We start from the raw sequence: 57671 nt of genomic DNA on the forward strand, positions 1-57671 counted from the left end.
GCTATGATAGATGCCCGAAGGTCTTCCTCTCAGCCATTGCACTCGCAGCTACCGTCTTGTTCCGGCTGTAAATCAATGAGTCTGGAGCCTAAGAACTTCACATCATTCAACCAGCCCGAAAATTAGACGTTCCGACTGAGCGGATCAATCAAACGCGTGCGAATAGCTTGAACATTCTGGCTAGATCGTGAAACTTCTCTCATGAGTGAATATTTTGATGAGATGTTCAACGGCGACGGATCGCTCAGGGGTCCGTATGAAGAAATCGGCCGTTGGTTCAACGCTGAAGACGCATCAAGATTGCGGGCCAAACAGCGCGAAGCCGAAGAAGTTTTCAGGCTGACAGGGATTACTTTTAACGTTTACGGCAAAGCCGAAGCCGAGGAACGGTTGATCCCGTTTGATATTGTGCCACGGGTCATTTCTGCGCGGGAATGGCAGCGGCTGGAGCGCGGCATCGAACAGCGGGTGCGGGCGATCAACGCATTTCTCCACGACATTTACCACCGTCAGGAAATTGTCCGGGCCGGGCGTGTACCGGCTGAGATGATTGCCGGGAACGAAGCGTTCCTGCCGCAGATGCTTGGCGTCTCACCACCCGGTCAGGTCTATACGCATATTGTTGGTGTCGATTTGGTGCGAACCGGTCCGGATGAGTTCTTCGTGCTAGAAGACAATGCCCGCACCCCGTCCGGGGTGAGCTACATGCTCGAGAACCGGGAAACGATGCTGAAGATGTTTCCCGAGCTCTTTAGCGCCACAAACGTTCGAAACGTTTCTGACTATCCACGCAGTCTCAGGCGGTCTTTGGCGGCCTGCGCTCCAACCTGCGCAGAGGGTGAACCCACTGTCGCTGTCCTGACACCCGGCATATATAACTCGGCCTATTACGAGCACGCGTTTCTCGCTGATCAGATGGCTGTCGAGTTGGTCGAAGGGCATGACCTGCGCGTTGTCGACGGGCGCGTCTGCATGCGCACTACGAAGGGTTACAAGCCTATCGACGTTCTCTATCGCAGGGTCGATGACGACTTCCTCGACCCACTGAACTTTAACCCCGATAGCGCCTTGGGCGTGCCGGGTATTCTGGACGTTTATCGCGCAGGCGGTATCACAATCGCCAACGCGCCCGGAACAGGCATTGCCGATGATAAGGCGATCTATTCCTACATGCCCGAGATCGTTGAGTTTTACACAGGCGAGAAGCCTCTGCTTCAAAATGTTCCCACCTGGCGTTGCAGCGATCCCCAGTCTCTGTCCTACGTGCTGGACAATCTGTCCGATTTGGTCGTGAAAGAAGTGCACGGGTCTGGCGGCTACGGAATGTTGATTGGTCCAACGGCCAGTAAGAAAGAGATCTCGGCATTCCGCGACAAGCTCAAATCGCGGCCCGCAAACTATATCGCCCAACCGACATTGTCGCTTTCGACGGTTCCGATTTTCGCACGTTCGGGGCTGGCGCCCAGACATGTCGATCTGCGCCCGTTCGTTTTGGTGTCTCCCGAGGGGATCAAGATAACGCCTGGCGGTTTGACTCGCGTGGCGCTTAAGAAAGGGTCGTTGGTCGTGAACTCAAGCCAGGGCGGCGGGACCAAAGACACCTGGGTTCTGGAGGACTGACCATGCTGGGAAAAACTGCCGGTGGGCTGTTCTGGATGGCTCGGTATCTGGAGCGTGCGGAAAACACGGCCAGACTGCTTGAAACAGGGCAAAGGATGGCTTTGACCCGCACCAAGAACTCGGCCGAGGAATGGGGCTCGGTTCTGAAAACAGCCGGTGTTCTGGATGGGTACCATGCGAAATACGAAGACATCTCAAAAGACAATGCTGTGGATTGGATGCTACGCGATGCGGATAACCCATCTTCGATCAAGTCGGTTATCAAACAGGCGCGGAATAATGCACGCCTGGTTCGAACTGCCCTGACACATGATGTCTGGAGCGCGGTAAACGCGACCTGGATGCAATTGGATGAGGCTATGAAACGGCGTGTGAATGAAAGGGATTTGCCTGCAACGCTGGAGCTTATTCGGCATCAGGCGGCCTTGGTCCGCGGGGCAATACTGGGGACCATGTTGCGCAACGACATGTTCGACTTCGTTCGCCTCGGAACGTTTGTTGAGCGGGCCGACAACACAGGGCGCATTCTGGACGTGAAGTATTACGTGCTTCTGCCCACCGCCTTCTCGGTCGGTTCATCACTGGATAACATCCAATGGGAAAGCATCTTGCGCTCGGTAGGCGCTGGCGGCGGGTACCGAATGACCCATGGCGACAAAACACGGCCGTCTGATATTGCGCAGTTTCTGATCCTGGATCAACGTATGCCACGAAGCCTTCATTTTTGTTGCAGGAAACTGCAAGAGAACCTGTCTTACCTCAAGAAGGACTACGGCTTTGCCGGACCTTCGTGTGAGGCATCAAATGCTCTCTACGAAAAATACCTAGATCAGAAGATCTCCGATATCTTTGAATTTGGTCTCCATGAGTACATTCAAGATTTTCTTAACGATCTCGTTGGCTTAAGCCGTCAGATCGAGATTGATTACCGGTTCTACGAGTAGACAATGAAGCTGCACATTCGACACGAGACACGATACGATTTTGACGCGCCAGTTCCCTTCGGCCTGCAACAACTGAGGAAGACACCAAAGTCATTCCGAAATCAGAACATTGAAAACTGGAACACCGAAATCACAGGCGGGCGCAAAGAACTGACATTTGAAGATTGCCACCGCAACACTGTGGAATTGATCAGTTTCGAAGCCAATACCCAAAGCATCTCGTTGATTTCCGAAGGCGTTGTCGAGGTGGAAGACACCCATGGCGTGCTGGGACGTCACGAAGGATCCACTCCATTGTGGCTGTTCGAAAGAAGCACCCCGCAGACGATGCCGGGCAAAGGCGTCGCCGATTTGATCAGAGCGTTGCCCGAAGGCGAACCGCTTGAACAAATGCATGCCCTGTCAGAAGGAATTCGAACTCGGGTCGCGTACGAGATTGGAAGCTCGCATCCGGGCTGGAGCGCCGAGGATGCCCTCGATGCTGGACGCGGCGTGTGTCAGGATCACACGCATATTTTTATTACCTGCGCGCGACAGATCGGTCTGCCAGCACGGTATGTATCAGGCTACCTTATGATGAACGAGACGGAACTGCAGGACGCGACCCACGCCTGGGCCGAAGTGCATCTGAACGGGCTGGGTTGGGTCGGGTTTGACGTTTCAAACGGAATATCTCCTGATGATCGTTACGTACGTGTCGCAACCGGTCTGGACTATGCACAAGCCGCACCGGTAATAGGGAACAGAATTGGGACAGCAGGCGAGCAATTGACAGTGCAATTGCAAGTCGCACAGCAGTAACGGAGAATTTGATGACCTATGCCGTGGGCATGCGGCTGAATCGCGGGCTGGTGTTCATGTCCGACACACGCACGAATGCAGGCGTCGACAACGTTTCCACCTTTAACAAGATGTTCAACTGGACGGTCGAAGGGGACCGGTCGATCACAATTCTGACGGCCGGAAACCTGGCGACCACTCAGGCCACCATAAGCCTGCTGGAAGAACGCACAAAAGCACCGGCAGATCGTTCACCGTCGATCCTGGAAGCACCGACAATGTTCCAGGTCGCGCAACTGGTGGCCGCCACGCTGAACGACGTTATCGAGGAGCACGCCCGATCCGGTCAGGAAGCCGACAGCGCCTTTCACGCGACACTCATCCTTGGAGGACAGATCAACGGCGGCCCGTCTCGCCTGTTTCTGATTTACCCTGAAGGTAACTTTATCGAGGCCGGAGAAGACACCCCGTTCTTCCAGATCGGAGAGACAAAGTATGGTCGCCCAATTCTGGTACGCGCCTATGATCCAGAAATGAGCTTTCCAGAAGCTGTTAAACTCTTGCTTGTAAGTTTCGACTCTACGATCAAGGCAAACCTATCTGTCGGGGCTCCGCTTGACCTGCTTCTCTACGATGAAGACAGCCTTGAAGATGGTACACGATCCAGGTTCGAACCAGACGATCACTACTTTCGCACAATTTCCGAGGGATGGGGTGACGCGCTGAAATCGGCCTTATCCAAATTGCCTGAATACGACTCGTAAGAAATCTGAACGATTGAATGTCTGATCCCAACAGCGGTTTAAGTTGCAATGCACCGAGCGCGCGATTGGCACCGGTAACAAGTGCACGCTTCATCCCAACCCCCTGCATGACGTCGTTTAAGTGCGCGTTAAATTTGGGGCGTCCAAGAGGTCACCAACGAGATCTGAAGCCAGCTTAGGCAAAGATCAGTTCTGATTGCTGGCAACGCGTTCCGCCGCAAGTGCAGGCAGGTTCTCGTTTCCCAGTTGTGCACGCAGATTCGCGCGCATGAATGTGATTTTCCAGCCAACTTCGGTTTTTACCAACTCATGCTGATAGTCACCGATAAAAACCCATGTATCCTCGCCATCATTTTCCAGAATGTGCGTGGCATAGATATTGGCCGTTGTTGTCGCAGTATCACCATCGATTGCCACAGATTCCGTGCCCATCAGGTGATGTGTACGATCATATCCCGGCAAGACCGTCTGCCACGCGCCTACAATCTCGGATGGCAACAACTTGGGCAGATCGGCGGAGGTGCCCGCCGATGCGTTGGCATAGGAGGTATAGTCGAGAACTGCACCTTCTGGATGAAATTGTGCTGCAACCTGATCCCAATCGCCCTGATCGGCATAGTAACCTACGTTGTTGATGGCATTCAGGACCTGCTGTTCGTCCGTCAGGTCTGCAAAAGCAGCCGAAGTAAGCGTCATAGCGGCGAATGCGGCAACGGTTGATTTGAACATGAGTCTCCTCCTGAGTTTAAGCTGCGGCCCGGCGTTTTGCCTCGGCGGCAAGGTCCGGGTTTCCCGACGCGTATTTGAAATTGAAGCGCATGGATGACAGCCGCCAGCTTTCCTGTTCGCGGATCAGATCAAACGCGTAGGTTCCAACGATGAACTGCAGATCGCCGCCCGGATGGTCGGCGATGAAATGCGTCGCCATACCATGACACTGAACCTCTGCCTGATGCCCATTCTGCTCAACGATCAGATTTCCGATCTGATGATGAACGTGATCGAAGAAAGGCAGCAGCCCTGCCCAGACCTCTGTCAGCGCTTCGGGTGCTACGTCCGATGCCGGTCCTCCACCAGAAGTCGAATAGTCGACATGAAATGGATCGGTCATCAGCTCTTGCACTGCGGTCCAATCACAACGGTCGACCGCAGCAAAGAACCGCGAAACGGTATTGGCAATATCCGTCATCATTGCTCTGCCCTTCATGCTTTGAAGAAATCTGCCACGGCATCGGCCGAAGCGTTGACCACATCAGCGCGGTCGTAGAAGTCGAACTGGGTGACGTCCTCGGCCAACCAAAGCTTCTCTAACGGTGCCTTTGTGCGTGCCTCATAGGCTGCGGCACCGGTAGGCAGTGCGATGGAAGGCGAGCCAACCATGAGGATCGGCTTGGTCAATCGATCTGCCGAGGTCTGAGCATCATAAGTCAGCCAAGGTTTCCAGCTGAGGGCAGAAAACTTGTTGTCGTAGGCGGGGATCAGGCCACGATCTTGTTCGGTGTAATATGGTGCCTGATACATCACTGCGGTCTCATCGGTCGAGCTGGCACCCAATAGAATGGTGTCGGCTGCATCCGCCGCCTCACTGGCAAAAATCAGCGCCTTGGCCGCATCTGCGCCACCATAGATACCCTCGGCCATTTTTGGATCGTGTAGCCAAGGGGCGACCAGAGCGAGTTTCGAAAGCCGAGTATCGTCGGCAACCGCCTCGGCCATGTAACCAGACGAAGCACAAATTCCTAAGCCTGAAACGCTGCGAATGTCATCCCGACTGGCCATGAACCTGACCGCAGCTTTGATATCGGCTGTCTTTATCACCGGATCTTCGACATAACGCGGCGCGCCTTCGCTTTCGCCCCAACCGGTAAAGTCGAACGCCAGCGCCGCGACGCCGCGTGCTGCCAATTCACGGGCATAGGTGCCCGGCATCTGTTCCTTCACCGTGGTCCAGGCCCCCGTGACGATCGCCCCGGGTAGCGCGCCCGCCTTTTCAGCGGGTTGGTACAAAATGCCTTTAAGCGTCGCACCATTGCTGTCAAAGCTGACTGCTTGGGATGTCACGCCTTTTCGATCAGGTTGGTTTTGTAGGTTGATCGTCGCCATTGGGTCTCTCCATCAAGGCCGTTGTTGATGAGAGATTTAACTGTTCACATAAACTGTGATAATATAGCTATCAACCACCACTATAGTGTATGAAATCGAATAATGAGACTGCCTCTTCCGACCTTGGAAATCTTTGATGCCATCGCCCGCGAAGGCTCGTTCAAGGGCGCCGCCAACCGGCTTGGGCTGCAACCTTCGACGGTCAGCCATCAGCTCAAAACGCTCGAGACGCAACTGGGTACAGCGCTGATAATCCGCACCACGCGGTCGCTAAGCCTGACAGAAGCTGGCCGGGCCTTGCTCCGCGGCGCTGGCCCTGCGTTTGATCAATTGGCGGACGCGGTCGAAACGGCCCGCTCTGTCGGTCATGCCCCGCGCGGTGCATTGCGCCTGGCGATGACCGATTTCGTCTACGAGCTCTATGTCAGCAACGCATTGGAAAGCTTTCGAAGCACCTATCCTGACATCGAAATCGAGATGGCGTTTACCGACGCTCTGACCGATCTGTTGTCAGAAGAACTACATGCGGGTTTCCGTCTCGGAGACCGCATCGCCCCCGACATGGTCGCGGTCCGGCTCAGCCAGTCTGAACCGCTCGCCGTTTTGGCCAGTCCGACATATCTAGAGCGATGCGGAATTCCAAATACACCAGCCGAACTGCTCAACCATGATTGCATTCGCTATCGTTTTCCCACCTCGCGTCAAATCGCACCCTGGACATTCATTGACCAATCTCAGGACTACACAGTCGAGGTCACAGGGCCGTTGATCGTCAATACACTACCAGCAGTCGTCGATCTGGCGTTGAAGGGTCATGGACTGATATTCACCTTCAGGGACTATTGTGCAGATCAGATCACACAAGGGACATTGGTGCCCGTCTTGCAGGATCACTTAGGCAATACACCCGGTACCTACATCTATTTCCCCAGAGAATACCGCAACATGGTTCCGCTGCGATTGTTCATCGATCACCTGAAATCTTCGGTTCTGGACCGGCCATAGATCAGCCCGATAGCGCCTGCGGTAACACGAAAGGAATATCTGTTGGCGGCAGAGTGTTGATGGGTAAATCGATGCCATAGACCTGCTTCATGGTTTCAGTGTTCAGAACCTCAGACACTGTGCCCGACATCCACATGTGACCTTCGGACAAGATATAGACCAGATCGGCAAACAGCGCCGTCAGGTTAAGATCGTGCATTACAACAACAACGCCGCCGCCTTTGGCCGCGAAGTCGCGCGCGATGCCCAGGACCGTGAACTGATGCGCGATGTCCAAGCTGGCGACAGGTTCGTCCAACAGCAACCAACGGGGTTGGTCCTGATCCCTTGCCTCCCAGACTTGGGTCAACACGCGGGCCAGTTGGACACGCTGCTGCTCGCCGCCCGACAGGTTCTGATAGGATCGGTTTTCAAATCCGGCAAGATCGACATGCGCCAAGGCCTGCGATGGTAAATTCTCTTCCGCAGCGGCCAAGCCGTTGGACAGCCCAAGCCGCACAATTTCGTTTACGGAAAAGGGAAATGCTACCGTCGTTTGCTGCGGCAGCACACCCCGCATCGCAGCCAATTCCCACGGACGCAGGTCCGCGATGTCGTGGCCATTCAGCAAAACGGTCCCCGTGCCCACCAGCTCACCGCTCAGTGTCTTCAGCAGGGTTGATTTGCCCGATCCATTCGGACCGATGATTGCCGTGACTTTCCCTGGTTCTGCTGTAAATTCCACGCCGTGCAGAACCTCTTTGCGTCCCAGACGGACACGAATATTTTTTGCCTGCATCATGGCTTACATCCCCATCTGCCCGTGGCGTCGCAATAAAATCCAGAAAAAGACCGGCGCGCCCAGTATCGCCGTGACGATTCCGATGGGCAGCTCTGCCGGGGCGACGATAACCCGACTGATCATGTCGGCACATAGCAGCAGCGTTGCCCCCAACAGGGCCGAGTTCATCAATAGCCGGTGGTGATTAGGTCCGGTGCTGAGCCGCAGCAGATGCGGCACAACAATACCGATAAACCCAATACCGCCCGACACAGCAACCGCAGCCCCGGTGGCCCCAGCAACCGTAAGAACAGCGATGTTTTTGCTGCGCTGCACCGGGATACCCATGTGATGGGCAATCGCCTCACCCATCGCCAGACCATTCAACGCCCGCGCCAAGAACTGCGTGCAAATGACGGATGCCAGTATGATCGGGGCTGCCGTTGCAACCTTGGCCCAAGTTGCCCCGGCAAGCGACCCCATACCCCAGAAGGTCAGATCCCTTAGTTGCTGATCATCAGCCAGATAAACCATGACGCCGGTCACCGCTCCGAACAATGCAGCAAGCGCGATCCCCGCCAGCAGCATTGTTGCGACCGAAGTCTGCCCCTGCCGGGTTGAGACACGATAAAGGATCAATACAGACGCCCAGCCGCCCAGGAATGCGGCAAGTGCGATCAGCCCGTCCCCAACCCAGGCCAGCAATGTGACAGGAAGCAAGCCGCCAAAGACAATGGCCGTGATCGCACCCAGCCCAGCCCCCGCGCTGACACCTACTATACCAGGGTCCGCCAGCGGGTTGCGGAACAATCCCTGCATGACCACCCCAGAGACAGCCAGGGCCGCTCCAACCAGAACGCCCATTGCGAGGCGTGGCATGCGCACATCCCACAGGACGACCCTGTTGAGATCGGATAGGGGACGCCCCTGGATCAAGTCCGAAACGGCCGTGATCAGAGAGGCTTGGGATGCGCCGACAGAAACGCTGATCGCACTGGTCGCGATCAGCACCGCTATCAGACCCAGGGTGATACGTCTGGCGCGAACACGGCGATCCTGAATCTCGGTACGCGCTGGCGCGCCGTCCAGAGCCAAGGTCATGATCCGTTCGCATCCTGCAACGCAGCTGAAAGATCTGCAATTGCCTCGGCGGTGCGCGGACCAAAGCCCAGCAGGTAGGCCCCCGGCATCCGGATCAACGAGGTAGATCGCCCCGCCGGTGTCAACTGGATCGCAGGCAGGGAAAACAGGTCTTCATCCGAAACCGCATGATTTCCCTGACGCTCCATCATCAGGATCACATCCGGGGCGGTGACGGCAAGCGCCTCGGGCGTGATGGGTTTGAAGCCATCAACCGCGGCGGCGGCATTGATACCACCGGCCATCTTTATGATGCTGTCCGCCTGCGTGCCTGCACCGCCGACAGTGATGTCTCCATCACGTGCGTTCAATATAAACAGGACACGTTGCCGATCCTGCCCGGCCAGGTTCTGCGCATTGTTTTCCGCCAACGCCATCTGCTTAGACGCTTGGGCGGCCAGCGCCTCGGCCTCGGCCTCAACACCCAATGCGGCGCCAATGGTCAGGATTTTCTCGACAACCCCATCACGCGAAAAGGTATCGGCTACGGTGACATAGCCCACCCCTGCCTCTTGCAAGACTTTGATCGCATCCGGCGGGCCGGACCCCTCCAGCGCCAAGATCAGATCGGGCTCAACCGACAGAACGCCTTCGGGCGACAAAGCCCGGCGATAGCCCACGTCCGGCAATTCAAGCGCGGCTTTCGGATAAGTCGAGGTTCGATCACGGCCTACAAGCCTGTCTTGCTGGCCCAGCGCATAGATGATTTCCGTCACCGAGCTGCCAATGGCGATCACGCGTCGGTCTTCTGCCAGCGTGGTTCCGGCAGACAGGATCAGCGCCGCGATAGAAGAGATCAGGGTTCTCATTTCTTGACCTCTTGTTCCGACAAAGTAGGCAGCCCCTCCACCAAAGCGTTCCAGGCCGGGCGGTGATCGGTTTCACCCGAGCGACGCCCGAAGATCTGAAAGATCAGCCCGCCTTCGGCATCGAACACCTCGACCGAGACGGCCGGGCCGCGCTGCGTCGGTTTGTTCACGGCCCAAACCTCGGCAATATGGTCGGTGCGCAGGTGTAGGTTGAACTGCGGATCAAGTACGTTGAACCAAGGCCCCATCTGTTTCAGCGTTTCAACCGGACCGCCGTGAATTTCGATACATCCCCGGTTGCCGACAAAAACCATCACCTCAAGGTCTTGGTCGCGCACCTGTTCGAACATCCCGGCGACAATATCGGTTTGCAGTGGTCGTGTCAGAGGCGCGCCTGCGATACGATAGGCCCCCAGCCGGTTCATCTTGAGCTTTGAGGTCAGGCGCATGAACTGATGCGTATCCGTCATCTTCGCCCATTCGCTGCGCAGGATATCAGCTTTCTCGGGGTTGGCCTTGGGTGCTTCGGTCGCTTTGCGCGGCTCAACCGATAAAGTTTGCGATTGATCCTCTGACGCCAAGTCCCGCGTCAGATGGGCCCAGTGATCCAAATCCGATCCTTCAAGCAGGAATATCTTGTGCACGGCATCGCCCGCCGCATCAAACACCTGGATCGAGCGACGCGTTCCCGCGTCGGTCTCGCGCTCAACCGCAAAGGCATGTTTCCAGTGGCTGGGGAACATCCGTAGATCGATCGCTTCGGTCAAAACCATCGCAGCATGAGCGCCTGAATGGTAGTTGTCGTATTGACCAACTTTTTCAATGACACAGGACGGGTTTCGCGTCAGCGCCATGACCTCGCCCAAACCGTTCAACTGACCAAACAGATCATCCAAATTGGCTGATATCCGGGTCGCCCCCTGCCCTACAAACGCTGCAACCAGTTGTCCTTCGGTCAAGCCGAGCGATTCCGCCAAGTCCCGATCCCGCTTGCCCGCCTTGTTGACATAGGCCTCGCGGATATCCTGAGGGGCCATAAGCACCTGTTCCATAGTCGGTTTCCCATCTTCTGGTGGTTTTGATGATGCTGGCCCGGACACTGACCCTGTCAGTGACCCGCTGGCAGAGACTGCTTAAACAGTCACGAAATTTGTTGACTGTTTTAGTAAGTTTTATTAACGAGCACAAGGCATCGTCAAATGACGATTCTGAAAGACACCAAAAAAGACTGACTAAAGCCAGCGGCTTGCAAGCATTTCCAGTCCTTACACATGCATAGGGGGACAGATATGCGTGCACGAATCTATAAGGCAGGCCTGCTGGGCACTGCCTCTTGCCTAAGTTTGATGACAGCCGCCGCTTGTGCACAGGAACAGGATGACGGTTTCCTGGGTACGCTGGAGCTGGGCGAAAGCAAGCGGGAAATCCAGACCGACACGGCAGTGCCGATCACCAATATCGATCAGGAAGAGATCAATGACCGTCAGGCCAACACAGTCGCCGAACTGATCGATACCGTACCTGGCGTAACGCTGGTGAACGGCTCGACCCCACAAGGGTCTGGTATCAATATCCGAGGCTTTGGGGCCAACGGAACCTTCGGCACCGACCAAAAAGTTCTGATTCTGGTCGACGGCGCCACCACCGGCGCGGAAGAGCTGTATCGGATCGGCAACCAGTTGTTCACCGATCCACAGCTTTACAAAAGCGTATCCGTAATCCGTGGCACCGTTGGTTCCTTCGAGTTCGGTTCCGGCGTTGTCGGCGGTGTGGTTCAGCTGGAAACCAAGGATGCATCCGACTTCACCGGCGGCATTCCCGGCGTCAAACTGCGCCAACTGCTCGAAGCGTCTACGAACGGAAATGGTTTTGTCTCGTCGTCGATCCTGGCCTGGCAACCCAATGAACAAACCGAATTTCTGTTGAGCTATACCTATCGGGATCAGGACGATCAGGAAGATGGAAACGGCGATACTATCGGCAATAGTGAATTCACGCTGCCGTCCTATCTGATCAAAGGTAAGTACAGTTTTGGCGATAATCTGGAACACTCGATCACGGCGTCCTGGAACAACTCGACCTCGGACGAGAAAGACGTGCCTTACGACTCGTTCAGCGTCACGGCAGACTCTTTTGGCAATGTGGATCGACGGATAGAAAACCGGGTTGCCATACTGCGGTATCAATACCAACCTGCTGGAAATGATCTGGTCGATCTGGACGTGAACCTCAGTTACTCCGACCAGAAGATCGACAATACCTACATCTCAGGCTCATCCCCTCTGGAAGGATCGCCATTCTTCCCCGGGCTACTGGATCTGGCCGAGGCGGAACAACGGTACGAGACGACGAAACTCACAATCAAAAACACAGCCTATTTCCAAACCGGGATCGCGTCACATGATCTGCGCGCCGGAATCGAGTTCATCGATCGTGATCGCTTGGAAGGCGGCGATGCTGCCCCCGGCGGGACAGATCGTCGTTTCGCGATCTTTGCGGTTGATGACATCAACATAGGTGACAGCCTGACCCTCACCCCGGCCATACGCTACGAAAAACAAGATATCTCGGGCGATTCAGATGCGACACCACCGCTGAACGCAAGCTACGACAACGATGCGCTGATGGGTGGCCTGTCTGCGCGCTACGAGTTCAGCAATGGCTTTGCGATCTTTGGCAGCGGGGCTTACACGGAAAACCCGCCCATTATTGACGATCTCGGCACCGTGGCCTTGATGAATCAGTCCGAAAAGGCGCGGACATGGGAAGCGGGTTTTTCCTATAATGCGGGCGATGTCTTTGCCACAGGCGATGTCGTGCGCGCCAAGGTGAATGCCTATGACACCACCCTGTGGGACATCACATCCTACCGAAACGTGGACAATGTCAATGCACGCGGCGTGGAAATCGAAGCCTCTTATGCAAGTGCAGGCGGTTTCTACATGGATTTCAACACCAACATCGTCCACGCGACCGAGTCGGATGCCGGCGTCGAAACCCGTTGGCGCAACGAACCCGCCGACACGGCGCGCCTGACGGTCGGCCAGCGCTTTGGTGAAACACTTGACGTCAGCTGGGAAATCCTTGGATCCCGTGCCGGGTTCGACTCGTCGGGCGATCCTTTGGGCGGGTTCGGCGTGAACACGCTCCGCGCCAGCTACTTCCCGCAAGAAGGGGCTTTCAAAGGTTTCGAGTTCTATGCCGGGATCGAAAACATCCTGGACAAAGACTACCAGGGCAGCCTCTCGTCGCGCCGCGCACCCGGCCGGAACTTCAAGTTCACCGTCGCCAAAACCTTCTGATCTGACACACGAAAGGACCATCATGAAAATGGCATCATATAGAAATGCTCGGCTGGTCCTGCTGACCCTGCTCCCAATTTTGGGGGCAGGGATTGCCAGTGCTGAAGAGCCGGAAAAGCCCAAAGGCATCTCGATCGAGCTCAGCTCGGCCGAAGACAAGGACCAAAGCTGCATGGTCAGCTTTCTGGTCGAAAACTCCTACGACATAGATATCGACGGGGCGGTCTATGAGACTGTGCTGTTCGGTGCTGACGGCAAAGTCACCTTGCTGACCCTGTTGGATTTCGAAGACCTGCCGGCCGGTCGCCCGCGCGTGCGTCAGTTTCAGTTTGCCGAAATGGTCTGCAACCAGATCAGCCGCGTTCTGATCAACGGGGCGCAGGACTGCAGCCATAAGGGGGATATGCCAGATGCCTGCATGTCGGGCCTGACGCTAAAAAGCCGTCTTGAAACCGAGTTGATTGGATAAATCGATGGATGCGATCCTGCAAAACCTGATGGGAATCCTCGCGCTCGGTGGGCCGGTGGTGGCGATCCTGATCGTCACATCAATCGCGACGCTGTCGCTGATCCTTTACAAGCTGTGGCAATATCGGGCCGCGGGGGTGGGCAGGCATATCGAACTGTCCCGCGCCATTCAGGCCTGGGATCGTCAGGAACGTGCCAACGCGATGGCGCATCTGGATAAGAGCCGCAGCTATCTGGCCCCGGTGATTGCTATGTCGCTCGGTGGTACAGAAACCGCCCTGTCCGATCGCGTCGATGCAGAGGCCGAGGCCCGGTTTGCCGAGCTTGAACGGGGTTTGAACGTGCTGGATATGGTTGCGCAGCTTTCACCACTTTTGGGCCTGTTCGGCACCGTCCTGGGCATGATCGAGGCGTTCCAAACCTTGCAAGGCGCGGGCAATGCAGTTGACCCTGCGCTTTTGGCCGGTGGTATCTGGGTGGCCCTGCTGACCACCGCCGCGGGGCTGGCCATCGCGATGCCAACTTCGCTTGTGCTGACTTGGTTCGAAGCGCGAATGACACGTGAACGCATCTTTGCCAATCAGGCCTTGCGCACGGTCTTTGCCCCTGGCCATGCAGCCGTCGAACACACCAGTACCCTGCCTGAGGTCACCGCAGCGCATGTCGCTTGAGACCCGCCGAAAACGGCGCAGACGCCTGTCGATGACATCCCTGATTGATGTCATCTTCCTGCTGTTGCTGTTCTTCATGCTCACCTCAACCTTCTCAAAATTCGGAGAGATTGAGTTTGCCACCGCCTCGGCGGGCGGATCAGTTTCACACGTGCCCATGCGGTTTGTGAAACTTGAAGGCGATCGCATTCTGGTCGATGGGTCTGAGGTTCAGCTTGGTGCAGTTGCCGCCTTGTTCGACGGCGATACCGAGCAGCTGGCCCTGATCAGCCTCAGTCAGGATGCGACCGCGCAGCAATTGATTGATCTTCTGACAGTGCTGCGCCCCGTTGCGCAGCTACGCACGCAGGTCATCGGATGATGCAGCTGAAACCAAAAGCCAAGCAGAAGCGAGAGCCGACGATTGCCCTGATCAACGTCGTCTTTTTGATGCTGGTTTTCTTCATGATCGCGGGAACGCTCGCCCCGCCGCTAAGCGGTTCGGTTCAATTGGTTGAAACCCAGGAACTTGAGGGGCGAGAACCGCCGGATGCTCTGGTCATTCGCGCTGATGGTGTGCTTGAATATCGCGAGGCTGAACTGACAGATGCCGAGGCCTATGTTGAACGCGCCTCAATCGACTTTCCGCTCGATGACGTGCGCCTTGTGCCCGACAGATCGGTCCCTGCGATCCGTTTGAAAGAGGTGAGCGATGCCCTGCGCACCTTGGGAGCCACGAAAATCTATGTCGTGACAAAGCGAGGTTTGCAATGATCCCCAGATCGCGCGCCATGACGGCGCTCGCAATCCTGTTGGCCGCCGCCACGCATAGCCTCGCGCTGCATGATTTTCGCACGGACGAGCCGGTGTTGGTAGAAGGCGGTGGATCTGTTGAAACAGCCGCGCTTGGATCCTCCTTCAAGGATTTTGTCGCCGGAACTGTCCCCTCGGCATCGGCTGAGATGCAGCAACAACCAGTCGAGCCAGACCAGCAAGCTCAAAAAGCAGTGCCTGAGACGCAATCTGGAAAAAGCGCAGCACCATCCGTCACAGAGGCAGTTCCGGCTAAACCGAGCGCAACAACTGCACAAACCTCACACTCTCCCGAGCAACCTTTGGTCCAGAAGCCCATCGCCGAACCAGTGACAGCCCCGAAAACGCCACCCGTCCAAAAGCCTGAACCCGAGAAAACAAAAACCGCCGAAACTCCAGCGAAGGCTGGAAACGCCGAGCAAGACCGGAAGAAAGGTGCCGAAACGGGCAAGACGGCAAAGGGTGCAGCTACGGCGCAAAGCGTAACACGAACCACCTCGACCCAGGGCAATGCAGAGGCCAGCAACTACGCCGGTCAGGTCAAGCGCAGAATTCTCCGGGCGCGACGCAAAAGCGTGAACATCAGGGGATCGGTCCTGATCACCTTCCGCATTGCGGACAACGGCGCGCTGCAATCTGCGCAGGTTTCGCGCAGTTCGGGGTCAAAAAAGCTCGATCAGGTCGCATTGGCCCAGATCCGCGCCGCGGCCCCGTTCCCGGTACCACCGCCTTCGGCACGACGCCAATACACCTTGGAGATCAAGGGAAAATAGCGGTGCAAGGTGCCCGAAAGCCCCATCACTTTTCCAACGGCTTGATATTGAAGCTTGGCATGCGCCCAACAAAAAGTGTTCAATTGAGGTAGCAAGGGGATCGACATGCACAAACCGGAACGGTTCGAAAAGTTCTATTTCGCCAAGGTCGGTATGGGCGAGGCCTGTGGCTGCGCCGAGCGTGTTATCGATGTCTATGAGTTCAATCGCAAAGGTGGAACCCAGTCGAAGCAAGCCCTGAAGAAAGACAAGCGCAAACGTCGGTCATTTCGATCATGGGCTGTGAAATACGGGTTGCTCAGCCGGAAACCACGGGCTTAAACCTTCACCAGATCATTCAAGCGCAAGGCCGGTCGATACCCCAATAGACGGTGCCTGATAACCTTGCGCAACAGACCAAAAGGACATGCCCGTGACAGACCCGTCCATGCAAACCCTCGCGCTGGCCGATGTGCGGTCGCTTGCAAAATCAACGCTGCAAGGGGTTGGCGTGGATGAGGTTGGAAGCGATATTCTGGCCGATATCATCATGCGGTCCGAACGGGACGGACCGCGCAGCCACGGTTTACACAATCTGCCAATCTATGCGCAAAGTTTCACCTCCGGCTACGCCAACCCCACGGCCAACCCGGTCATCCGCCGCATTGCCCCCGGCGTTCTGCGCGGGGATGCGGATAATGGTTATTACCAGATCGCCGCCCATGCGGCGCGCGACGAGCTGATCGACATGACCCGTAAAAACGGCATCGCCGCCTTCACCTGTGCCAATTGTCACCATCTAGGTGCGTTGCGGTTTGACACCGAACCATTGGCCGAGGCCGGGCTGGTCGCCATCGCCGTTATCAACTCGCTGTCACTGGTGGTGCCACAGGGTGGTGTGCGCCCGGTTTTTGGCACCAACCCGATGTCCTTTGCCTGCCCCCGCGACGGGGCCGCGCCCGTGGTGTGGGATCAGGCCTCGTCCGCCGTCGCGTTTATGGACATCAAGATGGCCGCCGCCGAAGGGCACAATTTGCGGCAACCTGCTGGGCTGGATCGCGATGGGACCCCGACGGCAGATCCGGACGCCATTCTGGAAACCCGCAGCCTGTTGCCGTTTGGCGGCCACAAAGGTGCGGGAATAGCCCTTTTGGTCGAGGTTCTGGGCGCGGCTTTGGCTGGCGGCACCCTATCCGTCGACAATGCTGAACGTGAAGCACATGGCGCGCTGAACATCAAAGGCGGGGCGACGCTGATTGCCCTGGACCCTGCCCGCTTTGGCAATGACGCCTTCGCCGACTACATCACTCGAATCTGCGCCGAGATCGAAGGCAATGGCGACGCCCGCGTCCCCGGTGATGGACGGCTGAAGAACCGGGCCGAAGCCGAGGCCAAGGGGATCACGGTCAGCCACGCGGTTTTGGATCAAATCGCAGCCCTGAGTTAAGCCGCGCGTTTCCCGTCTGGTCCGCCTTAGGCCTTCCGATCTTCACAAATGACACGCTTGGCCGAAAACTGCCTTGTGTCTGCCTTGTTATTCGCGGTTTCTTGCTGGAAAAGAGAAGCATTCTTGGCAATGCAGGCCCGGCTTTCTAAGTCAGGGGCCCGCACCGCCGGACCTGATTGATGTGGAATGCAGCTTGAAACCCGAACACAGAATGTCGCCCGCCCCACGCCATGAATTGCGCACCGTGCGCAATCAGGGGATCACTTTTCTGGCTTTGGCCTTCCTGTTCAGCATCTTCGTCAATCTTCTGATGCTGACCGGGCCGTTGTTCATGTTGCAGGTCTATGATCGGGTGCTGAGTTCGCGCGCGGTTGAGACGCTGACAGCCCTGTTTATCCTTGTTGCGCTGCTTTATGCGCTGATGGCAATGCTGGATTTTGCCCGCGGTCGCATCGTTGCGCGTTTTGGCGCGCGGTTTCAATCCAAGCTGGATGAGCGCGTGTTCGATGCCACTTTGCGGCGGTCACTTAACCCGCAGGCACGCTCGGCCCCAGCCACTGCTTTGCGCGATCTTGAGTCGATCCAGAACCTGTGCTCGTCGCCTGTGCTGCTCGCGGTGATGGATATCCCGTGGACCCCGGTGTTTCTGGCGGCGATTTTCATATTCCACCCGCTTCTGGGGTGGCTGGCCGTTGCGGGTGGCGGGCTGTTGATCGTCATTGCCCTGCTGAATCAGGGCCTGACCCGCCGCAAAGTAGCGGAAGCGCAGGCTGCATCGGCGCGGGCCAATTCCTTTTCGGAGCATGCGCGCCAAGCGGCCGAGGTTGTTCGATCTCAGGGGATGCAACAGGATGTCACCCTGCGCTGGTTAAACCAGCGCACTGATGCGCTGCGTCAGACGATTGCGGCCAGTGACTGGACCGGCAGCTTCACCTCGCTGACCAAATCGCTGCGGCTGTTTTTGCAATCGGCTATGCTGGCGCTTGGTGCATGGCTTGTGTTGCAAAACGAATTGTCACCCGGTGCGATGATTGCGGGCTCGATCCTGCTGGGCCGGGCTCTGGCCCCTGTGGAACAGGCGGTCGGACAATGGGCCATGATTGAAAAGGCGCGCACAGCATGGATTTCGCTTAACCGGTTTCTGGATCAGACCCCGCCCGAGCCAAATCGCACCAAACTGCCCACGCCTGAGGCACGCCTGGCCGCCAAAGCGCTGACCGTGATCCCTCCGGGGGCGGCTGCACCAACCTTACGCAACGTGACGTTGAATCTGGAACCCGGAACGGCGCTTGGAGTGATCGGCAAAAGCGGATCAGGCAAGACTACGCTAGCCAAGGCGTTGCTGGGCCTCTGGCACCCTGCCGCCGGGGAAATTCGGCTGGGCGGCGCGACACTGGATCAATATGACCCCACCGATCTGGGTCAGCATATTGGCTATCTGCCACAGCAGGTGACGTTGTTTAATGGGTCAGTCGCGGAAAACATCGCCCGCATGTCGCAAAACCCCGATCCGCAGGCTGTGGTCGAGGCGGCCAAAAAGGCCAACGCGCATGAGCTGATCCTGTCTTTGGAGAAGGGCTATGACACGTTTCTGGAAGGCAATGACAGCCAGCTGTCGGGCGGTCAGAAACAGCGCATCGCATTGGCGCGCGCCCTCTATGGCGACCCGGTGCTGCTGATCCTGGACGAGCCGAACTCTGCCCTTGATGCGGATGGGACCGAAGCGCTGAACGCTGCAGTGCGCGGGCTGAAAGAGGCGGGAAAAGCAGCCATCATCATGACCCATCGACCTCAAGCGATCTCGGAATGCGATACTTTGGCGGTTGTCGAACAGGGGCAACTGGTCAAGTTCGGCACCCGTGACGAGGTGTTAAACACGATGGTCCAGAACGCAGGTGCCATCAAACGCAACCTAAATCAGGTGAACACCGGATGACCGAACAGACGAAAACCAGTGGGCGCACACCGTGGCGGATTACCGTGCCCGCATTTGTGGGTTTCCTGGCCCTTGCCATTCTGGTCGGCGGTCTTGGTATCTGGTCGGTATACACCCAACTGGCTGGTGCAATTGTGTCCTCAGGCTCGATCGAGGTGCAAAGCAACCGGCAAGTGGTGCAACATCCTGATGGCGGTGTCGTGGGCGAAATTTTTGTGCGCGACGGTGCGGTCGTGTCCAGCGGCGATCTGCTTTTGCGGCTTGATGATACCTTCCTGTCCTCGGAAAAAACCATCGTCGAGGCACAGTTGTTCGAACTGCTCGCCCGTCGTGCCCGGCTGGAAGCGGAACGGGACAGCGCCACCCCCGAAGACCTGGCCACTCAACTGGACGCCGTTCAGCAAGAACATGGCATCCAGCGTGACCTGATCGACGGTCAACAACGCCTGTTCGAGGCACGGCTGAATACAATGACCCAGCAAACCGATCAGCTGAAAAAACAGCTGGTTCAAACCGAAAGTGAGATCGACGGCACCAAGGCGCAGCTGGTCTCGCTCCGCCTGCAGGTCGAGCTGATCCGCGAGGAGCTTGAAGATCAACAAAGCCTGTTGAGCCGCGGCCTGACACAGGCCAGCCGGGTCCTGGCCCTGCAACGGGAAGAGGCCAGCCTGAGCGGTGAGATCGGGCGTCTTGAGGCATCAATCGCCCGACTCAAAGGACAGATCGCCGCGACCGAAATTCGGATCGTTGAGCTGGACGCCACCCGACGGGAAGAGGCGATTACTACTCTGCGCGACGTGCAATCGCAGGTCGCGGAACTATCGGAACGGCGGTTGTCTCTGACGGAACGCCTGTCCCGTCTGGACATTCGTGCGCCGGTTTCGGGCACCGTCTATGGCAGTCAGGTCTTTGCCCTGCAATCGGTGATCCAGCCGGCCGAGCCGATGATGTATGTGGTCCCGCAGGATACGCCATTGCTGGTCGCCGCACGGGTGGATGCGATCCATGTGGACCAACTGCATGTGGGCCAACCTGTTGCCCTGCGCTTTCCCGCCTTCAACCAGCGCGAAACGCCTGAACTTGACGGCCATGTGATCAACGTCTCAGCCGATACATTCACCGACGAACAAACCGGTTTCACTTTCTACCGGGCCGAGCTGGTCCCCGATGAAGGACAGGTCGAACGGCTGAACGGTCAGGTTCTTCTGCCCGGCATGCCGGTTGAAGCGATGATTAAGACCGATGAACGCACGCCCCTGTCCTATCTGGTCAAACCGATGGCCGACTATTTCAACCGTGCCTTCCGCGAGTGATCAGCTTTTGACATCACCCGAGAACCGGACGGCGGCTTTCGTCAACGTAACGGCGGATAGAAAAGGGTTCGTCAATCTGTTATTTTGATACTTGAATTGCTAGATCGCAAAACATCTGAGATTGAAGAGCAAAGCCCAAAACACTGCAGTTGTTTTCAACAATGAACTCGTTTGCGGCAGCCACAACGCCATACTCTTGTTCGGCAATAGGGTCGTATGTAGTGTAATCGTTAAAAACTATAACCCCACCAGGACGAATAGCGTTTTTTGCGGCAGCTATGTCTCGTTTGATTGCATGGTAGGCGTGATCTGCATCAAGATAGATTAAGTCAAGCGAATTCTCAGGAATAGAACTCAGGCAATCCCAACTTAGCCCCTCTTTGATTTCGACTTTGGTGGATTTCGCGGCCGCAACTCTTTCTATTGCGATCTCGTAGAATTCACGATGTGTGCGGCCAAAAAAATGCTCGTTAGCAGTCTTTCCCCAGAATTCTGAAGCTTTGTGCATCTCAAACACATCGATGGCGATGAAAACTTCGGGATTTAGAAGTGCTATCAGATGGTTCGAAAATGTACCTTTCGCAACGCCAACTTCGCATACCTGCGTGAATGGTCCTTGACCAGCAAGGCTTGTTATAAGATCAAAACGGTCCGCGAAAAGTTTTGCACCTTTTAGATGGCCTTGGTTTAAACGCATGTAGTTGCTCCATTTGCACTGAACTGACCGACAAGCGCAGCGTCTCTTTGAACACACTAAGCTTCGTTGTACTAACTAGATATCTTAAGTAAATATCAACGTCGAATTCTTTGGACTGTTTAATTCCTGCCCTACGACCCCGCCTTCTGCGCCCCATCACGCATCTGGCTGAGGGTCTGCCTTGGGGTCAGCGCTTCGGCTGAGATGTTCAGGTCCAGAACAGCCCCTTTATCTGACGCCAGCGCCCTTTCGAACGCGGCCTCGAAATCCTCGGTTCGTTCGACCCGTTCGGCGTGATAGCCATAAGACCGGGCGAGTGCTGCGAAATCGGGGTTTTCCAGCGTGGTCCCTGAAACGCGGGCGGGATAGGTTTTTTCCTGGTGCATTCGAATGGTGCCATAGGTGCCATTGTTCAGGATCAGCACGATGGGTTGCGCACCTGCCTGCATGGCGGTCCCAAGCTCCTGACAATTCATCTGAAAATCCCCGTCCCCGGCAAAGCAAACAACGGTTCGCTCTGGATGCGCCACTTTGGCGGCAACGGCTGCGGGCAGGCCATATCCCATCGCACCGGATTGCGGGGCCAACAGGCGTTGTTGAGGGCCGTATTTGAAAAACTTGTTCGGCCAGACGGTGAAGTTCCCTGCGCCATTGGTCAGGATTGCATCACCGGGCAGGCGATCCCGCAAATAGGCCGAGACCTTGCCCATATCCACCGGGCTGGGCAGGTCGGGCAGGTCGAAACCCGCCTCATAGTCTGACCGCGCCTGCGCGCTCCAGTCTGCCCAGCCTCCGCTGACCACATGCTGGGACAGGGCGATCGCAAAGGCATTCGGACCGGATTGAATACCCAGATAGGGAATGTAGACTTTGCCAAGCTCTCGGTCCGAGGCGTGGACATGGATCAGTTTCTGCTCTGGTTTTGGTACGTTCAGCAGAGTGTAGCCTTCGGTCGTCATCTCTCCGAACCGCACACCAATGGCCAGGATCACATCCGCGCCCTGTATCTGCGCCCGCGTCGCCGGTGTCATACCGGTTCCAGCATCGCCGACATAGCTGGGGGAATGGTTGTCGAACAGGTCTTGAAACCGGAACGCGGCCACAACGGGAATGTCGGAGTTTTCGGCAAATCGCTGCAAGGCCGCGCTGCCCTCGGCGCGCCAACCCCCGCCGCCAATCAGGATCAACGGGCGATCCGCACCTGACAGGGCCGAGATCACACCCGCGATGGCCTCGGCCGTCGGGCCGGGCTCATGTACGACCGCCGGGCCTGACAGCGCGGGCACATCGGTGACGGCAGTCAGCATATCCTCTGGCAAAGCAACGACGACCGGACCCGGACGGCCCGAGATGGCGGTGGTCCAGGCGCGGGCGATGATCTCTGGGATACGATCTACCGCCTCGATCTCGGTCACCCATTTGGCGACGGTCCCGAAATAGGCGCGATAGTCGATCTCCTGAAACGCTTCGCGCCCTTTCATGTCCGTGCCCACCTGACCCACAAACAGGATCATCGGCGCACTGTCCTGCATCGCCGTATGTACCCCGATCGACGCATTGGTCGCTCCCGGGCCGCGTGTGACGAAACAGATACCGGGCTGTCCAGTCAGTTTGCCATATGCTGCTGCCATAAAGGCCGCGCCACCCTCGTTCCGGCACAGGGTGAAATCCAGCGCACCATTGGCCCCGGCCCGCGCGCTGCCGGTATCATGCAGCGCATCCAGCACCGCCAGATAGCTTTCACCCGGCACACCAAAACTGTGCTGGGCGCCCAGCGCCTGCAAGCATTCCACCAGCACAACGCCACCGTTCCGTTCTGTCATCTCAGGCTTTTCCTTCGATCCGTCCTGTGAAACGCACGCGTCACTCCGACATCGATGGCGTTCCTGTCGCGGCCAACTTGGCCGAAGAAGGCGTTGCAGGTAAATCCAGAAATCCATGAAATGGGAAAATTATTCGACTGACCAGGCCAGGATCATCTGATAACCCGCTTATCACCCCTCATTGCAAAGACCAGCCCCCTGATCTGGCAGGGTTTAAGGAGAGGATCATTGAAGGCTGCCATGAATATCCTGTTCATCATGTATGACCAGCTGCGGTTCGACTATCTCAGCTGCGCCGGACACCCTCATCTGGACACGCCGAACTTTGACCGGGTTGCACGGATGGGCGTGCGTTTCAACAACACATATGTGCAATCGCCGATCTGCGGGGCCAGCCGGATGAGCTGTTACACCGGGCGCTACGCCTCCTCCCATGGTGCGCAATGGAACGGGTATCCGTTGCGCGTCGGCGAGGTCACGCTGGGCGATCACTTAAGGGGCGCGGGTATGGGGTGTTGGCTGATCGGCAAGACCCATATGAAAGCCGACGCTGCCGGAATGGCGCGTTTGGGCTTGTCGCCCGACAGCATCATTGGCGCACGGCAGGCTGAATGCGGATTTGACGTCTGGGTCCGCGATGACGGGCTTTGGGCCGAAGGGCCCGACGGGTTCTATGACGAAAAACCCGCGCCCTATAACGACTATCTCAAATCCAAAGGCTATGAGGCCCAAAACCCCTGGGCCAATCATGCCAATGCTGGGGTCGAAGATGGTGAGATCGCCAGCGGCTGGCTGTTCCAAAACGCCGACAAAGCCGCCAATATCCGCGAGGAAGACAGCGAAACCCCCTGGCTGACGGACCGGGCGATTGACTTCATTGATCAGGCCAAGGGGCCCTGGTGCGCCCATGTCAGCTATATCAAACCGCATTGGCCCTATATCGTACCCGCCCCCTATCACGACATGTACGGCCCGGCCCATGTGCCACCGGCCAAGCGGGCCAAGGTCGAGCGGGACGACCCCCATCCCGTCTACGCCGCGTTCATGAACAACAAGATCGCCGCAGCCTTTCAGAAGGAAGAGACCCGGCAAAAGGTCATCCCGGCCTATATGGGTTTGATCAAGCAATGCGACGATCACCTTGGCCGTCTGCTGGACCACCTAGAAGCCACGGGCCAGATGCAGAACACGATGATCGTGCTGACATCGGATCACGGCGACTATCTGGGCGATCACTGGCTGGGTGAGAAGGATCTGTTCCATGAGCAATCCGTGAAAGTGCCTCTGATCCTCTACGATCCGCGTCCCGAAGCAGACGGAACGCGCGGCACCACATGTGATGCGCTGGTCGAACAGATTGATCTGGCCCCCACCTTTCTTGAGGTCGCAGGTGGGGAACCGGCAGGCCATATCCTCGAAGGCCGCAGCCTGATGCCGTGGGTGCGTAGGGAAACACCTGACTGGCGCGACTTTGTGATCAGCGAATATGACTATTGCCTTACACCGATGCGTCAGGCGCTTGGGCTTTCGAACCCGGACGCGCGGTTGTTCATGGTCTTTGACGGACGTTTCAAGATGATCCATGCCGAAGGCGGCTTCCGCCCGATGCTATTCGATCTGCAAAACGATCCGGACGAGTTCAACGACTTGGCCAAAACACACAGCCACACAGATCAGATCGACCGCCTGTATGGCTTGCTGGCGACATGGGGGCGGCGCATGGCGCAGCGGGTCACCCGGTCCGACGCCGATCTGGATGCGATGCGCGGTCGCTCGCTGCGCCGGGGCATTCTGCCGTTTCTGGTCGATGGGACCGAAGTTCCAGATGAGCTGATGGAAAAATATCGCGGGCCGGTGTCTCAGGACTTCACCCCAAAAGACAGCTAATCAAGGCTCAGGTCAGGGGTCGAGGCGACCCAATACACTTTGAAGATGTCGCGTCGAGTGCCATGTCTGACTGGCGCAGAAGATCCCCGCGCAGCCTCGCAGCTTCAGGCTGACGGCCGAGGCGCTTTGAATCGTTCCCCGATACACACGTCCGGTTTCCGGGTCGCGCAACTGACCCTCCCAAACATCACTGTTGAACTTCAAACTGGTCAGGATCAGATCACCGATCCGCGCATGCGGCGTATCGGCCTGATCCCAGACCCAAAGCAACCGACCACAGGTCGCGGCCTTATCTGATGGGCAGTCTTCAAACCGAACCACCACGCCCAAACCCGGCGAGGCATAGCTGCCGCTCAGATCAAACGCTTGCGCCCGGTTGGCCATGAAACCCGCAATCAGCGCAACGACTAGACCAACCATGCCCAGCCGAACCCGCGACAGGCGCGGCGCTGTTTGGGCGTAACTCTCATGATATTGCGGATGCTCGGTTTTCATGAACCGATCCCACCATGAGAAATACAGGCCCAGATTGTACCGCGCATGAGCGTGGTGCAGATCGTGATGCGTGACGGTGGTCATCCAGCCAAAAACAGGCCGCCCGTCGGGCCGGGCCGGAAACACCTCAACCCCGCAATGCCCCAGCGCGTTTCGCAGCATCATATGGGTCACAAAGATGAACAAGGCGATGGGATGCGCGGGCAATATGATCAACACAAGCGGAAGGTAGATCGCGTTCACGACAGCCTCGCCCACGTCAAAACTGTACGAGGTGAAAGGCGTCGGCTGATGCGACCTGTGATGCAACCGGTGAAACCGCCGGAACAGGGGCGGATGGTGCAGCAGGCGATGGCTCCAGTAAAACCACGCGTCATGCAGGATGATCAGCGCGGCCACGCTGAACAGAAAATACCACCACCCGAGATCTGCGACCTCGGGATAGACTGTCATCAAACCAGCCCGAGCGCCCAACGCGATCGACGTCCCGGCAGCCGCAAAGATCAGAACCGTGCGCAAGCTGGCCAATACTTCGCGCCTGATTTGTCCCTTTGGTGGGTCCGTGGGCCTGATCTTCTGTCGATTTAAGCGGCGTGACAGCAGGATATTGATCAGCAGATAAGTGCCGCCAGCACCGATGACATAGCGCAGAAGGTCTGCACCAAACACCTCGGCATAAAGGGTCATGATGTTCGAAAAGGTCAGCATAATGGGCTCCGTCGTCTGAATGGGTACGAGCGAAGGCTTGGCACGCGCCACTGCACATGACCTGTCGATTTCGAAGACCGGCGGGTTTTCTTAAGAATCGGCTAGGGTTTTTTGAAATCGACCAGCCCAGACCGTTGACCCAAGCAAGAAACGCCCGTTCTGTTGGGATCAGAATGCCCGATCTTGCGCTGATTGATATCTTTCTCAGAGGTGCCGCCCTCGGCGCCCTTGTTTTATGCGCCTGTATTTTCCTCTGCGGTAGCGTGAACAGAAAAAACCTTTCTGTGGCAACGCTCTGCTTGTGCCTTTGCCCTTACCTGATCGTATCCACACCAGATATCCCACTGCACCCGATGGCACAGACCGTGCTGATCTGGGCGGCATCACTGGTACCAGTTCTGCTGTATTGGGCTGCGCTGGAACTGTTTCAGGATCAAGTGGATGTAAGGCCTTGGCAGATCAGCCTTGCCGTGTTCGTTGTCGCTTCGGCCTGGTTGGCACATCTGCACATCTGGATCGCAGCACTGCGTGGCATCGCTGCGCTTGTACTGCTTTTTCACATGCTCAGTGTGGTGATACGCGGGGACGCGAATGACCTGATCGCGCAGCGCCGCCGATTCCGGCGGTGGTTCTTGGTCTGGGTTCTGGGCCTTGCCAGCGTCATCACCGCCGTTGAGATCCTGCAACTGGACCGCACAATGCCGCGCGGGCTGTTTGCCCTGCAAGCGGGCGCCATATTCCTGTCAGCGGCGGCGTTTCTTGTTTGGTCGGTGCATTTGCGCCCGGATATCTTGCGCACCGCGCCAAGCGGCGCTTCGGAAAACGCACCGGCCAACCCGACCCAAGCAGCTTTGGCACATCGCATTCAACAAGCCATGGAGCAAGGTTTGTGGCGTCACGAGGGGCTGACCGTGACCCAGCTTGCGGCGCATCTGCACACGCCAGAGCATCGCATCCGGGCCGCGATCAATCAGGGCATGGGCCACCGGAACTTTCCCAGCTACGTCAACACGTTCCGCATCACCGAGGCACAAAAACTACTGACCGAACCAGAAATGGAGGCCCGCACCGTGCTCAGCATCGCTTTTGATGTCGGCTTTTCTTCACTCGGCCCGTTCAACCGCGCTTTTCGGGATCAAACTGGAACAACACCAACTGCATTCAGAAAACAACATTTAGAGAGAACAATAAGGTTGAACGCGAGCAGTCCCTAAACGGCTGACACAACAAGCAGTATTTGACTCACCGAGTGTTGAAATTGTTCGCCAGCGCAACAATTTTTGATCAAATTGTTCGTGAAACTAACATTTTTTGATCGCGGTTATTCAATCCAAGATTTGCTGTTGCATTACGTAACCGCCTTGGTCTTAAATCGCTCAGACAGATCAATGAAATTCGCAAAACGCGGATAATCATTTGACGCTACAGGGGGTCTTGTGACCGAATCTATGAACGACGCCGCGTTTGTCGAATTCCAACGCGTTCAAAAATCTTATGATGGCGAAAACCTCGTCGTCAAAGATCTTAACCTCGCCATGCCAAAAGGTGAATTTCTGACCATGCTGGGCCCCTCGGGCTCGGGCAAGACAACCTGTCTGATGATGCTGGCCGGGTTTGAAACCGCCACCCATGGTGAAATTCTTCTGGACGGAAAGCCCATCAACAACATTCCGCCCCACAAGCGTGGCATCGGCATGGTCTTTCAGAACTACGCCCTGTTCCCGCATATGACCGTGGCCGAGAACCTCTCGTTCCCGCTTGAAGTGCGCAAGCTGGGCAAGTCCGAGCGTGAGGAAAAGGTCAAACGCGCGCTGGATATGGTTCAGATGGGGGCCTTTGGCGGCCGCCGCCCGGCGCAACTGTCAGGTGGTCAGCAACAGCGGATCGCGCTGGCGCGTGCGCTGGTATTTGAGCCCGAGCTGGTCTTGATGGACGAACCGCTTGGCGCGTTGGACAAACAGCTGCGCGAGCATATGCAGTTCGAAATCACCCGCCTTGCGCATGAGCTGGGCATCACGACCGTTTACGTGACCCACGACCAGACCGAAGCGCTGACTATGTCCGACCGCGTCGCAGTGTTCGATGATGGCCGCATTCAGCAGCTGGCCCCGCCGGATCAGCTGTATGAGGAACCCGAAAACAGCTTCGTTGCGCAATTCATCGGTGAGAACAACACGCTGGAAGGCGTGGTAAAATCAATCGACGGCGATACCTGCCTTGTGCAATTGGATGACGGGTCCGAGATTGATGCCGTTCCGATCAACGTGCATGCTCCGGGTGATCGAACCAAAGTGTCGATCCGGCCCGAACGCGTCGAATTCAACAAGGACCGTCTGCATGCCGATGCGCATACGCTGAAGGCGACGGTCAAGGAATTCATCTATATGGGCGATGTGTTCCGGTTCCGCATGTCGGTCGCCGGGAATGACGAGTTCATCGTCAAGACACGCAACGCACCCGACGCCGTTCGTCTGCAACCCGGCCAGGAGATCGACATCGGTTGGCTGGCTAAGGATTGTCGTGCGCTTGACGCATAGACCAAACCGCGCAGTACAAGCGCGGTTTCACCGAGGGACCGGCTGGCGAAAACCCGTGCGCCAGCTGACACTACAACAAACGGGACTTACTGGGAGTATCATATGAAACCGACAAAGACACTACTGACGGTGGCCGCGCTTGCGACGGCTGCTGGTGCCGTTTCGGCTCAAGAGATGACAATCGTCTCGTGGGGCGGTGCTTATTCGAAGTCTCAGCTGAAAGCGTATCACGAGCCCTATTCGGAAAAGACCGGCGTCACCATCCTGAATGATGACAGCTCGGCCGAAGCGGTCGCGAAACTGCGCGCCATGAACGAAGCGGGCAACATCACATGGGATGTGGTGGACGTGGTTGCCGCTGACGCGATCCGCCTGTGCGACGAAGGCCTGGCACTGGAAATCGACCCCGACACGATGCTGGCACCGGCACCCGATGGCACACCTGCTTCGGAAGACTTCGGTGACCTGCTGGTCAGCGACTGCTTTATCCCGCAGATCGTTTACTCGACGACCTTCGGCTATCGCACCGACCTGGTTGGCGACACTCCGCCGACGGACGTCTGCGCCGTGTTCGATCTGGAAACCTATCCGGGTAAGCGCTCGCTGGAAAAGCGCCCGATCAACAACATGGAGTGGGCTCTGATCTGTGACGGCGTCGCCAAGGACGATGTTTACGACGTGCTGGCCACTGAAGAAGGTCAGAACCAGGCGCTGGCGAAGCTGGACACCATCAAGGACAGCGTTGTCTGGTGGTCTGCCGGAGCCGACACGCCGCAGCTGCTGGCTGATGGCGAAGTTATAATGGGCTCCACCTATAACGGTCGTCTGTTCAGCGTCATAGAAGAGCAGAACCAGCCCGTAGCCATGCTGTGGGACGCGCAGGTGTTCGATCTGGACGGCTGGATCATTCCTGCCGGTCTGAGCGAAGAGCGTCAGCAGCAGGCGCTGGACTACATCATGTTCGCAACCGACACACAGCGTCTGGCGGATCAGGCTAAGTACATCTCGTATGGCCCTGCCCGTGCCTCTTCGGCGCCGCTGGTTGGTCAGCATGCCGATCTGGGTATCGACATGGCACCGCATATGCCGACCGATCCCAACAACGCCAAGAACACGTTCCTCTATAACTACGAGTTCTGGGCCGACTACCGTGATGACATCGACGCCAAATTCCAGGCGTGGCTGGCGCAATAAGCCGGGCTTGACGTCATAAGATCGTCGGGGGCGGTGCGCCGCCCCCAGACCAAGACAAAACAGGGTACAATGATGACGGACGCAAGCGAAAACGCAGGGCCAATGCTGGCTGCAGACGGTACGCCGCTGAAACAGTCACTGGCGCGGTCATTGCGGCGGCAAAAGCTCAGGGCTTTGATGCTGATCGCCCCGCTGCTTCTGTTTGTTATGTTCTCCTTCATCGTTCCTATCGCCTCGATGCTGTTCCGTTCGGTCGAAAACAGCATTGTCGCCGAAACCCTGCCGCTGACGGTCCAGGCCTTGGGCGACTGGGATGAAAAATCCGGCGAATTGCCGGATGAGGCCGTCTATGACGCCTTTGTCCGCGACATGGTTGTCGCCATCGACAACAAAACGCATACCCGTCTGGGCTCGCGTCTGAACTACGAAGAAACAGGCATGTCTTCGATGTTCCGCCGGTCCGGTCGTCAGATCAAAAAGCTGGACCCCGAAACAGACGGGCCGTTCAAGGATCAGGTCATTGAAATCCACGACGGCTGGGGCGAGCCCAACACCTGGGCGGTCATCAAAACCCACTCGCCTGCGGTGACAAATGGCTATTTCTTGAATGCGGTCGATATGCGCCGCACGCCCGAGGGCGCGCAAGCCCAGCCCGAAGACAAGCAGATCCTGATCAAGCTGTTCGGCCGAACGCTGTTTATGTCGCTGGTGATTACCGGGGCCTGCATTCTGCTTGCCTACCCGGTCAGCTACTTGCTGGCGACCTTGCCGATGCGTGTCTCAAACATATTGATGATCCTGGTTCTCCTGCCGTTCTGGACGTCGCTTCTGGTGCGAACCTCGGCGTGGAAGGTCATGCTGCAGCAACAGGGGGTCATCAACGAAACCCTTGTCTGGCTTGGACTTGTGGCTGACGATGCACGGTTGGTGATAATTAACAACCAGATCGGCACGATCATCGCGATGACGCATATCCTGCTGCCGTTCATGATCCTGCCAATGTACTCGGTGATGCAAACGATCCCGCACTCTTACACCCGCGCGGCGAAATCTATGGGCGCGACGAACTGGACAACCTTCTGGCGCATCTATTTCCCGCAATCCATTCCGGGCATCGGTGCGGGCTCGATCCTCGTGTTCATTTTGGCCATTGGCTACTACATCACGCCGGAAATCGTGGGCGGCACCAAGGGCGTGTTCATCTCGAACCGGATCGCTTACCACATCTCATCCTCGCTCAACTGGGGACTGGCCGCGGCATTGGGAACGATCCTTCTGGCGGTCGTGCTGCTGCTCTACTGGTGCTACGACAAGATCGTAGGCATTGATAACGTGAAGCTGGGATAATCAAGATGGCCGCACTTACTCCGATATCCCGCAAACCGCTTTCAATGGTCCTGCCCAGCGTGGCATTGGCCGGGGCCTTTGCCGGCGTCTTTGTCGGCGCAGGCAACGGATCAATCTTTCTCGGCATTTTGATCGGCGCCGTCCTGATCGCCGCGCTGGCCTTTGTCTACATCACCGTTCTGAAGAACGAGCAGCTGGCCCGCTGGATCAACATCCTGGGCTTCGGGATCGGAGGGTTCCTGCTTGCCGGACCCCTTGGCGGTGTCCTGGGCCTGTTGGGCGGGTGGTTTTTTGCCTGGTTCACCTATTGGCTTTATGAAGGCCGCTATCGCCAGAAATTGCTGCCTTACCTGACCGCGAAACAGGTGTTTTACCACTACCTGTTCCGCGTGATCTGCGGCGCGATCTTCGTCTTCCTGATCACACCCATCCTGGTGGTTCTGCCGCTGTCGTTCAATGCACAGGACTTCTTTACCTTCACGCCGGAAATGCTGCGGCTCGACCCCGAGGGGTATTCGCTCAAGCATTACCGCGATTTCTTCACCAACAATGAATGGCAGCGCAGCTTCAAGAACTCACTGATCATCGCGCCGATTGCGACGGTTCTGTCGGTTACACTGGGCACGTTGGCTGCCATCGGTCTCAGCCAATCCCACGTGCCGGGACGACGCGCCATCATGGGTATCCTGATTTCCCCCATGATCGTGCCGCTGATCATCTCGGCCACAGGCATGTTCTTCTTTTACAGCGACATTGGCCGCTTTCTGGAAGGCACGCTGGGCATGAACAAAAACTTTGTGGGCTATCTGAAAGTCATCCTTGCCCACGCCGTGCTTGGCATTCCTTTTGTCATCATCACCGTGACCGCAACGCTGGTGGGCTTTGACCGCTCGTTGACTCGCGCAGCGGCGAATATGGGTGCAGGGCCGGTGCGGACCTTCTTCAAGATCCAGATGCCGCTGATCCTGCCGGGCGTGATCTCGGGCGGGCTGTTCGCCTTCATCACCTCGTTTGACGAGGTTGTGGTGGTCCTGTTCGTGGGTTCCGCCAGCCAGAAAACCCTGCCCTGGCAGATGTTCACCGGCCTGCGCGAACAGATCAGCCCGACCATCCTGGCGGTCGCCACGATCCTAGTGGTGCTATCCATCGCGCTGCTGACCACGGTCGAACTGCTGCGCCGCCGTTCGGAACGTCTGCGGGGGCTGTCCCCCGCTTGACGGATCGCATCGTCTGATCAGCGATTTCCCTGTTCACCCTCGCTGCGATGGTGTCGCGACACGTAAGGGGGTGATCGGCTCTCGGACCCCGAGACCGCCTGTCCAAACTGCGGGCCGCCATGGCGCAGCGGGACATTCCCGCCGTGCTGCTGACCTCGATGCAGAACATCGCTTACTATTCGGGCTTTCTGTACTGCGCTTTTGGCCGTCCCTTATGGCTGCGTCGTCACGCAAGACGCCTGCACAACCGTGTCGGCCAACATCGACGCAGGTCAGCCCTGGCGCCGTTCGGTCGATGAAAATGTGATCTACACCGACTGGCAGCGCGACAATTACTGGCGCGCGGTGGCCAGCCTGATCGGTGGTGCGAAACGCATCGGCATCAAAGGCGACCACATGACGCTGGGCGCTCGCGATACCGCCCTGCGCATGCTGGATGCGCCTGAACTGGTGGATATCGCACCCGACACTATGGCCGCCCGCATGATGAAATCCGCCGAAGAGATAGAGTTGATCAAAGGCGGCACGCGCACCGCCGATATGGGGGGTGCCGCCATCCGCGCCGCGATCCGCGAAGGTGCAACCGAGATCGAGATCGCCATGGCAGGCCGCGACGCGATGGAAGAGGAAATCGCCCGCGCCTATCCGCAAGCCGAATATCGCGACACCTGGGTCTGGTTCCAATCGGGTCTGAACACCGACGGGGCGCATAATCCGGTCACCAAACGCGCTCTGCAAAAGGGCGATATCCTGTCGCTGAACACCTTCCCGATGATCTCAGGCTATTACACCGCGCTGGAACGCATTCTGTTCCTGGGCGAACCCGACGCCGAAAGCCTGCACCTGTGGCAGGCCAACGTGGCCGCGCATGAACTTGGCCTCAGCCTGATCAAACCCGGCGCAACTTGTTCTGGCATCACCGCCGAGTTCAACCGCTTATTCGCTCAGGAAGGCCTTCTGGACTACCGCTCGTTCGGCTACGGCCACTCGTTCGGCATCCTCAGCCACTATTACGGGCGCGAGGCCGGTCTGGAACTGCGCGAGGACATCGATACCGTGCTGGAACCCGGCATGGTCGTCTCGATCGAACCGATGCTTTGGATCCCCGACGGCCAACCCGGCGCGGATGGCTATCGCGAACATGACATTCTGGTCGTGGGCGAAAATGGCGCCGAAAACATCACCGGCTTCCCCTATGGCCCCGGCCACAACATCATCGGCGCCTAAAGCGCTTGGGCGGGGCCCCGGCCCCGCCTTTCTAGGGGCCAGACCAGGTCAGGGCAAAACACTTCTTGGTTTAGAGCTTGCAGCCAAAGCATCGCACAATGGACGCAAGGGCTTCTTTTTCACTCTGGAATATCACGAACGAGAAGTTACGGATCGTTTCAAAACCATGGGAATTGACCCGTATTCTAACGACAATTCTGTTGTTATCGACACATCTGACGATGTGTCTGCAGACTACATTATTCGGCGATTGAGCTTGGAACATGGACCCAAGTTCATAGTCGTAGACTATCTCCAACTCCTTGATCAAAAACGTACAAACCCCAGTCTTGATGATCAAATGGCATCTCTCAGGAACTATCTTGATCAAACAGATGCCATTTGCGCTGTCATATCTCAGATTGATCGGTCGTTTGATCTGCAGGGGAAGTCCATGCCGGGTAAGCCAGATATTCGGCTGCCCAACCCGCTGGATCTCACAGTCTTCAACACGTTCTTCTTCATGCACAACGGTAAACTGCTGATTGATCAAGCATCTTAGACAGCCTTCCCACGGATTTGCGGGCACACGAAAAGTGCTCGCAAATCCGGTTTTCGAAAATATCTGCAAGTGAGGCAGGCAGGGATTTCAAACCTGTTGTCAGAGCAACTGCAGATCGAATCCCACATCCAATCTTGATCGAATCTCAGTTCAAACTCGGTCAGAGTTTCTTCAATCTCACTCGCTTCGCGCAAATTTTTTAATTCATTCAATTTTAACCCGTTAAAATGAAAAAATAAGCTTTCTCACATTTTCAGTAATTTACGCGATTTCCTATCCTTCCAAAAAACTTTTTCGAGAAAATTGCAGTTCTGACGCCCGGATAGGACACTCCTCTCAAAGCGGAGGAAGTGACAATGCCCAACCAGAACCCGGTCTTCATTCCCGGCCCCACAAACATCCCCGACCGGTTGCGCCTGGCGATGCAGGTCCAGACTCAGGATCACCGCGCCCCGGATTTCGTTCAGACCTTTGCGCCCGTCCTGGAAGACACCAAGAAAGTCTTCGGCACTACGACAGGGCAGATAGTCATCTTCCCGGCCAGTGGAACCGGCGGGTGGGAGGCCGCAGTGACCAACACGCTCAGCCCCGGCGATACGGTTCTTGTCGCCCGCTATGGCATGTTCAGCCACCGTTGGATCGACCTGTGCCAACGTCATGGGCTGGATGTTCGGATCATAGAATGCGCCTGGGGCAGCGGCGCGCCAACGACGAAATTTGCCGAGGCTTTGGCCGCCGATACGGGCCATGAGATCAAGGCCGTTCTGGTCACTCATAACGAAACCGCCACCGGCGTGCGCTCGGACATCGCGGCCGTGCGTGGGGCGATGGATGCCAGCAATCACCCGGCGATGCTGTTTGTGGATTGCGTCAGCTCTCTGGCCTCGATGCCGTTCGAGTTTGATGACTGGGGCGTTGATATCGCGGTCTCTGGCTCGCAGAAGGGCTTCATGCTGGCGACCGGCATGGCGATCCTGTGTGTCAGCCCCAAAGCGCTGGCCGCGATGGAAACGGCCCAACTGCCGCGAACTTTCTTTGATTTCCGCGACATGATGAATGCCAACGCCTCTGGCGGCTTTCCATATACCCCACCGCTGCAACTGATCTACGGCCTGCGCGAAAGCCTGAAGATGCTGTTCGAGGAAGGCTTGGACAATGTCTACGCCCGCCATTTCCGGCTCGCAGAAGGCGTGCGCAAGGCCACCTCAGCCTGGGGGTTGGAGCTGGTGGCGCAGTCGCCTGATCTCTACTCGGACACCGTCAGCGCGATCTATGTGCCCGAAGGTTTCGACAGCAATGCGCTGACCGATCATGCCTTCAACGCCTATGGCGTCAGCTTCGGCATCGGTCTGGGTGAGATGAACGGCAAAGCCTTCCGTATCGGCCATCTGGGCAGCCTGACGGATGTGATGGTTCTGTCCGGTCTTGCCACTATCGAAATGGCGATGGCCGATCTGGACTATCCGATCAAGTTGGGCAGCGGCGTGGCGGCGGCGCAGGAATATTTCCGTGCAAGCCACGCAACCCCAATGAAATCTGCAGCGTAAGGAGGGCCCTGATGCTTGACGCGATGACCACGGCCGATTGCCTGACCCTCGCCGACATGCGCGAAGCGCATGAGCGGATCAAACCGCATATCAACCGCACTCCGATACTGCGATCCAAATACCTAGACGAACTGTCCGGCGCGCAGCTATTCTTCAAATGCGAGAACTTCCAGGAGGCCGGGGCCTTCAAGGTGCGTGGGGCCTGCAACGCGGTCTTTGGCCTGAATGATGAGGCCGCCAAGCGCGGCGTCTGCACGCATTCTTCCGGCAACCACGCGCTCAGCCTGTCGTATGCCGCTGGTCGTCGAGGCATCCCCTGCAACGTGGTGATGCCGCGCACGGCACCGCAGGCCAAGAAGGACGCGGTGCGTCGCTATGGCGGGATCATCACCGAATGCGAACCCTCAACCACCTCGCGCGAGGCGGTATTTGCCGAGGTGCAGGCGCGCACGGGCGGTGAGTTCGTGCACCCCTATAACGATCCCCGGGTGATCGCCGGGCAAGCGACCTGCTCGGCAGAACTGCTGGAACAAACCGACGGTCTGGACGCGGTGGTTGCGCCCATCGGCGGCGGCGGCATGATCTCGGGCACCTGCCTGACCCTGTCGAACCTCGCGCCCGAGGTGAAGATCTATGCCTCCGAACCGGAACAGGCCGACGATGCCTATCGCAGCTTCAAGGCCGGTCACATCATCGCAGACGACGCGCCGGTCACCATCGCTGACGGGCTGAAAGTGCCGCTGAAGGAAAACACCTGGCACTTTGTCTCAAACTTCGTCAGCGACATCCACACCGCCAGCGAGGACGAGATCATCGCGGCGATGAAGATCACCTGGAAATACCTGCGCATCGTGATGGAGCCCAGTTGCGCCGTGCCGCTGGCCACCATCCTGAAGCACCCCGAGGTCTTCAAAGGCAAACGCGTCGGCGTGATCATCACCGGCGGCAATGTGGATCTGGACAAACTGCCCTGGTTAAAGGGTTGAGGAGGACATCATGAACAAGCCCGTAAATATCGAGCAACTCGATGTCGGCTACGACATCCCCGCCGCCATCGGCATGGACGCATCCGAGATCCAGACCCCGGCACTGGTGTTGGATCTGGATGCGCTGGAACGCAACATCCAGAAGATGGGCGATTACGCCAAGGCCCATGGCATGCGCCACCGGGTGCATGGCAAGATGCATAAATCCGTCGACGTGGCGCGGCTGCAGGTCGAGCTGGGCGGGGCCTGTGGTATCTGCTGCCAAAAGGTGTCCGAGGCCGAAGTCTTTGCCCGTGGCGGTATCAAGGATGTGCTTGTGTCCAATCAGGTGCGCGACTCGGCCAAGATCGACCGATTGGCACGGATGCCCAAGCTGGGCGCGCGGACAATCTGCTGCGTCGATGATATCGATAACGTGGCCGACCTGTCCGAAGCTGCTCAGCGGCACGCGACCCAGATCGAATGCCTGGTCGAGATCGACTGCGGCGCCGGGCGCTGCGGCGTGACCACAACGCCTGAGGTCATCGCCATCGCCAAGACAATCGACGCCGCCCCGGGGCTGAAGTTTGCGGGCATTCAGGCCTACCAGGGCGCCATGCAGCACATGGACCTCTACGAGGATCGCAAAGCCAAGATCGACATCGCTGTGGCGCAGGTCAAAGCCGCCGTGGACGGGCTCAAGGCCGAAGGGCTGGAGTGTGACATCGTCGGCGGTGGCGGTACCGGGTCTTATTACTTCGAGAGCACCTCGGGCGTGTATAACGAACTGCAATGCGGCTCTTACGCCTTTATGGATGCCGATTATGGCCGCATCCTCGATGAAAACGGCAATCGCATCGACCGCGGAGAGTGGGAGAACGCCTTCTTCATCCTGACCAGCGTCATGAGCCATGCCAAGGCCGACAAGGCCATCGTAGATGCCGGCCTTAAAGCCCAGTCCGTCGACAGCGGCTTGCCGGTGATCTTTGGTCGCTCGGATGTGGAATACATCAAATGCTCGGACGAACACGGCGTCGTGTCGGACCCGGACGGGATTCTGAAAGTCAATGACAAGCTGCATTTGGTACCCGGTCACTGCGACCCGACCGCCAATGTGCATGATTGGTATGTGGGTGTTCGGAACGGCAAGGTTGAAGCGCTTTGGCCGGTCTCCGCGCGCGGCAAAGCCTTCTGAACCGGGGAAAGGATCATGAAAGATATGACAGACACACCCTTGTTGATCGTCGGAGAAGATCTCTGCCAACAACTGGTTGGCCGCGCCGAGGCATTCGAAGCCGTGCAAGACGTCTTCGCCGCCATGGCGCGCGGCGACGCCTATAACTTCCCGGTCATCCGCGAGGCCATCGGCTATGCCGACGCGCTCTATGGCTTCAAATCCGGCTTCGACCGCGCCGGTCGGGTGCTGGGCGTCAAATCCGGCGGCTACTGGCCGGGTAACATGGACAAGGGTCTGACCAACCACCAGTCCACCGTCTTCCTGTTCGATCCCGATACCGGGCGGCTGTCGGCTCTTGTCGGTGGCAACTATCTGACTGCAGTGCGCACGGCGGCATCCTCGGCTGTCTCTATCGCCAATCTGGCCCGGAAAGATGCCAAGGTTCTGGGCATGGTCGGCGCAGGCCATCAATCCAACTTCCAGCTGCGCGCAGCCGCCGAACAGCGCGACTTTGAAAAAGTCGTCGCTTGGAACCCGCACCCCGAAATGCTGCCTCGTCTAGGCGCGGTCGCGACCGAGCTGGGTCTGGGTTTCGAGGCTGTCACCCAGGAAGAACTGGGAGCGCAAGCGGATGTGATTATCACCATCACCTCGGCCTTTGAACCGCTTTTGATGAAAGACTGGATCAAACCTGGCACGCATCTGGCCTGCATGGGTACCGACACCAAAGGCAAGCAAGAAGTCGATGCCGCGCTGGTGGCTTCGGCCACCGTTTTCACCGACGAGGTCGCACAATCCGTAACCTTGGGCGAGGCGCAACATGCCATCGCAAACGCCACCTTGACCGAAGATCAGATCACCCCCATCGGGGCCGTCATCAACGGCGATCATCCGGGACGCAGCAGCGATGATGAAATCACGCTGTTCGACGGCACCGGCGTCGGCCTGCAAGACCTGGCCGTCGCCTCGGTCGCAGCGCGCCTGGCAGACGAGGCCGGGCTGGCGGAACGCGCCATCCTCTAGATACAAGCCTTTTCAAAACGGCCCCAAAACAGGTTAACCTGTCGGCACCTCTCAGTTCAAAGGTGCCGACCGTGACCATCCGAATGCTGCGCACACTTGTGGCGATTGCAGATACAAAAACCTTCAGCGCGGCGGCAGATGTGGTGCATGTCACCCACGCCGCTGTCAGCCAACAGATGCAAGTGCTTGAGGCTGATCTTGGGGTAACCCTGTTTGATCGCAGCACCCGCACGCCCGAGCTGACCCCGATCGCGCATCAAGTGGTCGAAAAAGCCCGCAAGATCATCACGGACTACGACAATTTAGTCCCCTCCCTTCATGAACAAGGCGAACTGGCCAGCATCATACGGCTTGGCGTCCTGCGCACCACGCTGACAGGTCTGGCCCCGCAGGCCATGGCCCGACTGAAGGCACAACATCCTAAACTGGGCCTGCATCTTAAACCCGGCCTCACCGGTACGCTGCTGGCGGAACTCGCGCGCGGTAACTTGGATGCGGCCCTGGTAACTAGACCCACCATGATGCCTCAGGGCGTCATCTTTCGAACGCTGGTCGCGGAACGGATGCAACTGATCACGGCCCGTGAAGAAATCGGGCAAGATCCGATCACCCTGTTAAAAACGAGGCCCTTTATCCGGTTCAACCGAACCGCCGTTGTGGGTGCGCTGATCGACAACTGGATTCTGTCAAAACGCATCCGCATCAATGAGGCGATGGAGCTTGACGGGTTAGACGCCATCGCCAGCATGGTCCACGCAAATCTGGGCGTCTCCATCGTGCCGCAATTGGCAGTCCAACCTCTGGATCCTCTGCCGGTCAACCAGCTCAGCCTTGGTGCAGACGCACCCCGCAGAGTGTTGGGTCTGATCTACCCGGAAGCTCAGACCAAGGTGACGGCGATGGATGCGCTTTTCAATGCATTGGATGGTGTGATAGCTGCGTCCAAAAGCACCAGACACACGCCTGCGCATGACATTTGAAACGGCTTCTTATCTGATCCTCGGCGCAGCTGCGGGCGGGTTTATCAACGGGCTCGCGGGCACCGGAACGGCGCTCTTTGCACTTGGGTTCTATCTTGTCGTCCTGCCGCCAGTGACTTCGGTCGCAATCGTAGCGCTCATGTCCGTTCTCGCCGGGTTGCAAGGGCTTTGGATCGTCAGGGCCGACATTCTTGCCCAGCCGCGCAGATTGTTGCGCTTTCTCGTGCCCGGTCTGATCGGCGTGCCGCTTGGGTTGGCTCTTTTGAACCAGATCGACGCTGGCACTTTACGGATCGGGGTGGCGGCGTTTCTGATCCTCTATGGCGGTTACTTTGGCTTTCGCGCGACCCTTCCGGCTTTCGAACGGCGCACACCCTGGCTGGATTCCGGGGTCGGCCTGACCGGCGGCATTCTGGGTGGGGCCGCCGCCGTTTCAGGTGCAATCCCTGCGATGTGGCTGTCATTGCGCCCCTGGACAAAATCCGAGACCCGCGCGGTTCTGCAGCCGTTCAATGTGGTCATCCTCAGCACCACGATCTTTTTGCTGTTTGTGAAGGGCGCGTATGATGGCACCGCCGTGAAAGCACTGCTGGTGACCGTTCCTTGCGGTCTAATCGCGGCGCAAATCGGCATCATGGTGTTTCGCCGCCTCAGCGACACTGGCTTCCGACGGCTTTTGATCTTGTTGACGCTACTAGTCGGACTGGGCGTAATGGCAAGCGAGGTCTTATAGTCTACCCGCAAGACCAACAGGAAGGGCCGACCGGGATGCTCACATTCTACTATTCTAAAGGCTCATCTGCACTTGCCGCGCATATCCTTTTGGTCGAGGCCGGGGCGGATTTCACGGCGGTCGAAATCTCAATCCCCGGCGGGGCACATCGCAGCCCGGAATTCTTGCGGAAAACCCCAAAGGGACGCATCCCAGTTCTGGAAACGCCCAAGGGGCTTCTGACCGAAAACCCCGCCATTCTGGAATACATTGCAGCCACCCATCCCAAAGCAGGCCTTGTGCCTGATGGCGACTTTGCGCAGGCTCAGGCACGGTCTCTCTGCGGCTATCTCTGTTCGACCGTACATGTCGCATTTGCCCATCTCAAACGTGGCAGCCGGTGGGCGGATCAAAACGACTCGCTGCAAGATATGCGTCGCGTCGCCCCGCGTAATCTTGCAGCCTCAGCGAAAATGTTGGAACAGCAACTGGAGATGACCCCGTGGGCGATGGGGCCTCAATTCAGCTTTTGCGACCCTTATCTGTTCCTGTTGCAACACTGGATGGCGGCAGTCGATCTGTCACTGGACCCATATCCCAAACTGGCCGCGCATAACAAAGCCATGCGCGCCCGACCGGCAACGCAATCTGTTTTGGCCCTATACGGGTCACCGTAAGACGGACTCAAATCACCTCATCGCGGCGGTCGTCGCTTTCACCGTAGCGCTTCATGACGGCTGGTTTCGTGCCCTCATAGACCTGTTCGATATTCTCGGCGATCTTGGCGTTTTCGCGTTCGAACAAACAGTCTCCGTTCATATCCGAGGCCACGATGAACGGCCCCACCCGTTTGCACCGGATCACCCACATCGCCTGCGCCAGACCAAGTTCCTCGTTCCAATGCACCGCCTCGACGTTTTCCACACCACGCCCCAGCAACGCCCCGGTTCCGTAGCCGACGGTTGACAGGTAAACCGCCCCATTCGGCACGAAATACTCTTTGTAGTCCTTTGAGGACATACCGCCCTTGCCAACGATCAATCGCGCCCCGGTCTTGGCAATCCATTCCGGTAACCATTTAGCAAAGCGGAATGAGGCAGTGGCTGTCACCGCTCCCATATCAAAGGACCCATCCGCATTGATCCGCGCCGCAGGTGAGCAATGGAAATTGGCGGCACTTTCCGAGGGCAACTCCATCGGAATATTCGCCTTATCCTCCAGCGCCCGCATATAGACGCCTTCGCGGGCGGTATACATCAGCCCGGTCAGGTAGACGATATCCCCAAGCCGCAAATCGGCGATGTCTTCGGCACTTGGAGTGGTGGATAGCTCGATCTCGCGCAAACTCATCTGGTCGCCCCATTTTGCATCTCGCGCCATACCTCGCAGGCTGTCTTTAGGGTTTTACCGGAGTTGTCTTTCATCCAGGCCACAAAGTTTCGGTTCATCTTGAAATCATCACCCAAGCGGCTTTTGAAATAACGCCTGACATTCTGAGTGTTGCGGTACTTCGCATCGATGACGGTGTCGTCGCTCAGCTGGGCGGAATGCCAGTCCAAATTGTCACTCATTCCGCCGCCTCCTGCACCGGACCCCAGTCCACCGTTTCACGGCGCTGATACGCCGTGAACCAATCCGGGTCGGTGCGGTGCTCGACCCGGCCATCTGCATGGATGCGCGCCACTGCCCGGCGCGACGACAGGCAGAACGCGTGGACCGACATGGGCATGCCGCCGGTGTGGCAATAGCCAACCTCGATATTACAATCGATCACCATGTTCTTTCCGACAAATCCCATGGCGCCCATGCCAATGGAATTGCCCAATTCCCTGAACTCATCCTCCATCTCGGCAATGCGCGGGTCAGAGTTGCGGCTGCCGACGACCCGAAGGGTCGAGGCACGCTTGCCCAGCGTCATGCAGATGTCCTTGGACCCGCCCAGACCGATCCCAATGATCGCAGGCTGACAGGCCAACCCGCGTTTGCCAAAGGCCATCAGGCTGTCGAGGTAGAACCGTTTGATCCCCTGAATGCCATCCGAAGGGAATAACATCCGGTAGTCAGTGCCAAATAGCCCGCCTTTATGCACAGTAATCAGATCAATCCACGCGCCCTCAGGCTCGAACCCATATTCGATCTCAGGCGCGCCGATGCCGACATTGTTGTCATGATCCGTGCGCCACAACGGATGCACCCGGTTGGGGCGCAGAGGCACCCCGTTTGTGGCATTTGCCGTTGCCCGCCTCAGCGCGGCTTCCAGCGCGACCATGCCGCCCTCAACCTGCGCCTCATTGCCCAGTTTGACGAACCAGCGCGGCACGCCGGTGTCACCGCACATAGCCCGGCGATCCTGTTTGGCGGCCTCGTAATTCTCCAACATCGCTTTCAGGACAAACGATGACAGATCGCCATCCTCGGTCTCAGCCGCCGCCTTCAGCCCATCAAGATAGTCCTGCGGGATCTCGATGGCGGCCTTGTTCATCAGCGTTTCTGCGGTGGATTGGATAAGAGAGATGGGGATCATGTTTTCTTCACCAATCGATGCGTGTTTTTCTTCAGCAATCCCCACCGTTCCAGTTTGTCTGGGTCTTCCCTAAGCGGGTCGTTTGGGTCACGCTCGGACGGGGATTGTTGGAACGCGATGGCACCTGACCGCACAAGCAATCGGCGCAGCTCATCATCCTCGAACCCTCTGATATGCGACTTGATGGTGTAAAAGCTTCGCAACTCCCACCCCTGGCGGTCCAGCAAATGTATGATCGCCGCTTCGGTCGAGGTCTCAAGCTTTAGCTCTTCGCGTATTCTGACATGCTCGTGCCGCGATTGGTAATGCGCAGTGAGATAGGCAACGATGATCGAGGCAAGGATCGCGACGAACCACTGATTTTTCGAAAGCCACTCCCAAACCATGTTTAGCAATTCCATGTCTTCACCTTCTGCTACTGGGCCACCAAAGTCTCGGGTTCACCCTTTGGTAAGATCGTTTCTCCTGGCTTCACAATGGTGAATTGCACAGCCTCCTGCGAAACCTCCACAGCCCCATCGACCTGTTTTGCAACCGTGAATGCGCTGTCTTCCATCGCGCCCGGCTCGGGGAAGTCTTCGCGGTAATGCGCCCCACGAGAGTTTTCGCGCGCCAGCCCGGCCCGGGTGATGACCTCGGATATATCACAAAGAGAGCGCAGGTTCAGCCAGTCATGCCAGCTCAGGTTGAAGGCCAGATTGCTATCGTCGACCCCCACATCCATCAGCGCATTCGACACCTGGGCAATCCCCTGCAATCCGCGCAACATGCCCGCCTCTGTACGCATTACGCCCACATCCTCCCACATCAGGTCCTGCAATTGCTTGCGCAGCGGCAGAACAAGCTCGGGCTTACGTGACAAAGGATAGGTGGCACGGTCAATTTCGGCCGCCAGCACAGATTCATCCGGGTCGCGCAGGGACATTGCCCTTACATCCGCGCCCATTACGTCGCCTGCGATGCCGCCATAAACCGTTGAATTGGCCACGCCATTGCCGCCTAATCGGTTCGATCCATGCGCGCCACCAGCGTCCTCACCCGCGACATACAAGCCTTCCATTGCCGTGCGCGTGTCCACATCCACCACAACCCCGCCCATAAAATAATGCGCGGTCGGCACAACCTCGACCTTGCCAGCCGCCAGATCAAAGCCACTGTCAGCGCAGCGTTTCACCATGCCTTTGAACTTCTGGCGCACATTTTCGGGCCCCAGATGGGACATCGAGATAAACACCCCCTCTTGCCCCGGATCATTGTTCTTGCGCATCTCAGCATAGATGCCCCGGCTGACCACATCCCGCGTGGCCCGCTCACCCTTAGGGTCATAGTCGAACATGAAGCGCTGGCCTGCGTGGTTCAGCAGTTGCCCGCCCGCGCCGCGCAATCCTTCCTCCAGCACCGTGCCTGTCATGCGCGTATGATCGCCCGCCAGCAGACCGGTCGGATGGAACTGCACCATCTCCATATCGCGCAGCGGTAATCCTGCCCACAGCGCCATGGCCAGCCCGTCCATCGTCTTGTCCCCAGAGGGCGTGTGATATCGGTACATGGTCGGCCCGCCGCCAGTGGCCATCAACACGCATTTGGCACGGACAAAACGGAAGTGTCCGGTGCGCATGTCGATCATCAGAACCCCGGACAAGGCACTGCCGTCTTTGCTGGGGATCAGGCCAATCGCGCGATGCTCCTGCAGCTTTTCGACGCCGCTGGCCAAAACCTTCTCCATCAGCCGGTTGATGATCTCGATCCCGGTCAGATCACCCTTGTGCACGGTGCGATCTGCGGTCTGACCCGCGAACGCCTTCTGGTGTAACGAGCCGTCGGGATTTCGGTCAAAGAAACACCCGACCTCGTTTTCCAATTCGCGAATGCGCACAACGGCCTGTTCGCACAAACGCCACGCCATGTCCTGATTGGGCAACCATTTGCCGCCGTGAATGGTATCCATGAAATGGCGCTCAACCGTATCGCCGCCGCCTAGCGCAACGTTATAGCCACCCTGCACCATCCGCGTGCAGCCGCATTTGCCGATCAGACCCTTGACGGCGATGGTAATCCTCGTGCCTTCGAGCGCGGTTTGCTGGGCATGCAGCGCCGCGAACAAGCCCGCACCCCCGCTGCCGAGGATCAGGATATCGGTATCGTGACGGTCGATCCCGGAACGCCGCATCCCTAGATCGCCCGCATCAAAAACAGGGCCGCCAGGAAAAACGAAACCGCCGTTGCCCCGGCTGCCAGTGTTTTTTGTGATGTGTGCCACGGCAACCATTCCAGCGCCATCAGGCGCAAGCCGCCGAACATGTGCACCGATAGCAGGAAGACCAGGCCGAACTCGGCCAGTTTCACGCTGGCAGCCTCGGTCATGACCAGCGCTTCATCCAGCCGCGCCGAGCCGGTCAGGGCCATCGCCAAAACCCAGAAATGAATCGGAAGAAACAGCGCCAGGGCAATGCCAGACAGCCGGTGCAGGATGTAAGCCAACCATAGCGGATGAGCACGAGAATGGATATCGCGCGCAGCCCTCATGCCAACAGCCCCACCGCGAACGTAACCGCCCACACCGCGCGTACGCCTAACGCGAACAGGACCAAACCGACCGCCCACATGAATGCGTCCAATGCCTGGCCCTTCAGACCACCCCATTCAAAAGCAATCACCCGCAGGCCAATAGCCCCGTGAACAGAGACAGCCACGACAAACAGCCCGTAGAACAGAAACCAGATGAGCGACCCCTGGGTGCGTCCCAGGATTTCGGTGGCGCTCAACCCTCCTCGAATGGCATATATCATTACCGCCAGGTGCCCCATTGCCAGCGGGGCCATCAACAGCGCCGTCACGCGTTGTAGCATGTACAGGCGCAGATCCAGCATCAGCGCTTCCTCCGGAACATCAATCTGGCGGTTTCGCGCTTCAACCCCGAAATTGCTGACATCGGATCCAATTCGTTCGGGCAATAGGTGGTGCAGGACCCCATCGAATGGCAATTGTGACACCCACCGTGTCCGGAAACGGCCTCCAGTATTTCTGTGCGCCCGGCGTCCCGGCTGTCATTCACCAAGGTCCAAGCCCGTTGCAACGCGGCGGGTCCTATGTAATCCGGATGCGCAGCCACGGTATCGCAGGCCGCATAGCACACCGCACAGTTGATACATTCGATCCCGGCATTGGCCTCGACCCGCTCGGCACTGGTTTCGTCAACCAGAGCAACGGGGTCATCACGTGTCAGCGCACCATGATGCACACCCTCAGCCGCAACCCATTTGTCAAAAAACGGGTCCATGTCGACAACCAGGTCCTTGATCACTGGAAGATTGCGTAACGGGCCGATCGTGACGCTGTCGCCCTCGGTCACTTTCGAGATATGGGTCCGACACGTCCAGCGCGGCACGCCATTGACCATCATCGCGCATGACCCGCACATCCCAACGCGACAAGCGAACCGATAGCTAAGTGTCGGATCGGCGTTTTGTTGAATCCATGACACCACATCCAGAACGGTTTGACTATCATAGGAAGGCACGTCGAACACCTCGACGCGCCCTGCGCCCCGTTCGATGCGAACCGTAAGCTGTGCCTTTGAATTCATACCCAAGCGCTTTCAGGTGATGTATTGCTGAAAGAAACCATAACCGACAGCTCACCTTAATGAACGCGAAAATTTCTTAAGGTTTGTGTTAGAATTTGTTGCGAAAGAGGTGCCGTCTTGGCCGATCACATACCGTCAGATCTGAAAACTGCGTTGCGCGCCCGTTTTTCCGATGCGCCAGAGACGGTACCAAAGGGTACAGAGCTGTTGCAGTCCATGGCCGCCCGAAGCTCTTGTCGCAGTTTCCGCGACCAGGAGGTTGCGACCAGCCTTTTGGATACGCTCTGTGCCGTAGCCTTGTCAGCGCCCACCAAAAGTGATCTGCAACAGCGCGATATCATCCTGCTGCAGTCAGGCACACAGCGGAAGAAGCTGGCCAATTTGATACCCGGTCAGGATTGGGTGGCCAAAGCCCCGATGGTGCTGATCTTCTGCGGCAACAATCGGCGTCAGCGCCTGTTACACGATTGGACAGGTTTGCCCTTTGCGAACGATCATCTGGACGCCTTCTTCAACGCTGTAACGGATGCCGCTATCGCACTTGGGGCTTTCGTGACAGCAGCAGAGGCAAGCGGCCTTGGGTGTTGTCCGATCAGCGCGGTGCGGAATGAGGCGACTGCCGTAAGTGATCTGCTTGGTTTACCACAACACGTGTTTCCACTGGCAGGTCTGGCAGTCGGTTATCCATCGGCACCTCCCTCAATCTCTCGGCGCTTGCCGCTGAATGTAACCTGTCACGCGGATCGCTATCGCGAACCCGCGCTGCGAGACGCGATTGAAGCCTATGCGCAGGACCGCGCCGCCGCTCAGCCTTATGTTCGCCAAAGGGACGTCGGCCAGTTCGGCACCGGCGCAGGTTACACTTGGATTGACGACAAGACGCGGCAATACAGCCATGCGGAACGCGAAACCTTCGGTGACTATGTCCGCGCACAGGGATTCATCCTGACCTAAACAAAGACGATGGTTGGCAACGACGAGTCATGCAGCGCAAGCCACGCTCAGTGAAGCATGGCCTCGGCGGGACACACGAAGACAGATCGCCCTAGTGTAACCAACAGGCTTGTGACCTGCAGCCCCCCTGCCCTATCACTTCACCATCGAAGCCCGATACCTGACCCGTGTGGGGCTTGCACATTTTGGGACCCGGCGCGCACCACCTGCGTCATTGTTCAGAACAAGGAATTTGAAATATGCCGATCGTGACACAGCCCTGCACCGCCTTTGCGGGCCAAAAGCCCGGAACCTCGGGACTGCGCAAAAAGACGCGGGTGTTTATGGAACCGGGCTATCTGGAATGCTTTGTCCAGTCGATCTTCAACGCCATTGACGGCGGCGCGGGCAAAACGCTGATCATCGGCGGCGACGGTCGGTTCTTCAATGCCGAGGCCATCCAGATCATCCTGCGTATGGCAGCGGCCAACGGCACCGCCCGCGCTATCGTCGGTCAGAACGGCCTGCTGTCCACGCCCGCCGCCTCCAACCTGATCCGCAAACGAAAGGCTGACGGCGGCTTCATCCTGTCGGCCAGTCACAATCCCGGTGGCATCGACGCGGATTTTGGTCTGAAGTTCAACGGTAGCAATGGTGGCCCGGCCTCGGAAAGTCTGACCGAGTCATTCTATGCGCAGTCGCAGACCATCACCCAGTATCGCACGCTGACAACCGATGATGTCGACCTTAGCCAGATTGGCGTGTCTCAGCTTGAGGAGATGCAAGTCGAAATCGTTGACCCGGTCACCGACTATGCAGAATTGATGCGCGAGCTGTTTGATTTTGACGCGATCAGATCGCTTCTGTCCGGTGGCTTCTCCTTACGCTTTGACGCGATGCATGCGGTGACGGGACCTTATGCAACTGCGATCCTTGAACAGGAACTGGGCGCGCCAACAGGTTCGGTGCTGAACGCAATTCCCTCGGTTGATTTTGGCAAAGGTCATCCCGACCCCAACCCGATCTGGGCTAAGCCTCTGGTCGATCTGATCATGTCCCCTGATGGCCCGGATTTTGCCGCAGCCTCCGACGGCGATGGCGACCGCAACATGATCCTGGGCAAAGGCATCTACGTTACCCCATCGGACAGCCTTGCGGTTCTGGCAGCCAATGCGCACCTCGCTCCGGCCTATGCAAAGGGGTTGTCCGGCGTGGCCCGATCCATGCCCACCAGCACCGCTGTGGACCGCGTGGCCAGCCATCTTGGCCTCGATTGCTATGAAACCCCAACGGGCTGGAAGTTCTTCGGCAACCTGCTCGACGCAGGTCGGATCACCTTGTGCGGAGAAGAGAGCGCAGGGACCGGATCAGATCACGTGCGCGAAAAAGACGGATTATGGGCAGTACTCCTGTGGCTGAATATTCTCGCAAAACGCCGGGTTTCCGTCCGCCAGATCATGGAAGACCACTGGCAGACCTATGGGCGCAACTATTACTCGCGCCATGACTACGAAGCGGTGGACAGTGCCAAGGCCGATCAGATGATGTCAGAGCTCATTGCACGGCTCCCGGACCTGCCCGGCAGCGGTGACGGAGAGTTCGTGGTCGCGACCGCCGATCAGTTCTCGTATCACGACCCGGTCGATGGGTCGGTCAGCCACAATCAGGGCATCCGCATCGTCTTTGAAAACGGCAGCCGCGGTGTGATCCGCCTGTCTGGCACCGGAACGGACAATGCCACCATCCGGGTTTATCTAGAAAGCTTCACGCCAAAAGACGGCGACCTGGGTGCTGATCCGCAAAGCGCCCTGAGTGGGGTTGCCAACGCCATCGCCGCGATCACCAAGTTGCAAGAGATTTGCGGGCGGTCTTCTCCAGATGTCATAACCTGATCATCCAACCCTCGCTGCCAAAGACCGCAAGATCAACTAGATCTGCTCAGATTTTAGCACACCCCTCTTGCAGCTCGGATTGCAAGGGGCATGCAGAACCTTTTGAGTATTTTTGATAATCGCCAACCCTAGTGTGGACTATCGTTAACTTACTTTGAACGGCTGCAGATCAAACACACAAATACACAGAACCGGCACCCGCTCAGAGACGACTCCATTGGTCCTACAGGAGGAACCTCATGACGACGTCACCAATCGGGACACCGGAACAACTTCGAGACCCGAATTACTTTCCTGCCATCTATCGCGCAGTACCCTTGGGTATTCAGCACGTGCTGGCCATGTTCGTATCAAACGTGACCCCGGCCATCATCGTAGCGGGTGCAGCTGGGTTTGGCTTTGGCTCGAACAGTCCTGATTTTCCCGAGCTGCTATATCTGATCCAGATGTCGATGCTGTTTGCGGGTGTAGCCACGCTGTTACAAACCGTCACCCTTGGGCCTGTCGGGGCCGCGCTACCCATCGTTCAGGGCACGTCGTTTGCGTTTATTCCCATCATGATCCCGCTGGTCGCCGGGAAAGGCGTGGATGGGCTGGCCGCTTTGTTTGGCGGCGTACTCATTGGCGGCCTGTTCCATGCGCTTCTGGGCACGGTGATCGGCCGGATACGCTTTGCTTTGCCGCCGCTGGTGACTGGCCTCGTCGTTACCATGATCGGCCTGGCACTGGTGAAAGTAGGTATCGAATACGCCGCTGGCGGTGTTCCGGCCAAAGCATCGGGCGCCGAAAGCTATGGTTCTTTGTCTAGCTGGGCCCCTGCTTTAATTGTGGTCGTTGTCACGCTAGGGCTGAAGTTCTTTGCCCGCGGGATGATGTCAATCTCGGCGGTTTTGATTGGTATTCTAGTGGGTTACGTCTATTGCATCCTGGTTGGAAAACTGCCACTCGATGCGATTTCTGGCTCGTGGGAACGCTCTGCCGCCTTCGCCTTACCGCAACCTTTCAAATACGGGTTCGAGTTCTCTTTGGCCGCTGTAATCGGCTTCTGCCTCATGGCATTTGTCTCGGCGATTGAGACGGTTGGCGACGTCTCAGGCATCACCAAGGGTGGTGCCGGGCGCGAAGCCACCGACAAAGAGATTCAGGGCGCAACCTATGCCGATGGTTTCGGCACAGCGCTTGCCGGTGTTTTTGGCGGCTTTCCAAACACATCGTTCAGCCAAAACGTGGGCCTGATCGCGATGACCGGCGTGATGAGCCGCCATGTCGTCACCATTGGCGCAATTTTCCTGATCATTTGCGGGCTTGTCCCCAAGGTGGGCGGCCTGATCCGTACCGTCCCGATTGAGGTTCTGGGCGGTGGTGTGATCGTCATGTTCGGCATGGTTGTCGCAGCAGGTGTCTCGATGCTTTCGGACGTGGTGTGGAACCGTCGGAATATGGTTATCTTTGCGGTGTCCCTGTCCATAGGTCTGGGTCTTCAGCTTGAAGTCATGAATGTCGCACCGGGCTCAGCCAATGCGCTGCAGCATTTACCGGATACGCTGCGCATCCTGGGGGCCTCGGGGATCTTACCGGCAGCGTTGATTGCAATTGTTTTGAACCTGATACTGCCCGAAACACTAGCCGATGAGGCCACCGAAGAAGTCTCAGGTGGCATGGCCGGGCACGGCCGAGGTGAACTGGTGAAAGACGATCACGTCTAAGCAAATCGATGCGGCGGAAGACTGCCGCATCCCGCCTTCGATCAAGACAACAGAATAGAGCTTGATCGAGGGCCCCTTCCCTGAACATCTCCGGCCTATTCCGAGGTTTCAAAGCGTAGCCTGCGTATGTCCGGATCAACCCGGCTGTAAGCTGCCAGCAATCGTGCGCTCCATTTCTGAGCAATGTAATCAGCCATAAAGCGCGAGGGGGCGATCAAGGTGGCCACGCCCCCTGCCCTTTCGGCCTCGCTTAGATGTTGGAACCAACTTGCCCAAAGCTCGGGGTCCCGGCCATGCAAAATGGCCTGTACTTGCGTCCAGACATCATCTTCGGCCCGGTCAGGTAACGCCGCTTTGACCTTGAATGGCACAATATTAGTGGCCGCTTCGGGCTCCTCGGTCATACGCGCTTGGAAATCAGTGCCAATCACAGGCCAGACCTCAGCGGTATCCAACATCAGCTGCTTTAGATCCAGCTCGTATACCGCCACGCGCCCTCGGGCAGCGGGTCGTTTGACCGCAACCCAGCCCATCGCACGAAACTTAGCCATTTCTCGTTTCACCGTGCGTTCATTCACCGACCACAGCCGCGAGATTTCTTCTCGTCCAATCGAAAGCTCATTGCTGCGCCAGTTATACCGCGTGGTGATCAGGGCTACGATACGTAGAATACTGCGCTGACGATGCTTGTCGCCCGACAGAGCATGCACTGTCAGTGCCGATAGAATATCGTACTTGAGGGCCGGTGCATTGCGCCCGACCGGTTTTGCAAGCTGCATCCTCGTTCTCACCGCTCTGGTCTGCCTCATGCGGTTATTACCGCCGTGTCACGCTGTTTGCCAACGCTTTTCGTCATCTTGCAGTAATTAGCGTCCAAAGCTTCGATTCTGTCAAGCAGAGTCTCATTTCAGGCCAGTTTGGGTTTGGGTTCAGATCAATTTAATAAAAGAAATTTGGTGAAGTATTGGTGATGGGGGACATGCAAGATGACCCCCTATTTGGCCATTCTGCCCCCCTAAATGGAGTTGGTGGCCTATTGGTGGCCCCCTAAATGTGGGCGGAGCAGAGATGCGCGGCCGCGGGTTTCATTGCCTTTGACTCCGAATCGCTCAGCGTTGGGATCGCCCTTGTTTTCTTACCCACGGGTAAGTTACATCTTCATAATATTTTCTTTTGCGTAAAGTGCAAATCGGGCGTAAATAGAAAAAAGATAACAAATAGCGTCCGAAGGAACGAGAGCTGAGGCATGTATACGCACGAAGATCTAAACGCATTGCGCAATCAATCGCTGAAACTGCAGGGCTGGATACGGCAGCAGACCTTCAGCCCCGAGATGGAGAAGACGCTCCGTCGCTTCTCTAGTTGGGAAGTGTCCGAGCTGATCTTTCGGATCAACCAGTCGACCTTTCGAGGTAAGCTTGCCGCCGACCCTTCGTTGCCGGGTGGTGAGGTCGAGCCAGATGGCCGACAGCGCTGGTTCAGCCTCGAAGAGGTGAACGAGCTGCGCCGCAGGCTCAAGGTCAACCGCAAATCCCTGATGCCGCCCCGCCCCGCCGGTAAACGCGCCATGCGCGCGGCGGTCGCCAATTTCAAAGGTGGTGCCGGCAAATCGACCGTTGCTTTGCATTTGGCGCATGCGGCTGCGTTGGATGGCTATCGGGTATTGGTCGTAGATTTCGACCCGCAGGCGACGCTTAGCCATTCGATGGGCCTGACCGATGTGGCAGAGGATTTCACGGTCTGGGGTATCATGGCGCGCGATCTGATCCGTGAAACAGAGCGGATGAACAACCGCCCTGCCGCTGCCGAATCCGGCACCGCCCTGCCCCGCCGCGAGCTGCCACCCTCGATCACAGGTATGGGTCTGGGTGATCTGCGGGTCGCTGACTTTATTCGGCAGACCTCCTGGTCGACGATCGATGTGATTCCGTCCTGTGCGAACGCCGCTTTTGTTGAATTTGCGTCGGCCCAGTATCGGCACCTGAATCCCGAATGGTCGTTCTTTGCGGCCGTCTCGCGCTACTTGGATCAGATCCCGGATGATGCCTATGACCTGATCCTATTCGATTGCCCGCCCGCGATTGGCTATCAGTCTATGAATGCGGTCTTTGCGGCGGACATGCTCTATATCCCCTCCGGGCCGGGATATTGGGAATACGACTCGACCACCTCTTTCATTGGTCAGCTGGCCGAAGCGCTCGAGGATTTGGCCTATGGGTTCGACAAGACCTTACCCACGGGTAAGATCGGTCTTCCCAAGACCTTCTGCGAACTTCGTTTCCTGCTGACGCGATACGAGCCGGGCAACGCTCTGCATCTTGCGATGTTCGAGGCGTTCCGCAAAGTCTTCGGCGACAACGTTGCGCAGCACCCGGTGGAAATGACCCGCGCCGTCGAGCAGTCGGGCCGTTTCCTGAGCTCGGTCTACGAGATGGATTACCGAGAGATGACGCGCGAAACGTGGCGGCGCGCACGATCGACCTTTGATAACGTCTATGAGGAATTCCGGGATGTCATGCTGACAGCCTGGGACAAGCTGGAGGATGACGCATGAGCCGTAAACGCAGAATGTTTGACATCGATATGCCGGCAATGGAGGACATCCCAGTCGGTAAGGTTCCAGACAAGGTGCTGGAGAAAAGACGCGGTCCGATGGCTGCAGCGATCTCTGAGAACGCAGATGCCCTGCGCGATCAGCAATCAACCGAAGATACGATCCGCGCCGAAAATGACCGATTGGCGCATGAACTGGTGCGGCTGCGGTCTGAAGGTTTGGTGACCGAGCGTGTGGCGCTTTCGAATGTCGTCACCGAAAAGCTGACACGCGACCGCAAGGCCGGTCCGGATGACGAGTTGGATGAATTGAAGGATTCGATCCGCGACATTGGCCTGTCGAACCCAATTCGGTTGGAGCGTCGCTCGGATGGTCGGTTTGATCTGATTCAGGGGATGCGGCGCTTGTCTGCTTATCGCGCCTTGTATGAGGAAACTGGCGATGAGATTTACGCTGAAATCCCGGCAGGCATTTCGGATGCCGCGGATATCAATGACAGCTACCGGCGCATGGTGGATGAAAACCTCATCCGCAAGGATATCTCATTTGCAGAAATGGGTACCTTGGCGCGCGCCTACGCCGAAGACCCGGCAAATGATTGTGCGGATGTGGATAAGGCGGTGGCAATCCTGTTCAAATCAGCCAGCTACACAAAGCGTAGTTATATCCGCGCGTTTGCCAGCTTGTTGATGATGTTGGACAAGGTGCTGATGCACCCAAATGACATCCCGCGCAATCTGGGTGTCACGCTCAAACGCAAGCTCGATGCTGATCCTGGTCTGGTACGTCAGGTGAGCACCGCCGTAATGAGCGAACCGGAGCGGGACAGCGCGCGCGAGATGGCGATATTGCGGTCGTTTGTAGAGGTCCAAACGGGAACCGAAAAGAAACCGGCGCCCAGCAGTTCAGGAAAAACCCGCCGCGCCAAAACGACGTTTCAAGTGTCGGGAAGGGCAGGGGTCGCCCGATGCTCGGCTTCGAACGGGCGCATAGAACTGAAATATGATCTGGATTTCACGCGCGTAGATCGTAGCAAGCTGGAACAGGCTGTTGCGGTGTTGCTTGATGATCTTCAGGAAGAGGATGATCTTACCCACGGGTAAGAAATTGCCGTCTTGGACCAGAACAAGCACCGGGCTATCAACCCGGTGTTTTGCGTATAGAACTAATGCCAACAAATTCATCACAAGGCCATCTGCATGGTCTACGCAAACCCCTTGGATCTGTAACTGGATCCAGGCGCTGGTTTGCTTCATCTATGGCGCGCCCGCTTGCGAGGCGAGCTCCTTCTTCCAATGAAACACGCGCTAGGATGTGACGTGCCGGTCCAAATCGAGCCCGGACGGGCAGGGCAGTGTTTTGCACAGGCTTTGCACGACTACGGTTGTCGCCGTCTGACACCGTCGCCCTCGGTTGTGCTGCTGTTGAGGTCGCGAGGGCAGTGGGGATCTAAGGCGGACGTCGTTGCCTTGTTCTCGGGCCCAGCGACCCTGGCAGATGCACACAGATCAAAGACCGTTCCACGGTCTGATTGTGAGAGGGCAGGGGGGCAGGACAGGGAGCTAAGGTGTTTGGGCTTCAACGCCAATTCTGTGCCTAATTCCTGATAGAGCTCGTCTTAGGTCGAATAGGGATACAAATCGGGTAACAACAGTGGTTTTGAGGGTTGCAGGTACAGTGTGCAAAATAGATGAAAAAAGATCATTATGAAATTACTGCTGAGACTGTGAACAAACATATGAGGTGTGTTGCAGAAGGGTTTGAGGGTTCAGTTGCGGGCTCTTTTGCAAACTATTGACTGTTGACGCTCGTAAGTGCTTCGAGTGAATGAACATCTAAATTTTGAAGTCGAAAGTCTGTTTTTATGATCTCTTTCAAAGGCGCGCAGTATCCGAAAGATGTGATCCTCTTCGCAGTGTTCTTCTATGTCCGATACGGTGTGTCATATCGCGATCTAGAAGAGATCATGCATGAGCGAGGCGTTGCAGTGGATCACACGACGCTGAATTGCTGGGTGACGCGGTATGCAGGCGCAATCGCTGAAGCCGAGATCGGGCCGATACCAGGCATACGCATCAATCTACGCACGTCTGCATTCAGAAGGGCATGTTGCGGGATCATCTTAGAATAGCCATCGACTCGTTCGGTCAGGCCGACGAACTGATAGCACTGGATACCGAGCATACCGTTGGCGATCTCTGGCATTTCTGGATGGTCGCCATCAAGGTGACGCTTTGCAAAAGTCGTCACTGCTTCGATTCCAATGGGCAAGATAAGCCCACACTCACTCAAAAGACTGTGGATTATGCTGGCCAGCTGGGTGCGCTGCCGGACGGCCAGATCTAGAGTCCGGTGGATTGAGAGAATGGCTTGCTGCTCTTCCGTCTTGATCTCGACAAATCGCATGGTTGGTCGACGGGCCGCCTAACAGATTGCCTCAGCACTACGATCGCCCGCTGCACAAATTGGGGCCGACAGCGACAACCCGGCTTATTTAGAAACTGGTCTTAGCCATAGCCCAAGCAATGCTTAACGAGATCATATTTCTCAGAAGCATCGTCGATTTCTAAGATTGCAGAAAGGCTGCGCCCATGTGGGTAGCGACTCTCGAAGCGCCTAATAGAGGATCTCGATATGACAATTGAAAAGACGGATACGCTGGTTGTTGGCGGAGGACAGGCCGGTATCGCGGCCAGTGAGCATCTGAGCAACAATAATATCCCGCATATCGTGCTGGAAAAGAACCGCACTGCTGAAGCTTGGCGCACCGGTCGCTGGGATGCGCTGGTGGCCAATGGCCCGGCTTGGCATGACCGTTTCCCGAATATGCTGTTCGAAGGTAACGATCCCGATGAGTTCGTTACCAAGGACCGCTTTGCGCAGTACCTGATTGATTATGCAACCATGATCAAGGCACCGATCCGAGAAGGCGTAGAGGTGGTAGAAGCAACGCGACAGCCGGGAAAAGGTGGTTTTCTGGTAACTACCAGTGCGGGTGAGATCGAGTGCAATCGCATCATCGCAGCCACGGGCGCGTTCCAGCACCCAGTCATTCCGCCGATCGTACCAGAAGAGGCGGGCATCGACCAAATTCACTCTTTCTACTACAAGAACCCAAAACAGCTGGCCGACGGCGCCGTGATGGTCGTGGGGGCAGGTTCATCGGGCGCTCAGATCGCAGATGAGTTGAACCGTGCAGGCCGGAAGGTCTTTTTGTCGGTTGGCCCGCATGACCGTCCTCCGCGTCGCTACCGAGGCCGTGACTTCGTTTGGTGGTTGGGCGTTCTGGGACTGTGGGACATGGCTGCACCAGCACCGGGCACAGAACATGTGACCATCTCGGTCAGCGGTGCCTACGGTGGCCGCACGATGGATTTCCGCCGCTTGGGCAATGAAGGCGTGCGCCTGACGGGCCTAACCGCTGGCTATGCCGATGGCGTTTTGAGCTTCAAGGGCGACCTGCAGGAGAACGTGGCGAATGGCGACGCAAACTATAAGGAAGTTCTGGACATGGCCGACGCCTATGTCGAACGCACCGGCATTGCCCTGCCGGAAGAGCCGGAAGCTCGCATCGTACACCCTGACCCGGACAGCCTCGCCATCCCGCTGACTGGTATCAACTTGGCCGAAGAAGGCGTAAGCACGATCATCTGGGCGACCGGCTTCCGTCAGGATTTCAAATGGCTTAAGGAGGACGCCTTTGATGAACGCGGCGCGCCGGTACACCAGCGCGGTGTTTCCAAGGCCCCGGACGTCTACTTTCTGGGCTTGCCATGGCAATCGCGTCGCGGTT

General features: G+C 57.4%; 55 protein-coding genes and 3 pseudogenes (1 of these 58 running past the window's edge). 38 read left to right on the forward strand and 20 right to left on the reverse strand.

The features are described from left to right. The first annotated feature begins 201 nt into the window (after positions 1-201). From ACR0EL_RS19315 to ACR0EL_RS19330, 4 genes are read left to right on the forward strand one after another with little or no spacing between them, the layout of a single operon-like run. On the forward strand, positions 202-1620 hold the full coding sequence (locus tag ACR0EL_RS19315; RefSeq protein WP_170534721.1) for a circularly permuted type 2 ATP-grasp protein: 1419 nt from the start codon (positions 202-204) through the stop codon (positions 1618-1620). Positions 1621-1622: 2 nt separating this feature from the next. Then, entirely contained in the window at positions 1623-2564 is a 942-nt protein-coding gene (locus tag ACR0EL_RS19320) for an alpha-E domain-containing protein (RefSeq protein ID WP_480501654.1), read from the forward strand. Positions 2565-2567: 3 nt separating this feature from the next. Beyond that, a complete protein-coding gene (locus tag ACR0EL_RS19325; RefSeq protein WP_480501655.1) occupies positions 2568-3365 on the forward strand; it encodes a transglutaminase family protein in 798 nt (265 codons plus the stop codon). A gap of 11 nt (positions 3366-3376) precedes the next feature. Next, positions 3377-4108, forward strand: coding sequence for a proteasome-type protease (locus ACR0EL_RS19330; protein WP_480501656.1), 732 nt, complete (start codon positions 3377-3379; stop codon positions 4106-4108). Positions 4109-4294: 186 nt separating this feature from the next. Here ACR0EL_RS19330 and ACR0EL_RS19335 read toward each other — a convergent pair whose 3' ends face one another. Genes ACR0EL_RS19335 through ACR0EL_RS19345 form a run of 3 tightly spaced genes read right to left on the reverse strand, consistent with a single transcriptional unit; the run spans position 4295 to position 6211 of the window. After that, entirely contained in the window at positions 4295-4837 is a 543-nt protein-coding gene (locus ACR0EL_RS19335; RefSeq protein WP_480501657.1) for a nuclear transport factor 2 family protein, read from the reverse strand. A 16-nt stretch (positions 4838-4853) separates the two neighbouring features. Further along, a complete protein-coding gene (locus tag ACR0EL_RS19340; RefSeq protein ID WP_480501658.1) occupies positions 4854-5300 on the reverse strand; it encodes a nuclear transport factor 2 family protein in 447 nt (148 codons plus the stop codon). Between the two features lie 11 nt (positions 5301-5311). Next, a complete protein-coding gene (locus ACR0EL_RS19345) occupies positions 5312-6211 on the reverse strand; it encodes an alpha/beta hydrolase (protein ID WP_480501659.1) in 900 nt (299 codons plus the stop codon). 102 nt (positions 6212-6313) lie between these two features. On the opposite strand from ACR0EL_RS19345, the gene ACR0EL_RS19350 reads away from it, so the two are divergent. After that, entirely contained in the window at positions 6314-7216 is a 903-nt protein-coding gene (locus ACR0EL_RS19350; protein ID WP_480501660.1) for a LysR family transcriptional regulator, read from the forward strand. A 1-nt stretch (position 7217) separates the two neighbouring features. Here the strand turns inward: ACR0EL_RS19350 and ACR0EL_RS19355 are convergent, their stop codons facing one another. Genes ACR0EL_RS19355 through ACR0EL_RS19370 form a run of 4 tightly spaced genes read right to left on the reverse strand, consistent with a single transcriptional unit; the run spans position 7218 to position 10977 of the window. Then, positions 7218-7997, reverse strand: coding sequence for a heme ABC transporter ATP-binding protein (locus ACR0EL_RS19355; protein WP_480501661.1), 780 nt, complete (start codon positions 7995-7997; stop codon positions 7218-7220). Positions 7998-8000: 3 nt separating this feature from the next. Then, complete coding sequence (locus ACR0EL_RS19360; protein ID WP_480501662.1) at positions 8001-9077, reverse strand: FecCD family ABC transporter permease; 1077 nt, start codon at positions 9075-9077, stop codon at positions 8001-8003. Next, positions 9074-9925 carry a heme/hemin ABC transporter substrate-binding protein gene (locus tag ACR0EL_RS19365; protein ID WP_480501663.1) on the reverse strand — a complete coding sequence of 284 codons (852 nt, stop codon included), beginning with the start codon at positions 9923-9925 and terminating at the stop codon, positions 9074-9076. Before ACR0EL_RS19365 ends, ACR0EL_RS19360 begins: the two co-directional genes overlap by 4 nt. Beyond that, positions 9922-10977 (reverse strand): hemin-degrading factor, encoded by a 1056-nt coding sequence (locus ACR0EL_RS19370; RefSeq protein ID WP_480501664.1) that lies wholly within the window; start codon positions 10975-10977, stop codon positions 9922-9924. Before ACR0EL_RS19370 ends, ACR0EL_RS19365 begins: the two co-directional genes overlap by 4 nt. 237 nt (positions 10978-11214) lie before the next feature. Between ACR0EL_RS19370 and ACR0EL_RS19375 the strand changes: the two genes are divergently transcribed. The 10 genes from ACR0EL_RS19375 to ACR0EL_RS19420 all read left to right on the forward strand — a co-directional run bounded on the left by ACR0EL_RS19375 (position 11215) and on the right by ACR0EL_RS19420 (position 20606). After that, positions 11215-13227, forward strand: a complete 2013-nt coding sequence (locus tag ACR0EL_RS19375) for a TonB-dependent receptor domain-containing protein (RefSeq protein WP_480501665.1) — start codon at positions 11215-11217, stop codon at positions 13225-13227. A 28-nt stretch (positions 13228-13255) separates the two neighbouring features. Beyond that, positions 13256-13696 carry a hypothetical protein gene (locus ACR0EL_RS19380; RefSeq protein WP_480501666.1) on the forward strand — a complete coding sequence of 147 codons (441 nt, stop codon included), beginning with the start codon at positions 13256-13258 and terminating at the stop codon, positions 13694-13696. A 4-nt stretch (positions 13697-13700) separates the two neighbouring features. Beyond that, positions 13701-14366, forward strand: coding sequence for a MotA/TolQ/ExbB proton channel family protein (locus ACR0EL_RS19385; protein WP_480501667.1), 666 nt, complete (start codon positions 13701-13703; stop codon positions 14364-14366). After that, positions 14356-14727, forward strand: coding sequence for a biopolymer transporter ExbD (locus tag ACR0EL_RS19390; RefSeq protein WP_480501668.1), 372 nt, complete (start codon positions 14356-14358; stop codon positions 14725-14727). The genes ACR0EL_RS19385 and ACR0EL_RS19390 overlap by 11 nt, the downstream gene beginning before the upstream one ends. Continuing rightward, positions 14724-15119 (forward strand): ExbD/TolR family protein, encoded by a 396-nt coding sequence (locus tag ACR0EL_RS19395; protein WP_480501669.1) that lies wholly within the window; start codon positions 14724-14726, stop codon positions 15117-15119. Before ACR0EL_RS19390 ends, ACR0EL_RS19395 begins: the two co-directional genes overlap by 4 nt. Next, positions 15116-15931, forward strand: coding sequence for an energy transducer TonB (locus ACR0EL_RS19400; protein WP_480501670.1), 816 nt, complete (start codon positions 15116-15118; stop codon positions 15929-15931). The genes ACR0EL_RS19395 and ACR0EL_RS19400 overlap by 4 nt, the downstream gene beginning before the upstream one ends. A 105-nt stretch (positions 15932-16036) precedes the next feature. Then, positions 16037-16252: a hypothetical protein gene (locus ACR0EL_RS19405; protein WP_170534685.1), complete on the forward strand. Its 216-nt coding sequence runs from the start codon at positions 16037-16039 to the stop codon at positions 16250-16252. Between the two features lie 91 nt (positions 16253-16343). Next, positions 16344-17357: an Ldh family oxidoreductase gene (locus tag ACR0EL_RS19410; protein ID WP_480501671.1), complete on the forward strand. Its 1014-nt coding sequence runs from the start codon at positions 16344-16346 to the stop codon at positions 17355-17357. 211 nt (positions 17358-17568) lie between these two features. Continuing rightward, positions 17569-19293, forward strand: a complete 1725-nt coding sequence (locus ACR0EL_RS19415; RefSeq protein WP_480501672.1) for a type I secretion system permease/ATPase — start codon at positions 17569-17571, stop codon at positions 19291-19293. Next, entirely contained in the window at positions 19290-20606 is a 1317-nt protein-coding gene (locus tag ACR0EL_RS19420) for an HlyD family type I secretion periplasmic adaptor subunit (protein ID WP_480501673.1), read from the forward strand. The genes ACR0EL_RS19415 and ACR0EL_RS19420 overlap by 4 nt, the downstream gene beginning before the upstream one ends. A 79-nt stretch (positions 20607-20685) precedes the next feature. On the opposite strand, the gene ACR0EL_RS19425 is transcribed toward ACR0EL_RS19420, so the two are convergent. After that, positions 20686-21303: a class I SAM-dependent methyltransferase gene (locus ACR0EL_RS19425; RefSeq protein ID WP_480501674.1), complete on the reverse strand. Its 618-nt coding sequence runs from the start codon at positions 21301-21303 to the stop codon at positions 20686-20688. 131 nt (positions 21304-21434) lie between these two features. After that, positions 21435-23126, reverse strand: a complete 1692-nt coding sequence (locus ACR0EL_RS19430) for a thiamine pyrophosphate-binding protein (RefSeq protein ID WP_480501675.1) — start codon at positions 23124-23126, stop codon at positions 21435-21437. A 240-nt stretch (positions 23127-23366) separates the two neighbouring features. Here ACR0EL_RS19430 and ACR0EL_RS19435 point away from each other — a divergent pair, with 240 nt between their 5' ends. Further along, entirely contained in the window at positions 23367-25013 is a 1647-nt protein-coding gene (locus ACR0EL_RS19435; RefSeq protein ID WP_480501714.1) for a sulfatase-like hydrolase/transferase, read from the forward strand. A 12-nt stretch (positions 25014-25025) separates the two neighbouring features. Here ACR0EL_RS19435 and ACR0EL_RS19440 read toward each other — a convergent pair whose 3' ends face one another. After that, positions 25026-26216, reverse strand: coding sequence for a sterol desaturase family protein (locus tag ACR0EL_RS19440; RefSeq protein ID WP_480501676.1), 1191 nt, complete (start codon positions 26214-26216; stop codon positions 25026-25028). Between the two features lie 284 nt (positions 26217-26500). Between ACR0EL_RS19440 and ACR0EL_RS19445 the strand changes: the two genes are divergently transcribed. The 14 genes and pseudogenes from ACR0EL_RS19445 to ACR0EL_RS19510 all read left to right on the forward strand — a co-directional run bounded on the left by ACR0EL_RS19445 (position 26501) and on the right by ACR0EL_RS19510 (position 41360). Further along, entirely contained in the window at positions 26501-27430 is a 930-nt protein-coding gene (locus ACR0EL_RS19445; RefSeq protein WP_480501677.1) for a helix-turn-helix domain-containing protein, read from the forward strand. Between the two features lie 234 nt (positions 27431-27664). Next, positions 27665-28753: an ABC transporter ATP-binding protein gene (locus ACR0EL_RS19450; protein WP_480501716.1), complete on the forward strand. Its 1089-nt coding sequence runs from the start codon at positions 27665-27667 to the stop codon at positions 28751-28753. 102 nt (positions 28754-28855) lie between these two features. Then, a complete protein-coding gene (locus ACR0EL_RS19455; RefSeq protein WP_353013876.1) occupies positions 28856-29947 on the forward strand; it encodes an extracellular solute-binding protein in 1092 nt (363 codons plus the stop codon). Positions 29948-30019: 72 nt separating this feature from the next. After that, complete coding sequence (locus tag ACR0EL_RS19460; protein ID WP_480501678.1) at positions 30020-31294, forward strand: ABC transporter permease; 1275 nt, start codon at positions 30020-30022, stop codon at positions 31292-31294. 5 nt (positions 31295-31299) lie between these two features. Continuing rightward, positions 31300-32511, forward strand: coding sequence for an ABC transporter permease (locus ACR0EL_RS19465; protein WP_480501679.1), 1212 nt, complete (start codon positions 31300-31302; stop codon positions 32509-32511). Positions 32512-32606: 95 nt separating this feature from the next. Further along, positions 32607-33738, forward strand: a pseudogene (locus ACR0EL_RS19470) (aminopeptidase P family protein); the annotation flags it as partial. Then, positions 33707-34279, forward strand: a complete 573-nt coding sequence (locus tag ACR0EL_RS19475) for a DNA helicase (RefSeq protein ID WP_480501680.1) — start codon at positions 33707-33709, stop codon at positions 34277-34279. The pseudogene ACR0EL_RS19470 and the gene ACR0EL_RS19475, both read left to right, overlap by 32 nt. Positions 34280-34635: 356 nt before the next feature. Beyond that, complete coding sequence (gene bhcA, locus ACR0EL_RS19480; RefSeq protein ID WP_480501681.1) at positions 34636-35826, forward strand: L-aspartate--glyoxylate aminotransferase BhcA; 1191 nt, start codon at positions 34636-34638, stop codon at positions 35824-35826. 11 nt (positions 35827-35837) lie between these two features. Next, positions 35838-36812, forward strand: a complete 975-nt coding sequence (gene bhcB / locus ACR0EL_RS19485) for a beta-hydroxyaspartate dehydratase BhcB (protein WP_480501682.1) — start codon at positions 35838-35840, stop codon at positions 36810-36812. Positions 36813-36822: 10 nt separating this feature from the next. Next, complete coding sequence (bhcC, locus tag ACR0EL_RS19490; protein ID WP_480501683.1) at positions 36823-37986, forward strand: 3-hydroxy-D-aspartate aldolase BhcC; 1164 nt, start codon at positions 36823-36825, stop codon at positions 37984-37986. A gap of 24 nt (positions 37987-38010) precedes the next feature. Next, entirely contained in the window at positions 38011-38991 is a 981-nt protein-coding gene (gene bhcD / locus ACR0EL_RS19495) for an iminosuccinate reductase BhcD (RefSeq protein WP_480501717.1), read from the forward strand. A gap of 83 nt (positions 38992-39074) precedes the next feature. Continuing rightward, on the forward strand, positions 39075-39971 hold the full coding sequence (locus ACR0EL_RS19500) for a LysR family transcriptional regulator (RefSeq protein ID WP_480501684.1): 897 nt from the start codon (positions 39075-39077) through the stop codon (positions 39969-39971). Next, entirely contained in the window at positions 39961-40704 is a 744-nt protein-coding gene (locus ACR0EL_RS19505) for a sulfite exporter TauE/SafE family protein (RefSeq protein ID WP_480501685.1), read from the forward strand. Before ACR0EL_RS19500 ends, ACR0EL_RS19505 begins: the two co-directional genes overlap by 11 nt. 35 nt (positions 40705-40739) lie before the next feature. Beyond that, positions 40740-41360, forward strand: coding sequence for a glutathione S-transferase family protein (locus ACR0EL_RS19510; RefSeq protein WP_480501686.1), 621 nt, complete (start codon positions 40740-40742; stop codon positions 41358-41360). Between the two features lie 7 nt (positions 41361-41367). On the opposite strand, the gene ACR0EL_RS19515 is transcribed toward ACR0EL_RS19510, so the two are convergent. Genes ACR0EL_RS19515 through ACR0EL_RS19550 form a run of 8 tightly spaced genes read right to left on the reverse strand, consistent with a single transcriptional unit; the run spans position 41368 to position 46793 of the window. Continuing rightward, positions 41368-42033, reverse strand: a complete 666-nt coding sequence (locus tag ACR0EL_RS19515; protein WP_480501687.1) for a fumarate hydratase C-terminal domain-containing protein — start codon at positions 42031-42033, stop codon at positions 41368-41370. Continuing rightward, entirely contained in the window at positions 42030-42254 is a 225-nt protein-coding gene (locus ACR0EL_RS19520; protein WP_480501688.1) for a DUF6434 domain-containing protein, read from the reverse strand. The genes ACR0EL_RS19515 and ACR0EL_RS19520 overlap by 4 nt, the downstream gene beginning before the upstream one ends. Continuing rightward, the gene (locus ACR0EL_RS19525; RefSeq protein WP_480501689.1) at positions 42251-43207 is read right to left on the reverse strand and encodes a fumarate hydratase; all 957 of its coding nucleotides are present in this window, start codon (positions 43205-43207) and stop codon (positions 42251-42253) included. Before ACR0EL_RS19525 ends, ACR0EL_RS19520 begins: the two co-directional genes overlap by 4 nt. Then, the gene (locus tag ACR0EL_RS19530) at positions 43204-43608 is read right to left on the reverse strand and encodes a hypothetical protein (protein ID WP_353009338.1); all 405 of its coding nucleotides are present in this window, start codon (positions 43606-43608) and stop codon (positions 43204-43206) included. The genes ACR0EL_RS19525 and ACR0EL_RS19530 overlap by 4 nt, the downstream gene beginning before the upstream one ends. A 14-nt stretch (positions 43609-43622) precedes the next feature. Beyond that, positions 43623-45377 carry an L-aspartate oxidase gene (locus ACR0EL_RS19535; RefSeq protein WP_480501691.1) on the reverse strand — a complete coding sequence of 585 codons (1755 nt, stop codon included), beginning with the start codon at positions 45375-45377 and terminating at the stop codon, positions 43623-43625. A gap of 2 nt (positions 45378-45379) precedes the next feature. After that, entirely contained in the window at positions 45380-45733 is a 354-nt protein-coding gene (locus ACR0EL_RS19540) for a succinate dehydrogenase, cytochrome b556 subunit (protein WP_480501692.1), read from the reverse strand. Beyond that, entirely contained in the window at positions 45730-46077 is a 348-nt protein-coding gene (locus tag ACR0EL_RS19545) for a succinate dehydrogenase/fumarate reductase transmembrane subunit (protein ID WP_480501694.1), read from the reverse strand. The genes ACR0EL_RS19540 and ACR0EL_RS19545 overlap by 4 nt, the downstream gene beginning before the upstream one ends. Next, on the reverse strand, positions 46077-46793 hold the full coding sequence (locus tag ACR0EL_RS19550) for a succinate dehydrogenase/fumarate reductase iron-sulfur subunit (protein ID WP_480501695.1): 717 nt from the start codon (positions 46791-46793) through the stop codon (positions 46077-46079). The genes ACR0EL_RS19545 and ACR0EL_RS19550 overlap by 1 nt, the downstream gene beginning before the upstream one ends. 117 nt (positions 46794-46910) lie before the next feature. On the opposite strand from ACR0EL_RS19550, the gene ACR0EL_RS19555 reads away from it, so the two are divergent. The 3 genes from ACR0EL_RS19555 to ACR0EL_RS19565 all read left to right on the forward strand — a co-directional run bounded on the left by ACR0EL_RS19555 (position 46911) and on the right by ACR0EL_RS19565 (position 51324). Further along, positions 46911-47747: a nitroreductase family protein gene (locus tag ACR0EL_RS19555; protein ID WP_480501696.1), complete on the forward strand. Its 837-nt coding sequence runs from the start codon at positions 46911-46913 to the stop codon at positions 47745-47747. Between the two features lie 239 nt (positions 47748-47986). Continuing rightward, positions 47987-49618 (forward strand): alpha-D-glucose phosphate-specific phosphoglucomutase, encoded by a 1632-nt coding sequence (locus ACR0EL_RS19560; protein WP_480501698.1) that lies wholly within the window; start codon positions 47987-47989, stop codon positions 49616-49618. A 239-nt stretch (positions 49619-49857) separates the two neighbouring features. Beyond that, positions 49858-51324: a uracil-xanthine permease family protein gene (locus ACR0EL_RS19565; protein ID WP_480501699.1), complete on the forward strand. Its 1467-nt coding sequence runs from the start codon at positions 49858-49860 to the stop codon at positions 51322-51324. A gap of 95 nt (positions 51325-51419) precedes the next feature. On the opposite strand, the gene ACR0EL_RS19570 is transcribed toward ACR0EL_RS19565, so the two are convergent. Next, positions 51420-52103 carry a DnaA N-terminal domain-containing protein gene (locus ACR0EL_RS19570; protein ID WP_480501701.1) on the reverse strand — a complete coding sequence of 228 codons (684 nt, stop codon included), beginning with the start codon at positions 52101-52103 and terminating at the stop codon, positions 51420-51422. 467 nt (positions 52104-52570) lie between these two features. Here ACR0EL_RS19570 and ACR0EL_RS19575 point away from each other — a divergent pair, with 467 nt between their 5' ends. From ACR0EL_RS19575 to ACR0EL_RS19590, 4 genes and pseudogenes are all read left to right on the forward strand, one after another. Further along, positions 52571-53878 (forward strand): AAA family ATPase, encoded by a 1308-nt coding sequence (locus ACR0EL_RS19575; RefSeq protein ID WP_480501703.1) that lies wholly within the window; start codon positions 52571-52573, stop codon positions 53876-53878. Next, positions 53875-54981, forward strand: coding sequence for a ParB/RepB/Spo0J family partition protein (locus ACR0EL_RS19580; RefSeq protein ID WP_480501704.1), 1107 nt, complete (start codon positions 53875-53877; stop codon positions 54979-54981). The genes ACR0EL_RS19575 and ACR0EL_RS19580 overlap by 4 nt, the downstream gene beginning before the upstream one ends. Before the next feature lie 761 nt (positions 54982-55742). Then, positions 55743-55922 (forward strand): annotated as a pseudogene (locus tag ACR0EL_RS19585) (IS6 family transposase); the annotation flags it as partial. Positions 55923-55987: 65 nt separating this feature from the next. Then, entirely contained in the window at positions 55988-56224 is a 237-nt protein-coding gene (locus tag ACR0EL_RS19590) for a hypothetical protein (protein WP_480501705.1), read from the forward strand. Here the strand turns inward: ACR0EL_RS19590 and ACR0EL_RS19595 are convergent. Beyond that, positions 56188-56302 (reverse strand): annotated as a pseudogene (locus tag ACR0EL_RS19595) (IS110 family transposase); the annotation flags it as partial. The gene ACR0EL_RS19590 and the pseudogene ACR0EL_RS19595 overlap by 37 nt on opposite strands. Before the next feature lie 210 nt (positions 56303-56512). Between ACR0EL_RS19595 and ACR0EL_RS19600 the strand changes: the two are divergent. Then, positions 56513-57671, forward strand: the 5' portion of a protein-coding gene (locus ACR0EL_RS19600) for a flavin-containing monooxygenase (RefSeq protein WP_480501706.1). 119 nt of this gene lie beyond the right edge of the window; the window shows 1159 of its 1278 coding nt (coding positions 1-1159); the start codon lies at positions 56513-56515; its stop codon lies off the right edge, out of view.

Source organism: Ruegeria sp. AH12 (assembly GCF_056541465.1).

Coding starts and splice junctions, on each gene's coding strand:
- ACR0EL_RS19365 (WP_480501663.1), bottom strand. CDS start 9,925: ATGAGAACCCTGATCTCTTCTATCGCGGCGCTGATCCTGTCTGCCGGA.
- ACR0EL_RS19415 (WP_480501672.1), top strand. CDS start 17,569: ATGTCGCCCGCCCCACGCCATGAATTGCGCACCGTGCGCAATCAGGGG.
- ACR0EL_RS19505 (WP_480501685.1), top strand. CDS start 39,961: ATGACATTTGAAACGGCTTCTTATCTGATCCTCGGCGCAGCTGCGGGC.
- ACR0EL_RS19575 (WP_480501703.1), top strand. CDS start 52,571: ATGTATACGCACGAAGATCTAAACGCATTGCGCAATCAATCGCTGAAA.
- ACR0EL_RS19315 (WP_170534721.1), top strand. CDS start 202: ATGAGTGAATATTTTGATGAGATGTTCAACGGCGACGGATCGCTCAGG.
- ACR0EL_RS19400 (WP_480501670.1), top strand. CDS start 15,116: ATGATCCCCAGATCGCGCGCCATGACGGCGCTCGCAATCCTGTTGGCC.
- ACR0EL_RS19440 (WP_480501676.1), bottom strand. CDS start 26,216: ATGCTGACCTTTTCGAACATCATGACCCTTTATGCCGAGGTGTTTGGT.
- ACR0EL_RS19535 (WP_480501691.1), bottom strand. CDS start 45,377: ATGCGGCGTTCCGGGATCGACCGTCACGATACCGATATCCTGATCCTC.
- bhcA (WP_480501681.1), top strand. CDS start 34,636: ATGCCCAACCAGAACCCGGTCTTCATTCCCGGCCCCACAAACATCCCC.
- ACR0EL_RS19530 (WP_353009338.1), bottom strand. CDS start 43,608: ATGGAATTGCTAAACATGGTTTGGGAGTGGCTTTCGAAAAATCAGTGG.
- ACR0EL_RS19545 (WP_480501694.1), bottom strand. CDS start 46,077: ATGCTGGATCTGCGCCTGTACATGCTACAACGCGTGACGGCGCTGTTG.
- ACR0EL_RS19475 (WP_480501680.1), top strand. CDS start 33,707: ATGGCCCCGGCCACAACATCATCGGCGCCTAAAGCGCTTGGGCGGGGC.
- ACR0EL_RS19395 (WP_480501669.1), top strand. CDS start 14,724: ATGATGCAGCTGAAACCAAAAGCCAAGCAGAAGCGAGAGCCGACGATT.
- ACR0EL_RS19435 (WP_480501714.1), top strand. CDS start 23,367: ATGAATATCCTGTTCATCATGTATGACCAGCTGCGGTTCGACTATCTC.
- ACR0EL_RS19380 (WP_480501666.1), top strand. CDS start 13,256: ATGGCATCATATAGAAATGCTCGGCTGGTCCTGCTGACCCTGCTCCCA.
- ACR0EL_RS19405 (WP_170534685.1), top strand. CDS start 16,037: ATGCACAAACCGGAACGGTTCGAAAAGTTCTATTTCGCCAAGGTCGGT.
- ACR0EL_RS19375 (WP_480501665.1), top strand. CDS start 11,215: ATGCGTGCACGAATCTATAAGGCAGGCCTGCTGGGCACTGCCTCTTGC.
- ACR0EL_RS19385 (WP_480501667.1), top strand. CDS start 13,701: ATGGATGCGATCCTGCAAAACCTGATGGGAATCCTCGCGCTCGGTGGG.
- ACR0EL_RS19510 (WP_480501686.1), top strand. CDS start 40,740: ATGCTCACATTCTACTATTCTAAAGGCTCATCTGCACTTGCCGCGCAT.
- ACR0EL_RS19525 (WP_480501689.1), bottom strand. CDS start 43,207: ATGATCCCCATCTCTCTTATCCAATCCACCGCAGAAACGCTGATGAAC.
- ACR0EL_RS19335 (WP_480501657.1), bottom strand. CDS start 4,837: ATGTTCAAATCAACCGTTGCCGCATTCGCCGCTATGACGCTTACTTCG.
- ACR0EL_RS19550 (WP_480501695.1), bottom strand. CDS start 46,793: ATGAATTCAAAGGCACAGCTTACGGTTCGCATCGAACGGGGCGCAGGG.
- ACR0EL_RS19520 (WP_480501688.1), bottom strand. CDS start 42,254: ATGAGTGACAATTTGGACTGGCATTCCGCCCAGCTGAGCGACGACACC.
- ACR0EL_RS19465 (WP_480501679.1), top strand. CDS start 31,300: ATGGCCGCACTTACTCCGATATCCCGCAAACCGCTTTCAATGGTCCTG.
- ACR0EL_RS19450 (WP_480501716.1), top strand. CDS start 27,665: ATGAACGACGCCGCGTTTGTCGAATTCCAACGCGTTCAAAAATCTTAT.
- ACR0EL_RS19515 (WP_480501687.1), bottom strand. CDS start 42,033: ATGAGTTTGCGCGAGATCGAGCTATCCACCACTCCAAGTGCCGAAGAC.
- bhcD (WP_480501717.1), top strand. CDS start 38,011: ATGACAGACACACCCTTGTTGATCGTCGGAGAAGATCTCTGCCAACAA.
- ACR0EL_RS19350 (WP_480501660.1), top strand. CDS start 6,314: ATGAGACTGCCTCTTCCGACCTTGGAAATCTTTGATGCCATCGCCCGC.
- ACR0EL_RS19340 (WP_480501658.1), bottom strand. CDS start 5,300: ATGATGACGGATATTGCCAATACCGTTTCGCGGTTCTTTGCTGCGGTC.
- ACR0EL_RS19370 (WP_480501664.1), bottom strand. CDS start 10,977: ATGGAACAGGTGCTTATGGCCCCTCAGGATATCCGCGAGGCCTATGTC.
- ACR0EL_RS19540 (WP_480501692.1), bottom strand. CDS start 45,733: ATGAGGGCTGCGCGCGATATCCATTCTCGTGCTCATCCGCTATGGTTG.
- ACR0EL_RS19460 (WP_480501678.1), top strand. CDS start 30,020: ATGACGGACGCAAGCGAAAACGCAGGGCCAATGCTGGCTGCAGACGGT.
- ACR0EL_RS19320 (WP_480501654.1), top strand. CDS start 1,623: ATGCTGGGAAAAACTGCCGGTGGGCTGTTCTGGATGGCTCGGTATCTG.
- ACR0EL_RS19330 (WP_480501656.1), top strand. CDS start 3,377: ATGACCTATGCCGTGGGCATGCGGCTGAATCGCGGGCTGGTGTTCATG.
- ACR0EL_RS19565 (WP_480501699.1), top strand. CDS start 49,858: ATGACGACGTCACCAATCGGGACACCGGAACAACTTCGAGACCCGAAT.
- ACR0EL_RS19420 (WP_480501673.1), top strand. CDS start 19,290: ATGACCGAACAGACGAAAACCAGTGGGCGCACACCGTGGCGGATTACC.
- bhcC (WP_480501683.1), top strand. CDS start 36,823: ATGAACAAGCCCGTAAATATCGAGCAACTCGATGTCGGCTACGACATC.
- ACR0EL_RS19430 (WP_480501675.1), bottom strand. CDS start 23,126: ATGACAGAACGGAACGGTGGCGTTGTGCTGGTGGAATGCTTGCAGGCG.
- ACR0EL_RS19580 (WP_480501704.1), top strand. CDS start 53,875: ATGAGCCGTAAACGCAGAATGTTTGACATCGATATGCCGGCAATGGAG.
- ACR0EL_RS19560 (WP_480501698.1), top strand. CDS start 47,987: ATGCCGATCGTGACACAGCCCTGCACCGCCTTTGCGGGCCAAAAGCCC.
- ACR0EL_RS19390 (WP_480501668.1), top strand. CDS start 14,356: ATGTCGCTTGAGACCCGCCGAAAACGGCGCAGACGCCTGTCGATGACA.
- ACR0EL_RS19355 (WP_480501661.1), bottom strand. CDS start 7,997: ATGATGCAGGCAAAAAATATTCGTGTCCGTCTGGGACGCAAAGAGGTT.
- ACR0EL_RS19345 (WP_480501659.1), bottom strand. CDS start 6,211: ATGGCGACGATCAACCTACAAAACCAACCTGATCGAAAAGGCGTGACA.
- ACR0EL_RS19425 (WP_480501674.1), bottom strand. CDS start 21,303: ATGCGTTTAAACCAAGGCCATCTAAAAGGTGCAAAACTTTTCGCGGAC.
- ACR0EL_RS19325 (WP_480501655.1), top strand. CDS start 2,568: ATGAAGCTGCACATTCGACACGAGACACGATACGATTTTGACGCGCCA.
- ACR0EL_RS19455 (WP_353013876.1), top strand. CDS start 28,856: ATGAAACCGACAAAGACACTACTGACGGTGGCCGCGCTTGCGACGGCT.
- bhcB (WP_480501682.1), top strand. CDS start 35,838: ATGCTTGACGCGATGACCACGGCCGATTGCCTGACCCTCGCCGACATG.
- ACR0EL_RS19570 (WP_480501701.1), bottom strand. CDS start 52,103: ATGCAGCTTGCAAAACCGGTCGGGCGCAATGCACCGGCCCTCAAGTAC.
- ACR0EL_RS19500 (WP_480501684.1), top strand. CDS start 39,075: ATGCTGCGCACACTTGTGGCGATTGCAGATACAAAAACCTTCAGCGCG.
- ACR0EL_RS19360 (WP_480501662.1), bottom strand. CDS start 9,077: ATGACCTTGGCTCTGGACGGCGCGCCAGCGCGTACCGAGATTCAGGAT.